This window comes from Shimwellia pseudoproteus (assembly GCF_016415625.1).
GTDB classification, from domain to species: Bacteria; Pseudomonadota; Gammaproteobacteria; order Enterobacterales; family Enterobacteriaceae; genus Shimwellia; species Shimwellia pseudoproteus.
The window spans coordinates 56,436-114,106 of the sequence record NZ_WBXP01000005.1 but is presented as its reverse complement, the minus strand read 5'-3'; the positions used below and the strand labels follow the sequence as shown (position 1 = coordinate 114,106).

At 56.7% G+C, this 57,671-nt stretch carries 52 protein-coding genes (2 of these 52 cut by a window edge); 18 read left to right on the top strand and 34 right to left on the bottom strand.

The genetic code is table 11. The annotated features are described in order from the left end of the window. Positions 1 to 1,449, bottom strand: the 5' portion of a protein-coding gene (speF, locus tag F9C28_RS04130) for an ornithine decarboxylase SpeF (protein ID WP_199013973.1). Its footprint begins 717 nt before the window's first position; the window shows 1,449 of its 2,166 coding nt (coding positions 1-1,449); its start codon is at positions 1,447 to 1,449; its stop codon lies beyond the left edge, outside the window. Between the two features lie 359 nt (positions 1,450 to 1,808). Further along, entirely contained in the window at positions 1,809 to 1,934 is a 126-nt protein-coding gene (gene speFL, locus F9C28_RS04125) for a leader peptide SpeFL (RefSeq protein WP_199013972.1), read from the bottom strand. 422 nt (positions 1,935 to 2,356) lie between these two features. Here speFL and pyrB point away from each other — a divergent pair, with 422 nt between their 5' ends. The 3 genes from pyrB to ridA all read left to right on the top strand — a co-directional run bounded on the left by pyrB (position 2,357) and on the right by ridA (position 4,314). Continuing rightward, the gene (gene pyrB / locus F9C28_RS04120; RefSeq protein WP_199013971.1) at positions 2,357 to 3,292 is read left to right on the top strand and encodes an aspartate carbamoyltransferase; all 936 of its coding nucleotides are present in this window, start codon (positions 2,357 to 2,359) and stop codon (positions 3,290 to 3,292) included. A 15-nt stretch (positions 3,293 to 3,307) separates the two neighbouring features. Next, positions 3,308 to 3,769, top strand: a complete 462-nt coding sequence (gene pyrI / locus F9C28_RS04115) for an aspartate carbamoyltransferase regulatory subunit (RefSeq protein WP_199013970.1) — start codon at positions 3,308 to 3,310, stop codon at positions 3,767 to 3,769. Positions 3,770 to 3,930: 161 nt separating this feature from the next. Further along, a complete protein-coding gene (gene ridA, locus F9C28_RS04110; RefSeq protein WP_199013969.1) occupies positions 3,931 to 4,314 on the top strand; it encodes a 2-iminobutanoate/2-iminopropanoate deaminase in 384 nt (127 codons plus the stop codon). A gap of 102 nt (positions 4,315 to 4,416) precedes the next feature. On the opposite strand, the gene mgtA is transcribed toward ridA, so the two are convergent. Continuing rightward, the gene (gene mgtA / locus F9C28_RS04105) at positions 4,417 to 7,128 is read right to left on the bottom strand and encodes a magnesium-translocating P-type ATPase (protein WP_199013989.1); all 2,712 of its coding nucleotides are present in this window, start codon (positions 7,126 to 7,128) and stop codon (positions 4,417 to 4,419) included. A 383-nt stretch (positions 7,129 to 7,511) separates the two neighbouring features. Between mgtA and treR the strand changes: the two genes are divergently transcribed. The 5 genes from treR (at position 7,512) to nrdG (ending at position 14,767) form a co-directional block, all read left to right on the top strand. Continuing rightward, the gene (gene treR / locus F9C28_RS04100) at positions 7,512 to 8,468 is read left to right on the top strand and encodes a trehalose operon repressor TreR (protein WP_199013968.1); all 957 of its coding nucleotides are present in this window, start codon (positions 7,512 to 7,514) and stop codon (positions 8,466 to 8,468) included. Positions 8,469 to 8,614: 146 nt separating this feature from the next. Beyond that, entirely contained in the window at positions 8,615 to 10,033 is a 1,419-nt protein-coding gene (gene treB, locus F9C28_RS04095; protein WP_199013988.1) for a PTS trehalose transporter subunit IIBC, read from the top strand. Positions 10,034 to 10,084: 51 nt separating this feature from the next. Beyond that, on the top strand, positions 10,085 to 11,734 hold the full coding sequence (gene treC / locus F9C28_RS04090; RefSeq protein ID WP_199013967.1) for an alpha,alpha-phosphotrehalase: 1,650 nt from the start codon (positions 10,085 to 10,087) through the stop codon (positions 11,732 to 11,734). Positions 11,735 to 12,163: 429 nt separating this feature from the next. Continuing rightward, positions 12,164 to 14,299 carry an anaerobic ribonucleoside-triphosphate reductase gene (nrdD, locus tag F9C28_RS04085; RefSeq protein ID WP_199013966.1) on the top strand — a complete coding sequence of 712 codons (2,136 nt, stop codon included), beginning with the start codon at positions 12,164 to 12,166 and terminating at the stop codon, positions 14,297 to 14,299. Positions 14,300 to 14,302: 3 nt separating this feature from the next. Next, entirely contained in the window at positions 14,303 to 14,767 is a 465-nt protein-coding gene (gene nrdG / locus F9C28_RS04080; RefSeq protein ID WP_199013965.1) for an anaerobic ribonucleoside-triphosphate reductase-activating protein, read from the top strand. Between the two features lie 40 nt (positions 14,768 to 14,807). Here the strand turns inward: nrdG and F9C28_RS04075 are convergent, their stop codons facing one another. From F9C28_RS04075 to F9C28_RS04035, 9 genes are all read right to left on the bottom strand, one after another. Further along, complete coding sequence (locus F9C28_RS04075; RefSeq protein ID WP_199013964.1) at positions 14,808 to 16,718, bottom strand: BglG family transcription antiterminator; 1,911 nt, start codon at positions 16,716 to 16,718, stop codon at positions 14,808 to 14,810. 90 nt (positions 16,719 to 16,808) lie between these two features. Then, entirely contained in the window at positions 16,809 to 17,549 is a 741-nt protein-coding gene (gene dagF, locus F9C28_RS04070; protein WP_199013963.1) for a 2-dehydro-3-deoxy-phosphogluconate aldolase, read from the bottom strand. Then, the gene (locus F9C28_RS04065; RefSeq protein ID WP_199013962.1) at positions 17,546 to 18,661 is read right to left on the bottom strand and encodes a DgaE family pyridoxal phosphate-dependent ammonia lyase; all 1,116 of its coding nucleotides are present in this window, start codon (positions 18,659 to 18,661) and stop codon (positions 17,546 to 17,548) included. The genes dagF and F9C28_RS04065 overlap by 4 nt, the downstream gene beginning before the upstream one ends. Further along, the gene (locus tag F9C28_RS04060; protein ID WP_199013961.1) at positions 18,645 to 19,778 is read right to left on the bottom strand and encodes an amidohydrolase/deacetylase family metallohydrolase; all 1,134 of its coding nucleotides are present in this window, start codon (positions 19,776 to 19,778) and stop codon (positions 18,645 to 18,647) included. Before F9C28_RS04060 ends, F9C28_RS04065 begins: the two co-directional genes overlap by 17 nt. 45 nt (positions 19,779 to 19,823) lie before the next feature. Then, the gene (locus F9C28_RS04055) at positions 19,824 to 20,468 is read right to left on the bottom strand and encodes a DUF4310 family protein (protein WP_199013960.1); all 645 of its coding nucleotides are present in this window, start codon (positions 20,466 to 20,468) and stop codon (positions 19,824 to 19,826) included. A 12-nt stretch (positions 20,469 to 20,480) separates the two neighbouring features. Beyond that, entirely contained in the window at positions 20,481 to 21,257 is a 777-nt protein-coding gene (locus F9C28_RS04050) for a DUF4311 domain-containing protein (RefSeq protein ID WP_199013959.1), read from the bottom strand. A 31-nt stretch (positions 21,258 to 21,288) separates the two neighbouring features. Continuing rightward, complete coding sequence (locus F9C28_RS04045; RefSeq protein ID WP_199013958.1) at positions 21,289 to 21,585, bottom strand: DUF4312 family protein; 297 nt, start codon at positions 21,583 to 21,585, stop codon at positions 21,289 to 21,291. 2 nt (positions 21,586 to 21,587) lie between these two features. Then, complete coding sequence (locus F9C28_RS04040) at positions 21,588 to 21,950, bottom strand: SFCGS family glycine-rich protein (protein WP_199013957.1); 363 nt, start codon at positions 21,948 to 21,950, stop codon at positions 21,588 to 21,590. 16 nt (positions 21,951 to 21,966) lie between these two features. Continuing rightward, positions 21,967 to 22,311 carry a glycine dehydrogenase gene (locus tag F9C28_RS04035; RefSeq protein ID WP_199013956.1) on the bottom strand — a complete coding sequence of 115 codons (345 nt, stop codon included), beginning with the start codon at positions 22,309 to 22,311 and terminating at the stop codon, positions 21,967 to 21,969. 314 nt (positions 22,312 to 22,625) lie between these two features. Between F9C28_RS04035 and F9C28_RS04030 the strand changes: the two genes are divergently transcribed. Continuing rightward, positions 22,626 to 23,567, top strand: coding sequence for a LysR family transcriptional regulator (locus F9C28_RS04030; protein WP_199013955.1), 942 nt, complete (start codon positions 22,626 to 22,628; stop codon positions 23,565 to 23,567). Here F9C28_RS04030 and mdcH read toward each other — a convergent pair. The 10 genes from mdcH to pmbA all read right to left on the bottom strand — a co-directional run bounded on the left by mdcH (position 23,560) and on the right by pmbA (position 32,792). Beyond that, positions 23,560 to 24,468: a malonate decarboxylase subunit epsilon gene (gene mdcH / locus F9C28_RS04025; RefSeq protein ID WP_199013954.1), complete on the bottom strand. Its 909-nt coding sequence runs from the start codon at positions 24,466 to 24,468 to the stop codon at positions 23,560 to 23,562. The genes F9C28_RS04030 and mdcH overlap by 8 nt on opposite strands. 1 nt (position 24,469) lies before the next feature. Then, entirely contained in the window at positions 24,470 to 25,087 is a 618-nt protein-coding gene (locus F9C28_RS04020) for a malonate decarboxylase holo-ACP synthase (protein ID WP_199013953.1), read from the bottom strand. 2 nt (positions 25,088 to 25,089) lie between these two features. Then, on the bottom strand, positions 25,090 to 26,049 hold the full coding sequence (locus F9C28_RS04015; protein ID WP_199013952.1) for an AEC family transporter: 960 nt from the start codon (positions 26,047 to 26,049) through the stop codon (positions 25,090 to 25,092). A gap of 137 nt (positions 26,050 to 26,186) precedes the next feature. After that, on the bottom strand, positions 26,187 to 26,999 hold the full coding sequence (mdcE, locus tag F9C28_RS04010) for a biotin-independent malonate decarboxylase subunit gamma (protein WP_199013951.1): 813 nt from the start codon (positions 26,997 to 26,999) through the stop codon (positions 26,187 to 26,189). Further along, complete coding sequence (locus F9C28_RS04005; protein WP_199013950.1) at positions 26,999 to 27,832, bottom strand: biotin-independent malonate decarboxylase subunit beta; 834 nt, start codon at positions 27,830 to 27,832, stop codon at positions 26,999 to 27,001. Before F9C28_RS04005 ends, mdcE begins: the two co-directional genes overlap by 1 nt. Continuing rightward, positions 27,825 to 28,124: a malonate decarboxylase acyl carrier protein gene (gene mdcC, locus F9C28_RS04000; protein WP_199013949.1), complete on the bottom strand. Its 300-nt coding sequence runs from the start codon at positions 28,122 to 28,124 to the stop codon at positions 27,825 to 27,827. The genes F9C28_RS04005 and mdcC overlap by 8 nt, the downstream gene beginning before the upstream one ends. Positions 28,125 to 28,133: 9 nt before the next feature. Further along, a complete protein-coding gene (locus tag F9C28_RS03995) occupies positions 28,134 to 29,000 on the bottom strand; it encodes a triphosphoribosyl-dephospho-CoA synthase (RefSeq protein ID WP_199013948.1) in 867 nt (288 codons plus the stop codon). Beyond that, the gene (gene mdcA, locus F9C28_RS03990; RefSeq protein WP_199013947.1) at positions 29,000 to 30,655 is read right to left on the bottom strand and encodes a malonate decarboxylase subunit alpha; all 1,656 of its coding nucleotides are present in this window, start codon (positions 30,653 to 30,655) and stop codon (positions 29,000 to 29,002) included. Before mdcA ends, F9C28_RS03995 begins: the two co-directional genes overlap by 1 nt. Positions 30,656 to 30,893: 238 nt before the next feature. Beyond that, complete coding sequence (gene cybC / locus F9C28_RS03985) at positions 30,894 to 31,283, bottom strand: cytochrome b562 (RefSeq protein WP_199013946.1); 390 nt, start codon at positions 31,281 to 31,283, stop codon at positions 30,894 to 30,896. A 168-nt stretch (positions 31,284 to 31,451) separates the two neighbouring features. Then, complete coding sequence (gene pmbA, locus F9C28_RS03980; RefSeq protein ID WP_199013945.1) at positions 31,452 to 32,792, bottom strand: metalloprotease PmbA; 1,341 nt, start codon at positions 32,790 to 32,792, stop codon at positions 31,452 to 31,454. Between the two features lie 173 nt (positions 32,793 to 32,965). On the opposite strand from pmbA, the gene yjgA reads away from it, so the two are divergent. From yjgA to F9C28_RS03965, 3 genes are all read left to right on the top strand, one after another. Beyond that, positions 32,966 to 33,511 (top strand): ribosome biogenesis factor YjgA, encoded by a 546-nt coding sequence (gene yjgA, locus F9C28_RS03975; protein ID WP_199013944.1) that lies wholly within the window; start codon positions 32,966 to 32,968, stop codon positions 33,509 to 33,511. A 257-nt stretch (positions 33,512 to 33,768) separates the two neighbouring features. Then, positions 33,769 to 35,913: a TonB-dependent receptor gene (locus F9C28_RS03970; protein WP_199013943.1), complete on the top strand. Its 2,145-nt coding sequence runs from the start codon at positions 33,769 to 33,771 to the stop codon at positions 35,911 to 35,913. A 9-nt stretch (positions 35,914 to 35,922) separates the two neighbouring features. After that, the gene (locus F9C28_RS03965) at positions 35,923 to 36,936 is read left to right on the top strand and encodes an ABC transporter substrate-binding protein (protein WP_199013942.1); all 1,014 of its coding nucleotides are present in this window, start codon (positions 35,923 to 35,925) and stop codon (positions 36,934 to 36,936) included. Between the two features lie 29 nt (positions 36,937 to 36,965). Here the strand turns inward: F9C28_RS03965 and F9C28_RS03960 are convergent, their stop codons facing one another. Continuing rightward, positions 36,966 to 37,886, bottom strand: a complete 921-nt coding sequence (locus tag F9C28_RS03960) for an Rpn family recombination-promoting nuclease/putative transposase (RefSeq protein WP_199013987.1) — start codon at positions 37,884 to 37,886, stop codon at positions 36,966 to 36,968. Between the two features lie 182 nt (positions 37,887 to 38,068). Further along, a complete protein-coding gene (mpl, locus tag F9C28_RS03955) occupies positions 38,069 to 39,454 on the bottom strand; it encodes a UDP-N-acetylmuramate:L-alanyl-gamma-D-glutamyl-meso-diaminopimelate ligase (RefSeq protein WP_199013941.1) in 1,386 nt (461 codons plus the stop codon). A gap of 207 nt (positions 39,455 to 39,661) precedes the next feature. Between mpl and fbp the strand changes: the two genes are divergently transcribed. Further along, entirely contained in the window at positions 39,662 to 40,660 is a 999-nt protein-coding gene (gene fbp, locus F9C28_RS03950) for a class 1 fructose-bisphosphatase (RefSeq protein WP_199013940.1), read from the top strand. 43 nt (positions 40,661 to 40,703) lie between these two features. Here the strand turns inward: fbp and yjfF are convergent, their stop codons facing one another. The 4 genes from yjfF to ytfQ are packed head-to-tail and all read right to left on the bottom strand — an operon-like array spanning position 40,704 to position 45,230. Further along, a complete protein-coding gene (gene yjfF / locus F9C28_RS03945) occupies positions 40,704 to 41,699 on the bottom strand; it encodes a galactofuranose ABC transporter, permease protein YjfF (protein WP_199013939.1) in 996 nt (331 codons plus the stop codon). Then, positions 41,686 to 42,711, bottom strand: coding sequence for a galactofuranose ABC transporter, ATP-binding protein YtfT (gene ytfT / locus F9C28_RS03940; RefSeq protein WP_199013938.1), 1,026 nt, complete (start codon positions 42,709 to 42,711; stop codon positions 41,686 to 41,688). The genes yjfF and ytfT overlap by 14 nt, the downstream gene beginning before the upstream one ends. Positions 42,712 to 42,721: 10 nt before the next feature. After that, entirely contained in the window at positions 42,722 to 44,224 is a 1,503-nt protein-coding gene (locus F9C28_RS03935) for a sugar ABC transporter ATP-binding protein (RefSeq protein ID WP_199013937.1), read from the bottom strand. 49 nt (positions 44,225 to 44,273) lie between these two features. Next, on the bottom strand, positions 44,274 to 45,230 hold the full coding sequence (ytfQ, locus tag F9C28_RS03930; RefSeq protein ID WP_199013936.1) for a galactofuranose ABC transporter, galactofuranose-binding protein YtfQ: 957 nt from the start codon (positions 45,228 to 45,230) through the stop codon (positions 44,274 to 44,276). A gap of 396 nt (positions 45,231 to 45,626) precedes the next feature. On the opposite strand from ytfQ, the gene ppa reads away from it, so the two are divergent. Next, positions 45,627 to 46,154, top strand: coding sequence for an inorganic diphosphatase (gene ppa / locus F9C28_RS03925; RefSeq protein ID WP_199013935.1), 528 nt, complete (start codon positions 45,627 to 45,629; stop codon positions 46,152 to 46,154). 74 nt (positions 46,155 to 46,228) lie between these two features. Here ppa and F9C28_RS03920 read toward each other — a convergent pair whose 3' ends face one another. Genes F9C28_RS03920 through tamA form a run of 3 tightly spaced genes read right to left on the bottom strand, consistent with a single transcriptional unit; the run spans position 46,229 to position 52,088 of the window. Then, positions 46,229 to 46,576, bottom strand: a complete 348-nt coding sequence (locus F9C28_RS03920; protein ID WP_199013934.1) for a gamma-glutamylcyclotransferase family protein — start codon at positions 46,574 to 46,576, stop codon at positions 46,229 to 46,231. 2 nt (positions 46,577 to 46,578) lie between these two features. After that, a complete protein-coding gene (gene tamB / locus F9C28_RS03915; protein WP_199013933.1) occupies positions 46,579 to 50,358 on the bottom strand; it encodes an autotransporter assembly complex protein TamB in 3,780 nt (1,259 codons plus the stop codon). Next, entirely contained in the window at positions 50,355 to 52,088 is a 1,734-nt protein-coding gene (gene tamA / locus F9C28_RS03910; protein ID WP_199013932.1) for an autotransporter assembly complex protein TamA, read from the bottom strand. Before tamA ends, tamB begins: the two co-directional genes overlap by 4 nt. A gap of 324 nt (positions 52,089 to 52,412) precedes the next feature. Between tamA and msrA the strand changes: the two genes are divergently transcribed. Both msrA and F9C28_RS03900 read left to right on the top strand, forming a co-directional pair. Further along, a complete protein-coding gene (gene msrA, locus F9C28_RS03905; RefSeq protein ID WP_199013931.1) occupies positions 52,413 to 53,048 on the top strand; it encodes a peptide-methionine (S)-S-oxide reductase MsrA in 636 nt (211 codons plus the stop codon). Positions 53,049 to 53,270: 222 nt separating this feature from the next. Continuing rightward, positions 53,271 to 54,620, top strand: coding sequence for a hemolysin family protein (locus tag F9C28_RS03900; protein ID WP_199013930.1), 1,350 nt, complete (start codon positions 53,271 to 53,273; stop codon positions 54,618 to 54,620). 177 nt (positions 54,621 to 54,797) lie between these two features. Here the strand turns inward: F9C28_RS03900 and F9C28_RS03895 are convergent, their stop codons facing one another. Continuing rightward, positions 54,798 to 55,004, bottom strand: coding sequence for a DUF1107 domain-containing protein (locus F9C28_RS03895; RefSeq protein WP_199013929.1), 207 nt, complete (start codon positions 55,002 to 55,004; stop codon positions 54,798 to 54,800). Between the two features lie 434 nt (positions 55,005 to 55,438). Between F9C28_RS03895 and F9C28_RS03890 the strand changes: the two genes are divergently transcribed. Further along, complete coding sequence (locus tag F9C28_RS03890) at positions 55,439 to 55,993, top strand: YtfJ family protein (protein WP_199013928.1); 555 nt, start codon at positions 55,439 to 55,441, stop codon at positions 55,991 to 55,993. Between the two features lie 8 nt (positions 55,994 to 56,001). Here the strand turns inward: F9C28_RS03890 and cysQ are convergent, their stop codons facing one another. Together cysQ and F9C28_RS03880 are read right to left on the bottom strand one after the other, a co-directional pair. Further along, positions 56,002 to 56,742, bottom strand: coding sequence for a 3'(2'),5'-bisphosphate nucleotidase CysQ (cysQ, locus tag F9C28_RS03885; protein ID WP_199013927.1), 741 nt, complete (start codon positions 56,740 to 56,742; stop codon positions 56,002 to 56,004). A gap of 242 nt (positions 56,743 to 56,984) precedes the next feature. Continuing rightward, positions 56,985 to 57,365 (bottom strand): winged helix-turn-helix transcriptional regulator, encoded by a 381-nt coding sequence (locus F9C28_RS03880; RefSeq protein WP_332909401.1) that lies wholly within the window; start codon positions 57,363 to 57,365, stop codon positions 56,985 to 56,987. Between the two features lie 130 nt (positions 57,366 to 57,495). Between F9C28_RS03880 and F9C28_RS03875 the strand changes: the two genes are divergently transcribed. Beyond that, positions 57,496 to 57,671 carry the 5' end (the start) of an AraC family transcriptional regulator gene (locus tag F9C28_RS03875; protein ID WP_199013925.1) on the top strand. The gene runs 649 nt beyond the window's last position, so only the first 176 of its 825 coding nucleotides appear in the window; it begins with the start codon at positions 57,496 to 57,498; the stop codon falls past the right edge of the window.

The following is a 57,671-nucleotide window of genomic DNA, read 5'->3' as shown; positions in this document are numbered from 1 at the left end:
TTCAAAGGCATGCCAGCGTTCTCCGGGAATAAAGTTGAAGAACCGTAAATCGTTGGCCATCTCTTCGGTATCATGATCTTGCCATTTTTTACCGTCCACGGTGACCGGAATAAACGGTTTGATATGGTGGCAGAGTTTTAACAGCAGCTTACGGGCTTCAATCCCATTTTTCACGCAGTCCAGCCACATGCGTTTACCGCTTTCCCCTTCGTGCATTTTGGCGTTCACATCCAGGGCCGCGAACAGCGGGTAGAACGGGCTGGTAGAGGCATGCATCATAAAGGCGTTATTCAGGCGTTTGTGGTTTACATAGCGCGCCTGGCCTTTGATATGGCTGTCTTTCTTGTGAATTTGCGAGGTCTGAGAGAACCCGGCCTGCTGTTTATGAACTGACTGGGTAACCAGGATACCCGGGTCATTTTCATTCAGATCCAGCAGCAGCGGCGAGCAGTCTTTCATCATCGGGATGAACTGTTCGTAACCCACCCAGGCGGAGTCAAACAGGATGTAATCGCACAGGTGACCAATCTTATCCACTACCTGACGGGCGTTATAGATGGTGCCGTCATAGGTACCCAACTGGATCACCGCCAGGCGGAACGGACGCGCGTCTTTGGCGCGGTCCGGGGCAACGTCGTTAATCAGCCCGCGCAGGTACGCTTCCGAGAAGCAATGAGAATCAATACCGCCAATGAAGCCGTACGGGTTGCGGGCTGTTTCCAGATATACCGGGGTTGCTCCGGCTTGCAACAGGGCGCCGTGGTGGATGGATTTGTGGTTGTTTCGGTCAAACAATACCAGGTCGCCCGGTGCGAGTAGCGCATTTAACACCACCTTGTTGGAAGACGATGTACCATTGAGTACGAAGTAGGTTTTATCTGCATTATAGACTTTGGCCGCGTGCTGCTGTGCTTCACAGGGCGCACCTTCATGGATCAATAAGTCACCCATCGCCACGTCGGCATTACACAGATCGGACCGGAACAACGTTTCGCCAAAGTAATCAAAGAACTGGCGGCCAGCCGGGTGGCGGCGGAAGAATTGCCCCCCCTGGTGCCCCGGGCAGTCAAAGGCGGCGTAGCCTTTACTGACATAATCTTTCAGGCGGCCAAAGAACGGCGGCAGCATCTCTTTTTCATATTTTTCTGCGGCAGCTTCAACTTGCTTACCGTAAAAGTCGCTGTTGCCGTCATGCAAATCAATCACGCTGGTTACCTGAGGCAAAATATCCGCCTTCAGGGAGTCGTTACCGCAAGCGGCGACAAATACCGGCAGTTTAAAACCGGTTTCTTCTATATGTTGCAGGGTACCATTAGCGGCGTCTTCTGCGGAAAGCACCACCGCAGACACATCGGTTAAATCGCTGCTGTGAATATCAACAGTTTCACGTGAGGTATCAAAACTGTTCAGTACACCATGACTAACCGCAATCTTATTTAAGGTAGACATTAATTTTACTCCTTTCTTATTTGGATATTACGCCAGGCAATAGCGGGGCATAACACTCCAGGTGTTTAATTCCCTTCAGTCATACAGACCGAATAGTCATTATTTTTTGGCGTACAGCATCCCCTGGAAGAATAAATAACTTCCAGACATAATAAATAAAATTAGCGGCACAGCCGTATCCCGACTGATAAAACCAGCAGTAACGTTATTCAGATGTCAGCAAGGGGAACGCCAGTGCTATGGCGAAAACATAATTCAGGCTATTTTGAAAACATAAGACAATATGCTACGGCACCCGGTTTGCGGGCAGGCGATATTGTTATGCTCTGCAGAAAAAGCGCAAAATTATGCGCACGCCGTTAGCCGGTAAGAGAAGAGGGTATTTTAGAGTTGAATGTGTGGAAACCGAAGCAACTACGATGAGAAACCATCATAATATGCGTTACCCGCCGTATATGCGGCCATGATCTATTGTTGTTTTCCATATAAATCACCATTGAGCCCATAAAAGACAAGGAAGATTATATGACCGACAGGAAATTAAAATGTGATATGCATCAACTTTAGTAATAAATCCGGAATGATTCTCTGGATAATGCCGTTTGCAGCAAACTTTAGCGGTGCTTATCACGCTAAACCTCAGATATTTATCCACTATTCATTGTACTTCTGGTTGTGTGGTGATTTGTGCTTGCCGTCCACCGTTACATGCGTATAATTCCGGACGGTTTGCCGGGAGGACCTATGAAACTGCACGCTGGACAATTTGCCCCGTCCCAGCGCCTGAATACAGGCGCCGCGCTGTCGTTTTTCTTTCCGTTGCATCCCCGCTTTTCGAAAGCCCCTCAATTGAGGGGCTTTTTTTTGACCAGAATTCGTCCGGCGCACTGCGATTGAGGAGATAGCCATGGCCAACCCGCTCTACCATAAACACATCATTTCTATTAATGATCTTAACCGTGATGAACTGGAACTTGTGCTGGAAACCGCCGCGAGCCTGAAGGCCAATCCTCAGCCAGAGCTGCTGCAGCATAATGTGATTGCCAGTTGCTTTTTTGAAGCATCCACCCGCACCCGCCTCTCTTTTGAGTCAGCGATACATCGTCTGGGGGCCTCAGTGGTGGGCTTTTCCGACAGCAGTAACACCTCGCTGGGTAAAAAAGGGGAAACCCTTGCCGACACCATTTCCGTGATTAGCACCTATGTGGATGCCATCGTCATGCGCCATCCCCAGGAAGGGGCGGCGCGCCTCGCCACCGAGTTCTCCGGCGGTATTCCGGTGATTAACGCCGGTGACGGCGCCAACCAGCACCCGACCCAGACCCTGCTGGATCTGTTTACCATCCGTGAAACCCAGGGCCGGCTTGAGAACCTGAACATCGCCATGGTGGGGGACCTGAAATATGGCCGTACTGTGCACTCGCTGACCCAGGCCCTGGCGAAATTTAACGGCAACCGCTTTTTCTTTATCGCCCCGGATGCCCTGGCAATGCCCCAGTACATTCTCGATATGCTGGATGAGAAAGGCATTGCCTGGAGCCGCCATGAAAACATGGACGAAGTCATGGGCGAGCTGGATATTCTCTACATGACCCGGGTACAAAAAGAGCGCCTCGATCCGTCGGAATACGCCAGCGTCAAAGCGCAGTTTATTCTGCGGGCGGCGGATCTGGCCGGGGCGAAAACGAATATGAAAGTGTTACACCCGCTGCCGCGCGTTGATGAGATAGCCACCGATGTGGACAGCACACCTCACGCCTGGTACTTCCAGCAGGTGGGGAACGGTATTTTTGCCCGCCAGGCGCTCCTGGCACTGGTTCTGAATCGCGATCCGGCACTGTAACAGGGGGAACAAGAGATGACACACGATAATAAATTACAGGTAGAAGCCATCAACTGCGGTACCGTTATTGACCATATTCCGGCCCAGGTGGGGTTCAAACTGTTAAGCCTGTTCCGGCTGACCGAAACCGATGCCCGTATCACCATCGGCCTTAATCTGCCCTCCCGGGAGCTGGGCCGCAAAGACCTTATCAAAATCGAAAATACCTTCCTCACCGAAGAGCAGGTCAACCAGCTGGCACTCTATGCGCCACACGCGACGGTGAACCGCATCGACAATTATAACGTGGTGGGGAAATCGAGCCCTATCCTGCCGGACCGGGTTGAGAAAGTCCTCACTTGCCCGAACAGTAACTGCATCAGCCGCAGCGAGCCGGTAAACTCCAGCTTTGCGGTTATCAGACGCGGCCAGGCAATCAGCCTGAAGTGTAAATACTGTGAGAAAGAGTTTGCTCAGCAGGTTGTGCTGGCAGGATAAGCGCTGGAAATGGCGATTTACCCTCCTATAATGGGAGGGTTTTTATTGTCCGCTGTGCCTCACCAGTCGTGACGGACGTCCGCTGATGGGGCTGTACTCTCAAACCGGTTCTGTTATGTCTGGTTATGATGGGATCGGTTCTACCTTTTTCAGGAGAAAATATGTCAGTCATCAGTACGGAACATGCACCTGCAGCAATCGGCCCTTATGTTCAGGGTGTTGATCTGGGCAATATGGTGATCACTTCTGGTCAGATCCCTGTTGATCCGAAAACCGGTGCCGTAGCAGATGACGTTGCCGCTCAGGCACGCCAGTCACTGGACAATGTGAAAGCCATTGTTGAGGCCGCAGGCCTGAAAGTGGGCGATATCATCAAGACCACCGTTTTCGTCAAAGATCTGAATGATTTTGCAGTGGTTAATGCCGCCTATGAAGCGTTCTTCACCGAGCACCACGCGGTGTTCCCGGCGCGTTCCTGCGTAGAAGTCGCCCGCCTGCCGAAAGACGTTAAAATCGAGATTGAAGCCATCGCCGTACGTCGCTAATTGCGGACACCGCAGGCCAGCGATCATGGCCTGATGCCAATTCGGCAGAATACTGGCCACATTGCGTGGCCAGTATTTATTTCCCCACCGTTACCCCATCACTTACTGCCAGCCATAGCGGCGGCTATAGATACCTTTCATCAACTGGGTCAGCGCCATGTAGCCCACCAGAATCGCAATCAGCCACGGGAAATAACCCAGCGGCAGCGCCTGTAGTTGCAGATATTCCGCCAGCGGCGAGAACGGCAGGGAGATGCCCGCCACAATCACCACCAGGGTCATCATCATCAGCGGCCAGGCGGCCCGGCTCTGAATAAACGGCACCTTGCGGGTACGGATCATATGCACAATCAGGGTCTGGGACAGCAGCCCTTCGATAAACCAGCCACTCTGGAACAGAGTCTGGGCTTCCGGCACGGTGGCGTGGAACACAAACCACATCAGGCAGAAGGTGAGAATATCGAACACCGAACTGATCGGCCCGAAGAACACCATAAACCGGCCCAGATCGGCGGGTTCCCAGCGCTGGGGCTTGCGGATCTGCTCGTCGTCCACGTTATCAAACGGGATAGCCACCTGGGATACATCGTACAGCAGGTTCTGGATCAGTAAGTGCAGCGGCAACATCGGCAAAAATGGCAGAAAGGCGCTGGCCACCAGCACGCTGAACACATTGCCGAAGTTAGAGCTGGCGGTCATTTTGATGTACTTGAGCATATTGGCGAAGGTACGGCGCCCTTCAATCACCCCATGCTCCAGCACCATCAGGCTTTTTTCCAGCAGGATAATATCCGCCGCTTCCCGGGCAATATCCACGGCGCTATCCACCGAAATGCCAATATCCGCGGCGCGCAGGGCCGGTGCATCATTAATACCGTCCCCCATAAAGCCCACCACGTGGCCTTCACGGCGCAGCAGCCGGACAATGCGCTCTTTGTGCAGCGGCGCCAGGCGGGCAAACAGCGTGGTACGCTGGGCCAGCGCCGCCAGCTCGGCATCGTCCATATTTTCGACCTGCCCCCCGGTGACCGGGCAGCCGACGCCCAGCCCCACATCACGGCAGACTTTCGCCGCCACCAGTTCGCTATCGCCGGTAAGAATTTTCACGGTGATCCCGCTGGCCTTCAGCGCCTTGAGAGCCGGGGCTGTGGTCTCTTTGGGCGGATCGAGAAACGCGATATAGCCTTCGAGGATCAGGTCAGACTCATCGACCCGGCCATAATCGCTGCTGCGGGCCGGTACCACTTTGCTGGCAACCGCCACCACCCGTAACCCCTGGCGGTTAAGATCGTCCGTAACACCGCGGATCCGCGCCAGCATTCTGTCGCTGATCGGCACAATGTCCTCCCCCAGGCGCACCAGGGTGCAGACATTGAGGATCTCCTGCAGCGCCCCCTTACAGATCAACTGATGTACCTCAGGGAGGGCGCTTTCCATCACCACTACCGACATCCGGCGGCGCTCAAAATCAAACGGGATCTCGTCCACTTTCTGCCAGCGGCCGGAGAGCTGGCGCGCTTGTTCGGCGTCCACCCCTTCCAGCACCGCGCTGTCGAGCAGGTTTTTCAGGCCGGTCTGGTAGTGGCTGTTGAGCCAGGCCGTTTCCAGCACCCGCTGGCTGATGTCGCCAAAAATATCGGTGTGGGTCTCAAGGATGATATGGTCCTGGGTCAGGGTACCGGTCTTGTCGGCACACAGGATATCCATCGCCCCGAAGTTCTGGATGGCATCAAGGTGTTTAACAATCACTTTCTGGCGGGAGAGCTTCACCGCCCCTCTGGCCAGGGTTGAGGTGACAATCATCGGCAGCATTTCCGGGGTCAGCCCCACCGCCACCGACAGCGAGAACAGCGCCGCTTCCCACCAGTCCCCTTTGGTGTAACCGTTGATCAACAGCACCACCGGGGCCATCACCAGCATAAAGCGGATCAACAACATACTCACCCGGCTAATGCCTTTCTGGAAAGCATTGGGCTCACTTTCATGCTGGGTCACCCGCCCGGCCAGTTGCCCAAACCAGGTGCTGCCCCCGGTGGCAATCACCATTGCCCGGGCGGTACCGCTCACCACACTGGTGCCCATAAAACACAGGGTGTCACACTCCAGCGCATTGTTATGGCCGGTATCGCGGCTGTTGGCGACCTTTTCCACCGGTAGGGATTCGCCGGTCAGTGACGCCTGGAAGATAAACAGATCCCGGGCCTGGAGCACCCGCAGATCCGCGGGGATCATATCCCCCGCCGCCAGTTTGACAATATCGCCCGCGACCAGCTCCTGGGCCGGGATCTCCACCCAATTGCTGGCCCCCAGCGCATCAGTAACCCGCAACACAGTCACGGTGTTGCTGACCATCGCTTTCAGGGCATCCGCCGCCCGGGTGGATCGCGCCTCCTGCACAAAGTTCAGCAGTGTCGAGATCCCCACCATCAGGGCTATCACCCCGGCAGCAAACAGATCCTCCGTGGCATAGGAGACCACGCCCAGCACCGTCAGCAACAAGTTAAACGGGTTGCGGTAGCACAGCCACAGGTGGATCCACCAGGGGGTGGGCTGTTGGCCGGGAATGTGATTCGTCCCGTGGGTCTCTCTGGCCTGCTGTACTTCACGGGGTTCCAGCCCTTCAGGATGGCTGTTGAATTGCTGATACAGCTGATCTTCGCTGGCGCGGGCCAGCATCAGGCAATGGCGAGACAGCGATTCCGGGATAGCCCCACTGGCATAGTGAGCCGCGTCCGGCAGCGGATCGCGCTGGATCAAACGGTGAGGTAAATGACGGCTAAGTTTCGCCAGCAGCTGGCGGGCCAGGGTATTCATTTGCATAGATACGTCCTCTGCGCCTCATTCACATGAGTCGCCTGAATCCTGCATGCACGGCAACGCCGTACCTGACAGGCACATTATGTATTCAGCAGGAACGAAAAGGATGCGTTTCTGCTTTCCGGGCCCGGAAAGCAGACACCAGGAGGGCTGTTTACCAGGCAGGGGTTATCCACGTGGGATAAGGGGTGGGATCGGGATCCATAGTAAGCCTCCGGTAATAACAACATAGCGGGTCTGAAATGAAGACCACAGTAAACATCGGTGATTATATCGGATAATTACTAAACCCGAAATCAACCGCAGTTTCTTTTGCCCGCACCCGCCCGGTTGGGTAGCATGGGTCATTCCCGCAACAACGCACCGACCGGATTACCCTGATGCCACATAACAAGCTGACAATAAAAGATATCGCCCGCCTGAGTGGTGTCGGTAAATCCACCGTCTCCCGGGTGCTGAATAATGAAAGCGGTGTAAAACCAGAAACCCGGGAACGTATAGAGGCGGTGATGCGCCAGCAGGGGTTTTCCCCTTCCCGCTCCGCCCGGGCAATGCGCGGGCAAAGCGATAAAGTGGTGGCCATTATCGTCACCCGGCTGGATTCGCTGTCGGAAAATCTCGCGGTCCAGACCATGCTGCCCCGTTTTTACGACCAGGGCTATGATCCGATCATGATGGAAAGCCAGTTCTCTCCTGCCCGGGTGGAAGAGCACCTGCGGGTCTTGCAACTGCGCCATATCGACGGCGTTATCCTGTTCGGCTTTACCGGCATTAATGAGGCGCTCTTACAGCCCTGGCGCCAAAGCCTGGTGCTGCTGGCCCGGGATGCCGACGGCTATGCCTCGGTCTGTTATGACGATGAAGGCGCGATCCACCTGCTGATGAGCCAGTTGTACAACCAGGGCCATCGCCATATCAGTTATATCGGCGCCCCAGAGAGCGACACCACCACCGGCCAGCGGCGCTTCCTCGCCTACCAGGCGTTTTGCCTGCAACACGGCCTGGCACCCCGGGCGACCCTGCCGGGGCTGGCCATGACACAGGGCTACCAGCAGGTGTCCAGCGTTCTCAGCGAACAGACCAGCGCCCTGGTGTGCGCCAGCGATACCCTGGCCCTTGGGGCCAGTAAATACCTCCAGGAAACCGGCCGCAGCCTACAACTGGCCAGCGTTGGTAACACCCCGCTGGTGAAATTTCTCCACCCGGAGATAATCATGGTGGATCCCGGCTACGCCCTCGCGGGCCAACAGGCGGCGGCCCAGTTGATCGCCCAGCTCAATGGCCAGCAGCCCCCGCGCCAGATAGTAATACCTGCGGCCCTGCAACTGCCGGACTGATCCCCGCAGCCGGCTATTTTCGTGATCCGTAACCGCTTTCGGGAACGTTCCCATTTTGTATTTTTCGCCCCCTGGTTATTCTCTGCTCATCGTCATCACAACAACATCAGTACCCCTCTGCTATCTACTCACTACGGGAGCTCATGATGAGCAAAGTAAAACAACAAGATATCGAGCAACTGATTACCCTGGTCGGTGGCCGCGGGAACATCGCCACTGTCAGTCACTGTATTACCCGTCTGCGTTTTGTCCTTAATGATCCGGCCCTGGCCCAGCCGTCGGCAATAGAAAACCTGCCGATGGTCAAAGGCTGCTTTACCAATGCCGGGCAGTTCCAGGTCGTGATTGGCACCAACGTGGGTGACTACTACCAGGCGCTGATCGCGGCCACCGGCCATAGCGAGGCCAATAAAGAGCAAGCCAAACTGGCGGCGCGCCAGAATATGAAATGGCACGAGCGCTGGATCTCTCACTTTGCAGAGATCTTCTTCCCGCTGCTGCCGGCGCTGATCAGCGGGGGCCTGATCCTCGGCTTCCGTAACGTCATTGGCGACGTACCGATGAGCGGCGGGAAAACCCTCGCCCAGATGTACCCCGCCCTGCAAAGCGCCTATGACTTTCTGTGGCTAATTGGCGAGGCCATCTTCTTCTATTTACCGGTGGGGATTTGCTGGTCCGCGGTGCGCAAAATGGGCGGTACGCCGATCCTCGGCATCGTGCTGGGGGTCACCCTGGTGTCGCCACAACTGATGAATGCCTATCTGCTGGGCAGCCAGGCCCCGGAGGTCTGGCACTTCGGCTGGTTCACCATTGAAAAAGTCGGTTACCAGGCCCAGGTGATCCCGGCCCTGCTGGCAGGCCTGATGCTGGGGATGATTGAAACCCGCCTCAAACGCCTGGTGCCGGACTACCTCTACCTGGTAGTAGTCCCGGTGTGTTCATTGATCCTCGCGGTGTTCCTCGCCCATGCGTTTATCGGCCCGTTTGGCCGCATGATCGGCGATGGTGTCGCCTTCGCGGTCCGCCACCTGATGACCGGCAGCTTCGCCCCGGTGGGCGCCGCGCTGTTTGGCTTCCTGTATGCGCCGCTGGTGATTACCGGGGTCCATCAGACCACCCTGGCGGTGGACATGCAGATGATCCAGAGCATGGGAGGCACCCCGGTATGGCCGATGATTGCGCTGTCCAATATTGCCCAGGCCTCTGCGGTGGTGGGCATCATTATTTGCAGCCGCAAAGCGAACGAGCGCGAGATCTCCGTTCCGGCGGCGATTTCCGCCTTCCTCGGGGTTACCGAGCCGGCGATGTACGGCATTAACCTCAAGTACCGCTTCCCGATGCTGTGCGCCATGATTGGCTCCGGCCTCGCGGGCCTGTTGTGCGGCCTGGACGGGGTGATGGCCAACGGTATTGGCGTGGGTGGCTTACCGGGCATCCTGTCTATTCAGCCGCGCTTCTGGACGGTGTACGCCATGGCGATGGTGATTGCCATTGTGGTGCCTATCATGCTGACCACCATGGTCTACAAACGTAAAGCCCGTACCAACAGCTTACAAATTGCCTGATTTCCTTCTGCGGGGCCGCTGCGCCCCGCCCTTTGATGCAGGACTGCAACAATGACAATGACTTTTCCCTGGTGGCAAAACGGTGTCATCTACCAGATTTACCCCAAGAGTTTTCAGGACACCACCGGCAGCGGCACCGGTGATCTGGCGGGTATCACCCGGCGGCTGGACTATCTGGCCACCCTCGGGGTCGACGCACTCTGGATCACCCCGTTTTATTGCTCCCCCCAGGTGGATAACGGCTATGACGTGGCGGATTACCAGGCCATTGACCCGGCTTACGGCACCCTGGCGCAATTTGACCAACTGGTAGCGGCGGCCCACCAGCGCGGGATACGCATCATCCTCGATATGGTATTTAACCATACCTCGACACAGCACCCGTGGTTTGTGGCCTCCCGGGAGCCGGGCAGCCCCTACCGCAACTTTTATATCTGGCGCGACGGTGAACCCCAGCGCCCGCCCAATAACTGGCGTTCCAAATTCGGCGGCGAGGCCTGGCAATACGATCCCCACAGTGGCCAGCACTATTTACACCTCTTTGCCCCGGAACAGGCGGATCTCAACTGGGAGAACCCCGCCGTGCGCGAGGCGCTGAAACAGGTGTGCCACTTCTGGGCGGATCGCGGCGTGGACGGCCTGCGCCTCGACGTGATTAACCTGGTCTCGAAAGATAAATCCTTCGCCAGTGATGCGCTGGGCGATGGCCGCCGCTACTACACCGACGGGCCGCGGATCCACGAATTTCTCCAGGAAATGAGCCGCGACGTGTTTACCCCCCGCGGGCTGATGACCGTTGGCGAGATGTCCTCCACCACCCTGGAACACTGCCAACAGTATGCCGCCAGCAGCGGGCAGGAACTCTCGATGACCTTTAACTTTCACCACCTGAAAGTTGACTACCCCCACGGGGAAAAATGGTCCCTGGCGGCACCCGATGTTGTGGCCCTGAAAGCGCTGTTCCGCCACTGGCAGCAGGGGATGCATAACCGGGCGTGGAATGCGCTGTTCTGGTGTAATCACGACCAGCCGCGCATTGTGTCGCGCTTCGGTGACGAGGGGCAGTACCGGGTTCCGGCGGCGAAAATGCTCGCGATGGTGCTGCACGGTATGCAGGGCACCCCCTATATCTACCAGGGGGAAGAGATAGGCATGACCAACCCCCACTTCCGCCAGATTAGCGACTACCGGGATGTGGAAAGCCTCAACATGTTCAGCGCATTGCGCCAGCAGGGCCGCAGTGACGCAGAGCTACTGGCCATCCTCGCCAGTAAATCCCGGGATAACGGGCGCACGCCAATGCAGTGGGATAACAGCGAACAGGCCGGCTTTACCCGGGGCACCCCGTGGATTGACCTGTGCGATAACTACGACACCCTTAACGTTGCCGCCGCCCTGGCCGATGAAGACTCGGTGTTTTACACCTATCAGCGGCTGATCCAGCTTCGTAAGCAACTGCCGGTAATAACCTGCGGGGATTATCAGGATTTACTGCCGGAACACCCCGCACTGTGGTGCTACCGGCGCCAGTGGCGGGGGCAAACCCTGGTGGTGGCGGCCAATCTGAGTCACCAGCCGCTGGCGCTGCCGGATGTGGGGATCAGTGGACAAGGTGAGTACCTGCTCCACAATTATCCCCAGCCCCCGAAAACCAATACCCTGCGACCCTGGGAAGCCTGGTGGTGGATCAGTCACGCCTGACACCCGGCAATAACCCACAAAATAACGGCGGGAATTGGTTATATTCCCGCCACCTGCTTCTGATTGCAGCACATTGCGCTTAAGCTTTACCCGCCTTTTTATGTGGCTATTTTTTATACGATTTATTTCTCAAAAATAACGTCATCCCCTGAGCCGCGTCACCGCTGTACTGGCAGATTTACTTTGTCCTACATCAATAAAATCGCAAACATGTTTGATGAAACTCACTACATATAGACATTAAAATGCGCCCCGGCCCAATATATTGTATTTTTAGTCTACAATAACACCAATTGCCCACAACCCCGGAAACCGAGCGTTGTGGATAAAAATGGGCCTGTCCCGGGGAAGTGGATGGCAGCAGTGCATTTTCATTATCCGGGTGTTCCTCTGCTTATGTGGATAACCTGTTTTTAAAATGGAGAGATCATGACACCGCATGTGATGAAACGAGATGGGTGTAAGGCACCTTTCAATTCAGAGCGCATTCAGGCCGCAATCTTGCGTGCAGCTAAAGCAGCGGGAGTCGATGACGCAGACTATTGCGCCACCGTCGCAAATGTCGTTAAGGACCAGATGGCCAACCGTAATCAGGTTGATATCCATGAGATCCAGACAGCAGTTGAAAACCAGTTAATGTCCGGCCCATACAAACAGCTGGCCCGGGCTTATATTGAATATCGCCACGACCGCGATATCGCCCGTGAAAAACGCGGCCAGTTGAACCAGGAAATCCGTGGCCTGGTTGAGCAAACCAACTCCGCCTTGCTGAACGAAAACGCCAACAAAGACAGCAAAGTGATCCCCACCCAGCGCGATCTGCTGGCCGGTATTGTGGCCAAACACTACGCCAAGCAGCATCTGCTGCCCCGCGACATTGTGCTGGCCCACGAACGCGGTGACATTCATTACCACGATCTGGACTACTCGCCGTTTTTCCCGATGTTCAACTGCATGCTTATCGACCTCAAAGGCATGCTGACCCTCGGGTTCAAAATGGGCAATGCGGAAATTGAACCGCCGAAGTCTATCTCGACGGCCACCGCGGTAACCGCGCAGATTATTGCCCAGGTGGCCAGCCACATTTATGGCGGCACCACCATTAACCGGATTGACGAAGTGCTGGCGCCGTTTGTCACCGCCAGCTTTAACAAGCACCGTAAGACCGCCGAAGAGTGGCAGATCCCGGATGTCGACGGCTACGCGAAATCCCGTACCGAGAAAGAGTGCTACGACGCGTTCCAGTCCCTCGAATATGAAGTTAACACTCTGCATACCGCCAATGGCCAGACCCCGTTTGTCACCTTTGGCTTCGGGCTGGGCACCAGCTGGGAATGCCGTCTGATCCAGACCTCTATTCTGCGTAACCGTATTGCCGGGCTGGGGAAAAACCGTAAAACCGCGGTGTTCCCGAAACTGGTGTTTGCTATCCGTGACGGCCTGAACCACAAATTTGGCGATGCCAACTACGACATCAAACAGCTGGCCCTGGAATGCGCCAGCAAGCGCATGTACCCGGATATCCTGAACTACGATCAAGTGGTGAAAGTGACCGGTTCCTTTAAAACCCCGATGGGCTGCCGCAGCTTCCTGGGTGTTTACGAAGAGAACGGCGAGCAGATCCACGAAGGCCGCAACAACCTGGGGGTTATCAGCCTTAACCTGCCGCGTATCGCGCTGGAAGCCAAAGGCGATGAAGCCCGGTTCTGGTCGCTGCTGGATGACCGTCTGGCGCTGGCAAAACGCGCGCTGATGACCCGTATCGCGCGTCTGGAAGGGGTGAAAGCCCGGGTGGCGCCTATCCTGTATATGGAAGGGGCCTGTGGGGTACGCCTGAAAGCCGACGACGACGTGTCTGAGATTTTCAAAAACGGCCGGGCGTCGATTTCGCTGGGGTATATCGGTATCCACGAAACCATTAATGCGCTCTCCGGTAATCAGCATGTCTATGACAGCGAGGAATTGCGCCAGAAAGCCATTGCCATCGTCAGCCGCCTGCGTAAAGCCGTGGATGACTGGAAGGATGAGACCGGCTACGGTTTCAGCCTGTACAGCACCCCGAGTGAAAACCTGTGTGACCGCTTCTGCCGCCTCGACACCGCAGAGTTCGGCATCGTCCCGGGTGTGACGGAAAAAGGCTACTACACCAACAGCTTCCACCTCGACGTTGAGAAAAAAGTAAACCCGTACGACAAGCTGGACTTTGAAGCGGCTTATCCGCCAATCAGCAACGGTGGGTTTATCTGCTACGGTGAGTATCCGAACATTCAGCATAACCTGCGGGCGCTGGAAGATGTCTGGGACTATAGCTACCAGCACGTGCCTTACTATGGCACCAACACCCCGATCGATGAATGCTACGAATGCGGCTTTACCGGTGAGTTCGACTGCACCAGTAAAGGCTTCACCTGCCCGAAATGCGGCAACCACGATGCCTCCCGGGTGTCGGTTATCCGCCGGGTATGTGGTTACCTCGGTAGCCCGGATGCCCGCCCGTTCAACGCCGGTAAGCAGGAAGAAGTGAAGCGCCGCGTGAAACACCTCGGTGCCGGACAGATTGGTTAAGCGATGAATATCCATCAGTATTATCCGGTGGATGTGGTCAACGGGCCCGGTACCCGTTGTACCCTGTTCGTGGCGGGCTGCGTCCATGAATGCCCCGGTTGCTATAACAAAAGCACCTGGCGCCTGAACTCCGGGGTGCAGTTCACCCAGGAGATGGAAGACCAGGTTATCCGGGATCTCAATGATACCCGGGTGAAACATCAGGGGTTGTCACTGTCCGGTGGCGATCCGCTGCATCCACAAAATGTGCCGGATGTCCTGCGGCTGGTGCGTCGGGTGCGGGCAGAGTGCCCGGGGAAAGATATCTGGGTGTGGACCGGTTATAAGCTCGACGAGCTGACCCCGGCCCAGATGGAAGTGGTTGATCTGATTAACGCCCTGGTGGACGGTAAGTTTGTTCAGGATCTGCGTGACCCGTCGCTCATCTGGCGCGGCAGCAGCAATCAGGTTATCCACCGGCTGCGCTAATCCGTGCCCTATTGCCGGCAGCGCCCCGCTGCCGGTCTCCCTATAACCGGCTCAGACACTCGATAGCCACCGCTTTAAAGCTGGCAAAGTCTTTACTGGCCTGCAGGCGCGGCACCGCCCGCTCGCGCAGCAGGGTGACGAACAGCTCGTAAATCCCCATCGCCTCTTCATATTCGCTTTTGCTGATAGCCAGCAGGAAAATCACCTGCGCGGTTTCTTCCCCCCAGGGGATACCCTGCGGGGCCAGCACCGTGTAGACCACGGTTTTATGGGCCAGCAGCCCCAGGGAGTGCGGCAGCGCAATACCGTCCCCCAGCATAGTGCTGACAATCTCTTCACGCTCAGTGACCGAACCAAGAAAATCATGATCGACATAGCCTTCGGCTTCCAGCTGGCCGCACAGCTTATCAAACAGCGCCTGGCGGCTGATGGGCTGGTCGATAATCATAAAATGGCGGTCGTCGAAAAACTTCTCCAGCATCCACGGGCGGGTGCGGTCCACCAGCACCAGCTTACCGATCTGCTCAAGCTGGTACTCCGTCGGGAACGGGGACATCAGCACCGTGGGTTTGTTCTTTTCGTTGATCCGCGCCGTGGTTATCACAAAGTCTTCGTCTACCTCGCTGAGCTGCTCATAGTCCCGCAGGGCGATAATTTGCGTCACCTCCAGTTGGGGATATTTGCGCAGCAGCATCGCCTGGATCATCCGCACCGTCGAATTGCCGGTGTCACACACCAGCAGCACCCTAGGGTGGCGCTCATAGCCAATATTGTAGTGGCGCTCCAGCCCGACACCGACATGCAGTACCAGGAAGCCAATTTCGTTTTCGCTGATGCTGTACGGGGTGTACTTCCCCCAGCTACTCACTGCCGCCAGGGTCATATCCCAGGCCAGCGGGTAGTGCTGTTTGATATTGCTCAGCAGCGGATTGGGGATATTTATCTGGTAGCGCACCCGGGTTATCATGGTTTTGATATGGGTGAGCAGATCCGCATGGAGCTGGTTATCGGTCAGCAGATTGTAGTTATAGTGGCTGTTGATGTAGCGCAGGATATAGCTCACCAGCGCTTCGCCGTCGTCGGCATTAATGGCGCTGGGGGCCGATTCAAGGATCTGCCGGGCGGCAATATGCACCCGCAGCCAGTGTTCTTCGGCGTCAGAGAGCGGTTTACCCGCCAGCTGTTGCAGGATCCCGGCAATCCCCCGGGCCGCCTCGCGCACCGGGCCATCGACATCATCGGCACTAAAATCGCTGAGCGGATACCCTTCGCTTATCCGGCGCACCGCCACCGCGCAGTACAGGCAGATAAACTGCTCGCCCTCGTCAGTTAACCGTACCCGGGACTGGCTGAAACACGGCTGTAGCAGGCCAGCCAGCCGCGCCTGGATCCCGGCATTAAGGGCCTCTTCCACCAGCAGCGGGTTGCTGCTGTCCTCCTGCCATAGCTGCCACAGCAGGTCCGTCAGGCAGGCGCGAATCGACATCTCGCTGCCAAACAGCTTCATCCCGTAACGGGGGCGGGTTTCAATGGTCAGGTTATAGCGGGTCAGCCACTCTCTTACCTCTGCCATATCACTTTGTAGCGTGGCGCGGCTGACAAACCATTCTTCGGCCAGCGTTTCCAGCTTCAGTGAGAAAGCGGAGGTGAGAAAGCGAACTAACAGATAGTGGACCCGCTCCGCCGAGGTGCGCGGGATACGAAGCGGGCGCGGTTGCTCTGCCTGTAGCGCCGCATAGCGCCCGGCATCATCCACCCGGAGCTGGTACCCGGCGCCGCGGTTTAACACCAACTGCACGCCGTGGTGCAGTAACAGGGTGTTGAGGGCAGAAATATCCGCACGCACGGTACGGGTCGACACCGCAAGCCGTAACGCCAGCTCATCCTGAGGCAGGGTTTCGTTTTGCAGCATATCGAAGAGTTGGGCCAGACGCTGGTTAGGGAATCGCACGGCGTTTTCCTTGGTATGAGGGGCTAATAGCAGGGTACAGCGCCTGGCGCAGTGCCGGAAGACCCCGGATGCGCCAGGAGGGCAATATCGTTAACCAACCCGTTGTTTTGTGATCGCCAACAGTGTCTGGACATCAGCCGGGCGGGTATCGCCGCTGGCTTTATCAATAATCGAGCTGTAAATATGCGGGATGATGCGGCTGACACCGGCATCCAGGGCGATTTGCAGGATCTCGCCGTAGTTTTCCAGATCGATACCGCCCGTCGGCTCCAGCCAGAAGTCATGGCTGGCGCACGCCTCTGCCACGGCCTGGTACTCATCACGGCATTTCAGGCCGCCCATCGGGAAGTATTTCACCGAGCTACCGCCCATATCTTTCAGCAGGGCGATGGCGGTTTCAATCGGCACAATCGCGTCCGGCGCACGACAGCTCAGCGGGCCGGTGGAAATTTTCACCATCCCGACGGTGCCGGTGGGGGAGATAAGGCCATTGACCACGGTGTCATTCTGGCCCAGCAGCGCCCGGCTGGTCGCCACGCCGGTAAAGACCTGATTAACATGCTGGGGCTGCACCTGGCGGGAAATTTCGCTCACCATCGCTGACTGGTTAGGGTCCCCTGCCCCCAGCCCCACGGACAGGGCGTTATCGATAAGCGCAGCATAGTCACGCATGTCCGCCACGGCGCTGTCGACATCCGGGTAGCTTTTTGACAGCACACCCACCAGCACATGCCCCTCAGCGGCCTGGTAAATGTCCCGGGCGTTGGTTTTCGAGCCGGCCAGCACATTCAGACAGACGCGATCGCGGTAAAAGTTTGGGGTTAATTTCATGCCTGGTTCTCCTGTAAACATTCGCCGATACGGCGGGAAATAATCGCCAGTTGCCCGGCAGTCACACTGCGAACATCGGCCTCAATAATGCCTTCATTGGCTTTGTAACCGCGGAAATAGATCGCGTATTCGCCCTGCTTAAGCTGCTCAACCAGCTTGCCGGTTGCCACCCCGGTGACGGTTTCATCAAACTTGATTTCGCTGCGGGCAATATCGCGCCCGGCAGAATCCCATACCACCCGGGCGGTGACCCCGGGCAAGGTGTTGAGCGCCGTAATAAACGGGGTCATTTTTTCTACCATCTGCGCGCCGCTCTCTTTGCTGGCGGTGAGGTAGTATTCAATGGCGGTGGTCAGGCCGAGGATGCCCTCCTTGCCGACTTTCATGGCGCGGCCAATCCCACTGGACTGGCGTTTTACCCACTCGACATACTGTTTTTTGCCGACCACCAGGCCGCTGGTTGGCCCTTCAATGGCCTTGGCGCCGCTGTAGATAACCAGATCGGCGCCGTCATGGTAATAGCGCTGCAAATCCTCTTCTGCGGCGGCATCCACAATCAGTGGCAGATTGTGCTCCCGGGCCACTGCGGCGGCCTGGGCCACGTTGAGCATGCTTTTCTGCACACAGTGGTGGGATTTGATATACAAAATAGCCGCGGTACGCGGGGTGATGGCCGCCGCCAGCTGGTCTGCTGAGCATTCATTGGCGTAGCCCGCCTCAACCAGCTTGCCGCCCCCCAGTGCCACCATGGTGCCCACCGGCGCGCCGAAGTTGACGTTATGGCCCTTCGGCAGGACGATTTCGTTATTTTCCACCGGGGTCACGTGCAGATTTTCCAACAGCCAGTCGCTGTCTTTAACCAGTACCGCCGCAACGGACTGGGCAATCCCGGCGGAGGCGCAGGCCACCACCGTTGCCCCTTCAACGCCCAGCAGCCCGGCAATATAGTCACCGGTTTTATTGACCAGATCTTTCATCTCAAAATAGTGATTTACCCCGGTTACCATGGCCTCAACCACTTCCGGCCGCGGGGTGGATACCCCAAGGATGGTCATCCGCCCGGAGGCATTAATCACCTGTTTTAACCCATACTTTTCATAAATCGAAGACATGTTCCGCGTTCCCTTGTTGGGTGGTAAACCAGTTCCCGGCGCGTACCGCTGCCAGGGCCACCAGCTGCTGGCTGGCCGCTAAGGTGTTGTGGTCCGCATCCACCAGCATGGTCGGCTGCTGGCGCAGATCGAAGATGGTCAAATCCGCCGTTTTCCCCACTTCCAGGCGGCCTTTATCCGCCAGACGCAGGCCGTCTGCGGCATGGGCGGTGACACAATCGATCACCTGGGGCAGGGTCATGCCCACCGCGAGGAATTTCGACATCACCGCCGCCAGGCTGTGAACCGGCCCGTCTATCCGGTTACGGCAATAAATATCAGAGCTAATGGTGTGGGGCAGGATCCCCAGGGCGATAGCGCGGCGGGCCACCTCAAAGCTGAAGCTGGCGGTGCCGTGGCCAACATCCAGACGCACGCCGCGTTTCAGGGCGGCGGTGATGGAGACACGCAAATCCCCGGCGGGGGTCAGAATACGGTTAGGCTTGCCGTTATAGCAGTGGGTGATGATGTCCCCGGCAGTCAGTAGCCCGGCTATCTCATCCAGATCCGGCGGGTTATTACCGATATGCACCATCAGGGGCAGATCCCCATTGGCCTGCTGAAAGGCTTTGGCGCGTTCCAGGGGCGTAATACCGTTTTCCCCCACCACGCTGCTGCTCATCCGCGCTTTAAGCCCGACGATAAAATCCGGGTGGCGCTGTACCGCGGCGCGCACGGCGTCACCGTCGATGTTGTCCATATTTGCCAGTTCATTCTGGGCAATCAGCCCGACCCGGGAGATGTTCAGCAGCGCATAGACATCGGTGCTGGCCTTACGGGTCAGGTCATAAAAATCGTCAATATCGTCAGCACCGGTACTACCGGCGTCGATCACCGTGGTCACCCCGGTGGCGATCCCTACGCTGTCCGGCTCGTCGTGATAAATCGGGGATTTGGGATAACAGTGGACATGAGAGTCAATCCAGCCGGCGCTGACATAGTGCTCTCCCTGTAAGTCCACCACCGTTGTCGCGTCGGCATCAATATTACCCAGCGCGGCAATCCGCCCGTCCTGCACCGCGATATCCGTCAGAACATCGGCTACCAGGCGGGCATTACGAATCAGTAAATCATACATACAACGGCTCCTGAGATACCGGGCGCCCCAGCGCCCGTCTTACGGTTAACTGATGGCGACCGGGAAAATGGAACCCAGCAGCATGGCGCCGAGGATGGCACCGCCGGTGATAGGTTTCTGCCACAGATAAAACAGCAGCGCGCCCAGCAGAGAACCAAGACCGATAGGAATAGAGGCGGTCATAGCGCTGAGGATAATCAACGGCCCAAGGAAGCGGCCAGAAGCGTTACCCGCCCCCATCATGACGTCTGCACCGTAGGTGGAGTCGCTCTGGTTGATGGTGAACTTACGGGCCAGGATGATGATGTAGCCAATAGCCAGCCCCAGTACCAGGCCAGTGGCCAGAGAGGCGGCGAAGTTGGCGACCGGGAAGATTATCCCCGCTCCCAGCAACAGCGCCGGTACCCCAAGGCCGATACCGGTCTGGATAGCGCCGCCGATGTCCAGGATCCCGACCAGGGAGCCTTCGATAATCCGGGCGAACAGGAAGCTGGCCCCAAAGGCCGCCACCGCACCGTAAACCCCGGTATCCATCCCGGCGCGTAACATCGAGACGAACGCCACTTCGTTAAATGCCCCGATGCCGTAGAGGTAGTACATATGGGTCCCGGCAAATACCCCCGCTGACAGCAGGCCAACGAAGATGGGGAATGACCAGTCCGCGTACCAAAAATTCTTATTCTGTTCCATGAGTTCCCCCGATTACTTGCCGCTCAGGCCGTTGTGGATCATCTCCAGCCAGTTCGGCACGGTGAGATGGAAGGATTCGATCATCTTCATGTCGAAGCCGCGGAAGAACCCGCTCAACACGAACAGCGCCACAATCGCCACCATCATGACTTTGGTCACGCGGTTCCAGCCGCTCTCTTCCACTCCTTTACCGATCAGGATGCCAAGCACCAGACCCGGTACGGCGTTACCCATGATCATTTGCGCCGCGCCGCCAAATACCGTGGCCCAAAAGCCTGAGCGCTTACCGGCATCAATTGCCGCCAGCCAGAAGATGACCGGCATCACGGTGTTCACCAGCAAGTTGGCCGCCGGGACCAGTACCTTCACGGCGGTGATTTGCAGTGCTTCCGGTACGGAGGAGGCAGTAACATTGAGGAATGCCACGACAATCATGCCGATAATGCCGCAAGAAATGGCCATCTTGCGGGGATCGTGCAGGGTTTGTGCAACGTTGCGGTTGCTGATCATCAGCGCAGCGGCGCCCCAGTTAGGGATAATGCGGTGGTCAACGTCCTGGGTAAAAGAACCTGCTGCAACGGAAGAAGCCCAGGCGTTAAAGAAGAAGCCGAGCCCGAAAGAGAAATGCGATGCCGGATCGCCCTCGCAGGAGTTTAACTCCCCCAGGGTACGAAATGCGCCCATCCCCTGGGTGGTGGGCGCATGGAACATACGCGCCGCCTCCGCCCCCACGCCGACGCCCACCAGGGCCCCGATGATGAGTGATTTTATTAATATTATTAAAAACATCCGTTTTAACCTTCTGTAAATGCTTCGGTGGTTATTGCGTGACGAAATCCACCTTATCGAGATTGATGGCTGTCACGTTGACAGTGACTTCCAGCGCTACGCTGAAAGTGCGTCGCTCCCGGCGCAAAAAGAAAAACAGGAATGCCTCTTTTCGGGCCGTGACCCGCGCATCAACAACCTTCACGTCCTGTGGCTCGATACGCAGTAAGATATGGGGTGAGGACTTCATCACGCTGCCCTGAACCTGGTTCAGGGCGTCGGCAAAGGCTTTGGTTTCAGAGTCACCTTTGCCGCTGACACTCACCGTGGTGGTGAATTGTTCTTTCATACTTACTGGCCGTATTTCTTTTGCCAGGCCTGGACCAGCCGCTCACCTAACTCTTCTTTGTCCATAAAGCCAAAGCCCAGCACATTGCTGCCTTCGTTAATGGCGGTAACCCCTTCATCAACAGAGCGCATGCCGTATTTAGCCTTGTAGCCGTATTTGTTCTGCGCGGTAATGGCCCCGGCGCCGCCGCTGCCGCAGAAGGAGATCCCGAACGTGGCGTTTTCCGCTTTCATGACGTCGCCCAGCTTCATATCCGCCGCCACGCCAGGTACTACCACCGCGCGGCCACCGGCTTTTTCTACCCCAGCCGCAACTTTCTGACCTTTGCCCAGACGATCGCCGATCACTACAGTAATTTGACTCATGCTTTGCTCCTGAAAATTAAAGGTTGTCTTTTGCGACTTCAAAATGCACGGACAGCAGCCACGCCTCTTCAACAGGCAAATTGCCAAAATGGGCAACAATTTGTTTTGCGAGGCTGAGAGAATCTTCCGAGATCTCCTCAAACAGGCTGGCATCGACTTCCGGTAACGGCTCGCCAGTCACAGAACGATGGGCCATGGCGCATACGTGAGAATTGAGCATCTGCTCCTGTACGGCGTTCGGCACAATATGCTGGCTTTTCAGCAGATCGTAGACCCAGCTCAGCGCCTCGCTGGCCAGTTGCTTAATGACCGCCGCCTGGTCCTGGCCGGTGTTATTCGCTACTACCGCTTCGTTATTCACTGGTTGTCCCTTAATCATGTGGATAAGATGAAACTACCGGGGGCCGCCGGTGCTGTGTAGCGAGTTGTTTTCCACTTCAAAGTGGAAATTACAGCCAGAGCAGTGATCTGTCCCACAAACAAGCCAGGAATAAACATTTCGTGCTGGATTAATGTGATGAACATCACCGGTTGTGACAAGAACGTGGGGTTTTAAAAAAGATACTATCCCGGTGTATTTTGCGAGCCAGTGCAAATTCTGGCTCACTATCATTAATACTTATCGCTGTGGATGACCAACCCGCCAGACCAGGCACAAAGAGGGTGCTACCGGTAATGAAATCAGAGATTAACGACGAGATTACCTTCCGTAAGCTGGAAATCTTTATGACGTTTATGGAAAGCGGCAATATCGCCCGCGCGGCGGAAGCCCTGGGGATCAGCGGTGTCAGCGTGCACCGGGCACTGCACAGCCGGGAAGAAGGATTCCGCTGCCCGCTGTTTATGCATAAAGGCCGAAATCTGGTGGCGCTGCCGGCGGCCTGGACCTTGCAGGAGCAAGGCAAAGAGGTGATTGCGCTGATGAAGCATACCATCGAAGAAACGCGCAAAATCGCCGGGGTTGGCCAGGGCCGATTGCGGATAGGCACCCTCTATTCGCTCACCCTCGAAACCATCCCCCGGTTACTGATGGGCATGAAACTGCGCCGCCCCCAGGTGGAAATTGACCTGACCATGGGCTCTAACCAGACCCTGCTACGTATGCTGGAAGACAACCAGCTGGATGCAGTGCTGATATCCATTTCCGCCAGCGAAATTGACCGCAGCATGTTCGAAGTGCTGCCGCTGTTTCACGACGATATCTATCTGGCGTTACCGGGCAATATCAAAATCGACAAACGCCACCGGGCGGATTTACGCCACTACAAAGAGAGCAAATTTGTCGCGCTGGCCGAGGGGTTTGCCACCCATAGCTGCTTCCAGGATGCCTTTACTATCGCCGGGTTTGAGCCGCAGATTATTACCCGGGTAAATGATATTTTCTCAATGCTCAGCCTGGTGCAGGCCGGGGTTGGGCTGACGCTGTTACCCGGCAGAATGGGGAAGATCTATACTGATTCGGTGCAGATGGTGAAACTTAACCCTGAATTTCAGATGCGCCAGCACATCGGCGTGGTCTTTGCCCGTAATCGCGAGCGGGACCCTAATCTGCTGGCGCTGGCGGCGGAGAGCCGGATGTACATCCTCGACCAGCCAGAGAAAAAACCCGCTAATTAGCCGCGGCCAGCCGCCGGGCCAGATGCCGGGCAACCGCTATCCCGCTACGCTCCAGGGAGATGGCCTCCCCTTCCCAGTGGGCCTGGCGGGTTAAACAGGTCAGAATACCCCCCGGGGGCATTTCAATCGCCAGCCGCCCTTCCCGCTCTCTTGCCGCGATCATCGCCTCTTCCCAGTGCATGGTACGCGCCATATTAAACGCCAGATCATCCGCGATCCGCTCTGTCTGCCACAGCACCCGTGCACTGCTGCCGCTCAGATAAGCGCAGCGCGGGCGGTTCAGGGTCACCTCCCGGAAGGCCGCCGCCAGTTTACTGGCCGGGGTATCCAGCAGCGCACAGTGGGAAGGCACGCTCACCGCCAGCCGTTTGGCCCGGGTAGCCCCCAGCGCGAGGGCTTTTTCAGCCACCAGGGCCATCTGATCGTCGCGCCCGGCAATCACTATCTGCGTCTCGGCATTGAGATTCGCAATATAGGTGTCGCTACCGGCAACGATATTTTCCACCTGGTTAAGGGTCAGCCCCATGATGGCGGTCATCCCGTAGCCCTGGGGGTACGCTTGTTCCATCAAATCGCCGCGCAGCGCCACCAGGCCAAGGGCATCGCGAAAGTCCAGCACCCCGGCAATCACCGCCGCCGGGTACGCGCCAATCGACAGGCCGCTGACAATATCCGGGGTGACCTGGCAGGCCTGCAAGGCATCCGCCCAGCAGACCCCGGCAATTAACAAGGCCAGCTGCACCGCGCGGGTGTGCTGTAGCGCGGGCGCGCTGTCGAGGTGGTCCAGCTCGTCCCCGAGAATCTCCCGGGCAACCGCCAGGCGCCCATTGACGTCCGGCATTCCCTGAAACATGCCCGCATACTGCGTGCCCTGTCCCGGGAAGGTAAATACGATTTTCATCTCACGCCTCCAGATGCCACGGCGAGGCGGCCAGTAACGGGCCGTGGTTGGTTTTCAATAGCCCCCGCCCGTCGCGCAGCCATTCATTTAGCGCCATTGCCCCGTGGGGGGTTTCCAGCTGGGTATCCACCCGGCAGGATAACCCGGCCACCTGCTGCTGCCAGATATGCAGTAGCGCCGGTTTCAGCGGGTGGGGCGCGCGGATAATCACATCAAGGTCGCTGTCCGCATGCAGCACAGAGGCCCCGGTCGCCAGGGCATAGCCGCTGCTGCCGGTAATGCCCCATTCCCAGGGCCAGGAAATCATCGCCAGTTGCCTGGCCCCCCGCAGCGGGGCGAACCCCGCATAGGGAGAAGCGTCCAGCATCGCAGGCCGGGATAACTGCTCCGGGGTGACCACCCGCACGATATGGCTGGGGTCCACCCAACCGGCGGCACGCTCAGCCCGCGTTGCCCCGCGGACCCCAACCGGGATCCGCCCTTGCTGGTTTACGTCACGGCGCACCACCACAGGTAGCCCACAGTGCCACTGCTCAGTAACCCAATTTGCGGTGATCCCCTCCAGGGAGGTGTCGCGATCCAGCCACAGCAGATCGTGAGCCCGTGACGTAAATTTCATGATTACATTCCTGAGGTTAAGCTAATAAACAGCGGCAGTGACAGAATACTCAGAATCGAACTCAGCAGTAATACGGCCTCCGCATCCGGTGACTGTACGCCAAAGCGGTTGCCAAAAACGACACCGAAGAAACCCGCCGCCAGCGCAATCATCAGCACAGCGGTGATGGCCACCGGCCCCTGAATACCAAAAGCCACCACCAGACCCCAGGCAATCACCGGCTGAATCAGTAGTTTAGCCACCGTGGCCACCACGACCATGGTATTAATTTTCAGCTTACGGGCAGACAGGATAACCCCGGTCAGGTACAGCGCTGCCGCCGTGGCAGAAAGGCCCAGTGGTTTGATAGCGGCGAGGAACAGATCCGGCATTTTAATCCCGATGGCGGACAAAATAACCCCCAGCAGCGGCCCCCAGACAATCGGTTTTTTCACGGAGCGCCACATCAACACCGGCAGCATGGACAGTGTAGATCCCATATTTTCGCCAGCGGCGCGGGCTTTTTCGCGCTCGAGGATCAGCAGGCAGAACGGGGTCATCAGCACAGAGCCACAGGCGATAGACACCGCCACAGACAGGGAGGTTGACGGGCCTTCCCCCAGCACGCTGCCGAGGATAGGCAAGCCGAGTGCCGCATAGTTGGGCAATGCTACTGTCAGGGTCAGCACTGCAGCGTCCTGAGGGGATTTTTTAAATACGCCCACCGCCAGGAAATAGATCGCCGCGTAGGTTATCCACATCGCCAGGGTTAATACCAGCACCAGCGGGGACTGGGCAACAATACCTGCCCAGGGGGTCTGCACGGTGGCGCTGAACAGCGCCGCCGGCAGGGCAAAATCCATCACAAAGATATTGAGTAGGGAGACATTTTGGTTGTCCACCATTTTTGTCTTACCGGCCCAGAAACCCAGTAATATGATGACAAAAATAGGGGCAAGTGCACGAATAATTACATAAGCCATAACTTCACCTGTAGTTAAAAAAATACGGATAGAAAGCGATGATTATTATTTTTCGGCAACAACCTTCCCGGTGGGCACAGTGCGTGCCCACCTATTGGGTTTAATGTCCGGCAGGTATTTGGTCGGGCAATGAATACTTAGTTAGCTGATGACCAACTGGCACGCATACGTTCACGCACCAGCGCAGAGCTGTGGCGGTTTTTGGCACCCAGACGATTTTTGAGGGTCACGTCCTGGCGGGCATCAATAACCGCTTGTTTTAGTGTGTTATTGACCAGCGTAAGGTCATCACTGGTCGGGGCGGTGGCACTGGTGACATTCAGCAGTGAAGAGAGCAAGCCAAGGGTGGCATAGTTGCTGATGTCATAGGCCATTGGCGGGATGGTGGCCGCCAGCGCTTCGAGGGACGCCACACTGCGCAGGGTAATGCGCGCTGCAGACGCTTTCCCCATGGCGTGGATCAGTACGCCGCTGTCGTTCAGGGCTATCAGGCGGTTGGCCTGGTAGCCGTGGGCGAGGAACGCCCCGGACATGGCTTTACCGACAATCAGCCCAATCACCGGGTGGCCCGCCAGACGCGCTTTGGCATAAGCCGCTGCCGCACCGGCCAGGGCCTGATGGATCCCAAAGGCTTCTTCACGGCGGCCATAGGCCTGGCTTGGTACGTCGATCACCGCAATGATCGGCCGTTTCACTGTTTGAGCAGCGTCCGCCGCGATGGTGTCATTAACCACTTTTGCCAGGGTCCAGCCTTCCAGCAAGCCAACTTCACCGCCGGCAGCCCGGGGGAAGTGGTTGTTGGCATCGGGCACCACGGCAATAAAGCGGGCGGGTTCACCGTTCAGGTCACCATCGGCAACCTGTACAGAGGCGCACAGGCCAGACAGGCGCTGGGCATTGGGTGCCAGTTTTTCCAGCCACAGGGCACCACGGCTACTATTCTGGGTCATTATTTCTTCTCCCCTGCAAAAAGCGCGTTGATCTGGGCAGCATCAGCCTGCTGACGGGTGTCGAAGTTGGTCAAACGCTCAAGGAACCATTGGTATTTATCCGTGCGTTCTTCGCGGCGCACGCCTTTGGCCAGCATGTCGTTCATCGCCTGTTTCACCGCGTTGACGCCATCCCCGACCAGAGCATCCACCAGGCCACTCTGGTAACGCACTTCGCCACCGGTCATGCTCCAGATAAACGGACGATCCCGGGAGTCGTACTCGTCGATCCCCGCTTCCTGTTCGATAACCTGCGGGCCGTTCAGGCCGAGGCGGGCCTCACGGGTGACAATCAGGTAGCTGCACAGCGCCGCGGCGATAGACATCCCGCCAAAGCAGCCCACGGTACCGGCCACAATCCCGACCACCGGTGCATACTGGCGCAGGTCAACAATGGCGGCGTGAATATCGGCAATGGCGGCCAGGCCAAGGTTCGCTTCCTGTAAGCGCACACCGCCGGTTTCCAGGCACAGCACGGCCTGGGTGGCAATGCCGTTGCGGTTATCTTCGGCGGCCATTTCCAGCGCGGCGGCCATTTTGGCCCCGGAGACTTCCCCCATACTGCCGCCCTGGAAGGCACCTTCGATGGCAATCACCACCGAGGGTTTGCCGTTAATGGTCCCTTTGGCAACCACCATGCCGTCATCGGCCTGGGGTACGATGCCCTGAGGACCTAACCACGGGGAGATAATGCCGTCAAATGGATCCAGCAGTTCGCGATAGCTGCCGTCATCCAGCAGCGCTTTAGCACGCTGGCGCGCTTTTAATTCAATAAAACTCGGATCGTTACGCATGGCTCACCTCTTCAAATACCTGTTCGATACGAATGCGGGCAACCCCTGGCGTGGCCCCAAAGTCGTGGATCGTCAGGACCCCGGCAGGCAGGCCATTCAGTTTGTCCAGCCGGTCGAACAGTGCGTTCCAGCGGCCCGTGCTGTTATCAACGGACGTGGTAATTTCAATGGTGAGCATTTGCCCCTGGTCCGCGGTGAACAACACTTCCATATCACCGGAACCTACCACCCCTGCCAGTGCTCTGCCGTTCAGCGAACGGCTGGCAGGAAATGACAATGTAATCTGTTCCATAACACCCTCTTAATTTGGTAAATGGGACGCCTGCGGGTCACTGATGCTGTCGAGAAAGACCGTGGCGGCCAGCAAGTCTGCGGCACCGCCCGGTGAGGCATTCAGTGCCAGCATCCGGTCATCCAGCCGGGCGAGCGCCGCGCGGCCTGGCGCGGTTGCGCAGCCGCCGGCGGCCAGCACCGCCCTGGCCCCCTGTTGCATCGCCTCCAGCCCCGGCATTCCGGCGCGGTTCAGCACACAGGTATCACTCAGGGAGGTCATAATCGCCATCAATGCATCCAGCCGGGCCTGGCTCTCGTTACCTCCCCGGGCGCGACTGAGGCGCAACCGGGGCAGTGCCAGGTCCATCACATGTGGGAAGCCACGCTGGGCCTCTTCCCGGGCACCCGGCACCCGATAACGGTGGGTGGCGCGCAGCCCTTTGCTGAAGACCCGGGGGGCAGCGCTGTCCGGCAGTTGCGCCAGCCCGGCGGCCTGGCGGGCCACCTGATGGCTACTGGCCTGGGCACCGAGCATGGCGCTGGCGCTGACCAGTAAACCTAATGCCCAGATAGCCCCACGGTGGGTATTCACCCCGCCGGTGGCCTGCATCATCGCTACTTCCCCTTCCCGGCCCAGGCGCCCCACGGTTTCACGCAGTGCAATATCCGCAGGACGTCGCCAGCTTTGTAATGCCAGCGCATGAAACGTCGGGGTCAGGCTGTGCGCAGAGCGCTCCATCAGCGCCAGGGATAAATCACTGTGCGCCCCGTTCCCCCGGCTATCCACGAGACCCGGCTTCGGGCTAAGCCGCGCTTCGTCTATCAGGGACGCTGTGGCGTTAGCGGCCAGCCAGCAGGCCAGCTCCTCAGCGTGAGTCTGTGGTTGCAGTTTCATTACCAGCTCCGGAATTTCGCAGGCGGGTTGTACAGGCCACCGGACCATTCCACCAGGTCCGCGACACTGCTGGCGGCCAGCAGCGAACGGGTCGCATCGCTGCGGCGGATCCCCATGTCTTCCGGGAACAGTACCTTGCCGCTGTTACGCAGTTCGGCTACCCGTTTCGGATCAACCCCCAGGCCGACATCGGTGATCCCGGCAACCGCGGCCACCATGGCGCGGCGCTCTTCCAGATCTTTCGCACGGTAGAGGTAGGCCAGGCCTTCTTCGGTCAGCACATGGGTCACGTCATCCCCGTAAATCATTACCGGGGCCAGCGGCATTCCGCTGGTTTTGGCAACTTCTACCGCTTCCAGGGTTTCCACAAAGGTGGGTTTAACGCCGGCCTGGAAGGTTTCCACCATCTGTACCACCAGCTTTTTGCCGCGTTTCATCGGGTCAGGCTCGGTTATCATGTTCAGCCAGGCCGGAGAGGCATGGCGGCGGCCATGCGGGTCATGGCCCATATTGGGCGCACCGCCAAATCCGGACAGACGGCCCCGGGTAACAGTGGATGAGTTGGCATCGCCATCCACCTGTAAGGTAGAGCCGATAAACATATCAACGGCATACTGGCCGGCTAACTGGCAGAACGCACGGTTAGAGCGCATAGAACCATCGGCACCGGTAAAGAACACGTCCGGACGGGCGCGGATATACTCTTCCATCCCCAGTTCGCCGCCGAAGCAATGCACGCTTTCAACCCAGCCGCTTTCGATGGCGGGGATCAGGGTCGGATGCGGGTTCAGGGTCCAGTGTTTACAGATCTTGCCCCGCAGCCCCAGTTGTTCACCATAGGTGGGCAGCAGCAGTTCGATAGCCGCGGTGTTAAAGCCGATACCGTGATTGAGTGACTGCACCTGGTGCTCGGCATAAATCCCTTTGATGGCCATCATCGCCATCAGGATATGTTCTTGTTTGATCAGGCGCGGGTCGCGGGTGAACAGCGGTTCAATAAAGAACGGCTTGTCGGCAACCACCACGTAGTCTATCCAGGAACCAGGAATATCAACCCGCGGCAGGTCGCACTCTTCATCCACCAGTTCGTTAACCTGGGCAATGACAATACCGTCGTGGAAGGCGGCCGCTTCAACCAGCGCCGGCGTGTCTTCGGTACTTGGCCCGGTATAGAGATTACCGTTGCGGTCCGCTTTATAGCCGGCGATCAGCGCGATATTGGGGGCCAGGTCGACATACAGGCGGGAATAGAGCTCGATATAGGTGTGAATTGCACCGATTTCCAGTAAACCGTCTTCCAGCAACTGGGAGATCCGCAGGCTCTGGGTGCCGGAGAACGAAAAGTCCAGCTTACGGGCAATCCCTTTTTCAAAGATATCCAGATGCTCAGGGCGACCGACACTTGGCATTATCATGTGCAGGTCGTGAATTTTTTGCGGGTTAACTTCCGCGAGGGAGCGGGAGAGGAAATCGGCTTGTTTCTGGTTGTTACCCTCCAGAACCACACGGTCGCCAGGGGCGATCAGTTTTTCCATCATATCGACAAGGTGAGCCGTTGGGATCACCTTGCCCTGTACCGGCAGCAAGGCTTTGCGACGCTGCTTCTCAGTACGGCGCGAATTCCAGACTCGCGCTGGCGTTTGCCCAGACAACATTATTAACCTCCTGATTCAGCTAATCATTTTGATTGCTTAATGCTGGGGTTTAGTCTGGACCACGATGATAAATGCATCAATTAAGCATCATGCATAACCATTAGCCTGAGAGTAATAATTATTTGGAGGATATCTGCTATGGGGAAAGGAAACCGCAGGTGCAGGAGGCGTGATTGCCGGGAGAGCTTATATCATGGCCACCAGCGGTGACCATGATACGTTGGTGGTAGCCGCCGGATCAGCGGTATTTTTTGTGGTAGGTATTGCGGGTGGTTTTAAAATCTTCGGCGGCGGCTTTGGCCTCTTTCACTTTGCCCTCATTGACGAGCGCCAGCGCCCCGTCAATCTGGCTAAGCAGTATGTCCATACCGTGGCGGTAATCTTTCATTTCCGGGCTGTCATAATCCAGCTTTTCCAGCTTTGGCGGGGTCCCTCGCTGGGCGTCCACTGCCGCGGCGCGCATTTTCTCAAGGGCGTCTTTCATCTTAGCGGCATCATCGGTTTTGAGCACAATGCTGTAGTGCCCGGCAATGGTGTCCATATCCTCACCCACGTCCCGGGCGAGCGCACTGGCGCTGGTAAACAGCAGCGTTGAAACGGTTAACATTGCAAAGAGTGTGTTACGCATCGGCGTCCCTTTTATCGTGTACCCGCGAGCGGGCAGGGTTATTAATCGAGGTGTCGATGCGGCAGGGATTGGGTAGACCGGTAATGCGATGCCCCCACCGCGCATCCCCATGATTCGCCGCGCCGCAACGCAATACTGTGCGGGGCGGCGCGGCGCTGGCAGGGAAAGTTATTGCCCGGCGATTTTCATTTCCGGCAGCAATACCGAACCACACTGAATATTGCTGCGGGTTTCAATGTCATCCCCGGTTGTGACGATATTACGCCACATATCTTTGAGATTTCCTGCGATGGTGATCTCACTGACCGGGTACTGGATTTGTCCATTTTCAACCCAGAAACCGGCGGCGCCGCGGGAATAATCCCCGGTAATACCACTAACCCCCTGGCCCATTAGCTCGGTGACCACCAGGCCGGTGCCCATCTCTTTCAGCAGACCGTCAAAATCCAGGCCGCGCCCGGCAATACGCCAGTTGTGGATGCCCCCGGCGTGGCCGGTGCTTTTCAGCCCCAGCTTACGGGCCGAGTAGTTGGTCAGCAGCCACTGTTGTAACACCCCGTCTTTCACGATATCCCGGCGCTCAGTACGTACCCCTTCACTGTCAAACGGGGTGGATGCCAGGCCCTTGAGGATATGGGGGTGCTCTTCAATGGTCAGCCATTCCGGCAGGATCTGCTGGCCCAACGCGTCAAGCAGGAAGGTGGATTTGCGGTATACCGCACCACCGGCAATGGCGCCCACCAGGTGGCCGAACAGGCCGGTCGCGGCCTCTGCGGCGAAGATAACCGGTGCTTTCATGGTCGACAGTTTACGGGGGGCCAGACGGGCCAGGGTGCGGCGGGCGCACTCTTCACCCACCCATTCCGGGCTGCGTAAATCTTCAATAGCCCGGCCAATGGTGTAGGCATAATCCCGTTCCATACTGCCGTTTTGCTCGCCGATCACACAGCTGGACAGGGAATGGCGGGTAGAACAATAGCTTTGCAGCATGCCGTGGCTGTTGCCGAAAACTTTAATACCGTAGTGGCTGTTAAAACTGCCCCCCTCGGTATTGGTGATGCGTTTATCCACATTGAGGGACGCCTGTTCCGCCCGGGAGGCCAGCTCAATAGCGCGATCCGCGTCCACTTCCGCCGGATGGAACAGATCCAGATCCGGGGCCTCAAACGCCAGCAGTTCTTTATCCGCCACCCCGGCACAAGGGTCCGCAGAGGTGTAGCGGGCGATATCCAGCGCCGCCTGCACCGTGCGTTCGATTGCCTCGGGGCTGAGATCTGTAGAAGAGGCGCTGCCTTTGCGGTTCTGAAGGTAAACCGTCAGCCCCAGGGCGCCGTCGCTGTTAAATTCGACGTTTTCCACTTCACCGTAGCGCGTACTGACACTAATGCCGGTGGTTTTGGTAACGGCAACTTCAGCGCCATCCGCTTTGCCGGAGGCCAGCTCCAGTGCCCGGGCCACAGCCTGCTCAAGAGTTTTGCGTTGCTGAGTAACTTGTGTAATTAGTTTCATTGCGATGCCATAATGTATGTACGGTGGAGTGCGCCAACACCGCCTGGAGGCGGTCACTCAGCCCAACTTATTCCAGATAAAGTAAAGCCATCTGGGTTGAAGTCTATCAGAGAACCATTTCGCTGTGCGCCTCTGAACTGATACTATTAGTCTCTTTTGTTGAGGAGCCTGAAATGACCAAGCAGCCTGAAGACTGGCTCGAGAATGTCCCGGATGATGAAGAAGAAGATGACGAGATCATCTGGGTCAGTAAAAGTGAAATTAAACGCGATGCCGAAGAGCTGAAAGATCTCGGTGTTGAGCTGACCGAACTGGGCAAAAATGGCCTGGATAAAATTCCGCTGGATGACGATCTGCGCGCGGCTGTTGAGCTGGCCCAGAAGATCAAAAAGGAAGGCCGTCGCCGCCAGCTCCAGCTGATTGGTAAAATGTTACGCCAGCGCGATGTCGAGCCGATTCGCCAGGCGCTGGATAAGCTGAAAAACCGCCACAACCAGCAGGTGGCCCTGTTCCATAAACTGGAAGGGCTGCGTGACCGGCTGATTGAGGAAGGCGATGATGCGATCCCGGATGTGCTGGCACTCTTCCCGGCCGCAGACCGCCAGCAGTTGCGTTCTCTGGTGCGTAATGCCCGCAAAGAGAAGACCGATAACAAACCGCCAAAATCTGCCCGCCAGATTTTCCAGTACCTGCGCGATCTTAGCGAAGCCCAGGACTGATCGGCTCCCCGGCCAGGGGCATCGCCCCTGGTTTCGTCTGTTTGCCCTGCTCATAGAATAATCCCGCCGGTTTTATTTTTTCGCCAAATCACTCATTCCTTCACCACTACCCCTTAATAGCTACCGTTATATATTGCTTTATACATCGTTTATGTCATCATTGTTCATCATACAAAACTAATAACTGTTCCCCTGCAGGTTTGTGAAGCGGGCTGCTTCACTGCGTCTTTTTTACTGCCACAAGGCGGATTAACACAATGTCATTAACCACCAAATTGACCCCGCTGGCGGGTCTTATCTCACTCGCCTGGATGATGGGCGCCACCGCAGTACACGCGGAAGACACTATGGTTGTCTCCACTGGCGCTACTGCGCCGGCCGCCTCCGGGGCCTTCGATCCCGATGCCGAACCACCGGCATCTGAGAAACAAGCTTCATTGGGTAGCCTGGGCAAGCGGGAGCTGATTAATACGCCGTTCTCCGTCCAGACCATGTCCTCTTCGCTGATTAACCAACAACAACTCAAAAGCGTGAAGGATGTCTTCCGGTATATGCCATCGGTGCAGGGGGAAGGCGTGCGCCCGCAGAGCCGCGGGATGCAGGGCAGCGTGGTGCAAAACAGCATGATCGACGGGCTGAATGTGGTTTCTACCACCGAATACCCCGCCGAGCAGTTCCAGCAAATTGAAGTGCTTAACGGCATGGCCGGGGCGCTGTATGGCCCGGCTAACCCGGCGGGGATGTTTAACTTTGTCAGCAAGCGGCCTACCGACGTTCCGCTGCACCGGGTCACCGTTGGCGCAGGTACCGGCAACGGTGCGCTGGCCTCCATGGATTTCAGCGGCCCGCTGGATGACCAGGATAGGATCAAGTATCGCCTGAACCTGCTGGATGAAGATGGCCGGGGTTACACCGCGGGCAGTACCAAACGCCGCCGCTATGCGGGGCTGGGGCTGGATTTCCAGGTGACCGATCAAACGGTTATCGAGACTAACTTCAGCTATTACAACTACTATGACCGGGGCCTGCCCGCCAGCTTCGCCTTGGCGAAAGGCACCCAGTTCCCGCATCCCATCAACCCGACTGACGGGAAATATGGCCAGACCTATGCCGGGAATAAAGACAAAACCACCACGGCCAGCGTACATATTAAGCATGACTTCGACGGTAACTGGCTGCTGGATGTCGGCGTACTGCGCCAAATCGCTGACCGCGAATCCACCACGATAACCAATACGCTGACCGACAATAAAGGCAACTACACCAGTACCACGGCGAACTCCGCCGCCAGCCGCTTTACTATCAACAGCTATATGGCCAACCTGACCGGCCACGTTGATACCGGCTGGCTGCAACACGATCTGGCCATGGGCGTACGGGGTTTTGTCTGGAAAAACTACAACCCGGTAGACGGGGCGACCACCACGGTAGGCCATGCCTCGTTAGACAATCCGGTACACTTTACTAAACCGGATTATCCAGACTTTACCGATCGCTATCACTCCGCTTCAACCACCCAGCACGCGTTTCTGTTAAGCGATACGCTGACCTTTAACCCCCAGTGGAGCCTGATGCTCTCCGGCAGTGAAAACCTGTTTACCGTCAGCAACTACGGTAAAGCCGGTAGCCGCACCAGTGACTCGAAAGATAATGGCGCCAGCGGGGCCGCCAGCCTGATGTACAAACCGGTGGATAATCTCACCCTGTACACCACCTGGGCAGACAGCCTGCAACAGGGGGATACCGCCCCGGCAGGGGCCAGTAACGTGGGCCAGGTGCTTTCACCGTACCGTAGCCATCAGGTAGAGATTGGCGCCAAATACGCACCGGTTAAGGATCTGCTGCTGTCAGCTGCCGTATTCGAAGCGAAACGTCCGTTTGCCTACACCACAGAGAGCGGTGAGTTTAAAGAAGACGGCACCCAGAAAAACCACGGTGTCGAGTTAATGGCTGACGGCCATGTGACGGAAAACCTGCGCCTGTTTGGCGGGGTTACCTGGCTGGATGCGAAATTGCACGACACCGCCAGTGAAGATGCCGACGGCAAACGCATTGTCGGGCTGCCGCGCTACACGGCCAATATGCTGGCAATCTATACACTGCCTCAGATGCCAAATCTTGATCTGGATACTAATGTGCATTATGTGGGGCGCAGGGCAACGGATAATGCTAACGATAGCTGGGTCGGGAGTTATACTACCGTGGACGTTGGCAGCAGTTACCGGACAAAAATGTTCGGAACAGCCACCACGTTCCGGCTGGATATCACTAACCTGACCAACCGTCACTACTGGACAAATATTGTGCCCGGCGCGCTGACTGGCTATTCCGGTGCTGGCTATGCCAGTGCTCAGGCAGGCGCACCGCGCCAGGCCCAGGTGTCGATGCAAATTGATTTCTGAGGATAGTTAATGACCTTTCGCTTTGCCGCCCTGGCCTTACTGGCCGGGCTGGCTTTTCCGGCCCTGGCAGCACGCCAGGCCGTAGACGATGCAGGACATACCGTTGCCCTGCCAGTGCAGGTGCAGCATATTGCAGAAGGCTGGTACGCTCACCAGTCAATGCTGATGGTATTAGGTGTCGGCGATCAGGTCATCGCTACAGTAAATCGCCCGGAAAACCGGCCGTGGATGTATAAGGTATCGCCGGGCCTCAGTAATGCATTGCTGGCCCACGGTACCAGCTTTGACAGTGAGGCGTTACTGGCCAGGCATACTGATGTGGTGTTTGTCGCCAAAGGTAACCCGGAAGTGGACAGCTACCGCCAGGCTGGATTGCCCACCCTGGAGATGGCGTTCACTGATTACCCATCAATGAAGCGATCTTTGCGTACTACTGCCGAAACCATTGGCACGCAACGCGCCATCGATCGCGCTACCGCCTGGAGCGAATATCTGGATGATACGCTGACATCGGTAACCACGCGCACCAGCAAGTTGACCCAGCAACAGCGCCCTACGGTCCTGCATATTCAGTCCCTGAATCCACTCAGGGTTGATGGCAGCCATACGCTGATTGATACCTGGATTACCGCCGTGGGGGGACGTAATGCCGCAGCCGGCATTGAAGGGAATATGAAAGAGATCTCACCGGAGATGGTGCTGTATTGGCAGCCAGAGGTGATTATTCTGGGTTCCGGATGCGGGGATATTAACCATTCCCAGTATGCTGCGCTTTTTGCCGGCCTTAACGCGGTGAAAAACGGCAAAGTGTGGCATAACCCGGCGGGGGTCTTCCCCTGGGATCGCTACGGTGCGGAAAGTGCCTTACAGCTTGCCTGGGCGGCCCGCATGCTGCACCCGGAGATCTTTAACCGGGTAGATATCGTGCGGCTGACGCAGGATTTCTACCGCCGCTTCTTTGACTATGGGCTCACCCGGAAAGAGGCCCGGCGGATTCTGGCAGGCCAGCCGCCGGCGGCATAACCCCCAGGCTATTACCGCAAGGCGCAGGCTCAGTGCTGAATCTGCGCCAGTTCTTCTTCCGTCAATTGCGCCATCTCCATCACCGTATCGGGATCGACGCCGTTCTCCAGCAGCGCCCGGGCTACGTCGAGACGGCCTTCAAGGCGACCTTCAAGGCGACCTTCGAGCCTGCCCTCAAGTCTGCCTTTCTGCTCCAGCTGTTGTGCAATGGTCATCAGTTGTTCCTTATATCCAGGCGCCCGATTCGCCAGCCCGTAAATAAACGCACCGGCGTCTGACGTTTCTCCTGCCTGCATCATATAGTGTACTAGCGAAACGACCTGCTGGACGGGCAATAACCCCATCAGCAATATCGTGGCCAGTTGATCGGCCAGCTCGGCCAAATCACGCTGGCGAATATGTTTTTGCAACAGTGTCAGCGCCGCCATGCTGCGGTGCTGCATAATTTCCTCATCGGGTATCACGGTAATATCGACCAGAGGAAAGTCCGCAGTATAAAGTTTACCCGCCAGCGGCGGATCGGCAAATCCCTGCAACCAATTAGTGGAATACGGGTAAGGGGTGCGCTTACCGGTATAAAACAACATGGGGATCACCAGCGGTAATACCTTATGGCCTGCCTCCAGATGGCGCTGCATAGCCGCCACTGCATAACGTAACAGGCGAAATGCCATATGCTTATCTGGGGCAGACTGGTGTTCAATCAGAACATGAATATAGCCATCGCTACCGTCCCGGGTTTTCAGGCTGTACAGCACATCGCTGAAATACTGGCGCAGATCATCCTCAACAAACGACCCCGATTCCAGCTTGAGCGTCTCCAGCGCGCAGATGTCCCGCAGCGCCGCCGGCAAATGCAGTGCCATAAAATCACGGGCAATATCCGGCTGGCTCAGAAACTGGCGGAATATTGCATCATGGGGTGTTGGCGTGCCGTTGGTTTTGGTCATCATCCCCGTCCCTGAGAAGAGCCGGAACATAGTACGATAGCCCGGTAACCCCAGGTATTGGAGAAAATCAGAAAGTCGCGGCAAGCGCAGGAGGACAGGGTGAAAACATAGCGTGCGGGCGCACGCTAGCGGAAAGAAAACCGCAAAGGCAGCACGGGTGGCCTTTGCGGTTAGGCTACATTTTACGCATCAGCCTCGCTGGCTTTCTCCGCTTTTACCGCCAGAGCATCAAGCAGCTTCTGATGTATACCGCCAAACCCGCCATTGCTCATCACCAGGATATGGTCCCCCGGTTGGGCGGTTTTCACTATCATATCCACCAGCGTGTCGACGTCGGCACTCCAGTGTGCGGGCTGCACACAGGCGTCGGCGACTTCAGAAACCTGCCACGGAATATGCTGCGGCTGCAACAGGAACACTTCGTCTGCCCGGCCCAGAGACGGCGCCAGATCATTCTTCGCCACCCCCATTTTCATGGTATTGGAGCGGGGTTCCAGCACCGCCAGGATCCGCGCCGTGCCGCCCACTTTACCGCGCAGGGCGGCCAGGGTCGCCAGAATCGCCGTCGGATGATGAGCAAAATCATCATAAACGGTGACGCCGTACGCTTCACCGCGCAGTTCCAGGCGGCGACGGGCATTCACAAATGCGCCCAGCGCTGCGGCCGCATCTGCCGGAGTGACCCCCACATGACGGGCAGCGGCAATCGCCATCAGGCCGTTATGCATGTTGTGTTCGCCCACCAGTTGCCAGTTCACTTCCCCCACCTGCTCGCCGTCAAACAGCACCGCCCAGTGAGAACCGTCGGTATTCAGTTTCTTCGCCTGCCAGTGCCCCTGGTCACCCACCAGTTCCTGCTCACTCCAGCAGCCCATGCCCATCACCTGTTTCAGGTTCGCGTCATGCTCTGGCCAGATGATTTTGCCTTTCCCCGGTACGATGCGCACCAGATGGTGGAACTGCTTCTGAATGGCTTTCAGATCGTCAAAAATATCCGCGTGGTCAAACTCAAGGTTATTGAGGATCAGAGTGCGCGGGCAGTAGTGGACGAATTTAGAACGTTTATCGAAGAACGCACAGTCGTATTCATCGGCTTCGATAACAAAAAAGTCGCTCTCCCCTAAACGGGCAGAGACCTCAAAGTTACCCGGCACACCGCCGATAACAAAGCCGGGTTTATAACCACAGGCTTCGAGGATCCAGGTCACCATCCCGGCGGTGGTGGTTTTACCGTGGGTACCCGCCACGGCCAGCACCCAGCGGTCGCGCAATACGAAATCATGTAACCACTGCGGGCCAGACATATACGGAATGTTGTTTTCCAGTACTGCTTCCACGCAAGGGTTGCCGCGGGTCATGGCATTACCAATAATCACCAGATCCGGACGCGGATCGAGCTGGCTTGCGTCGTAACCCTGGATTAAATCAATGCCTTGTTGTTCTAGTAAGGTACTCATTGGCGGGTAGACGTTAGCATCAGAGCCCGTCACCTCATGGCCCAGGGAGCGTGCCAACATCGCCAAACCACCCATGAAGGTGCCACAAATCCCCAGAATATGAATGCGCATAGTTGCTATCCTTTATCAGTTCGGCGCATATTCTACCCGGATGTCCAGGCCATGTCCTGCTCTTGAATCGTCCACATCCCGGTAACGGACAGCGTTTTCAGTATTTTCTGTAGCATGCTGATGCGATTCACCCGAGCAAAGTGATTTTAAAGTTTGTTAGGATTGCCACGTTGATTTTTCCAATCTACTTAGCAGGGAAAGAAGTTTATGAAAACGCTCGGTGAATTTATTGTTGAGAAGCAGAATGAGTTCCCTCACGCAACGGGTGAATTGACTGCCTTACTGTCAGCAATAAAGCTCGGCGCCAAAATTATCCACCGCGACATCAATAAAGCGGGTCTGGTCGATATTCTGGGGGCCAGTGGTGCGGAGAACGTCCAGGGTGAAGTGCAACAAAAACTGGATTTGTTCGCAAACGAAAAACTAAAAGCGGCCCTTAAAGCCCGCGATATCGTTGCCGGTATTGCCTCGGAAGAAGAAGACGATATCGTTATCTTCGACGGCTGTGAAAACGCCAAATACGTCGTGCTGATGGACCCGCTGGACGGCTCGTCCAACATTGACGTTAACGTCTCTGTCGGCACTATCTTTTCCATCTACCGCCGCATCACGCCGGTAGGTACCCCGGTCACCATGGAGGATTTCCTCCAGCCGGGTAGCAAACAGGTTGCCGCCGGTTACGTGGTTTATGGCTCCTCCACCATGCTGGTGTATACCACCGGTTGCGGGGTTCATGCTTTCACTTACGATCCGTCGCTGGGGGTTTTCTGCCTGTCCCAGGAGCGTATGCGCTTCCCGGAAAAAGGCGCGCTGTACTCCATCAACGAAGGGAACTACATCAAATTCCCCCGCGGTGTGAAAAAGTACATCAAGTTCTGCCAGGAAGAAGATAAAGCCACTTCCCGCCCGTATACCTCACGTTATATTGGCTCCCTGGTGGCTGACTTCCACCGTAACCTGCTGAAAGGCGGGATTTACCTCTACCCAAGCACCGCCAGCCACCCGGAAGGGAAACTGCGTCTGCTGTACGAATGCAACCCGATGGCATTCCTGGCAGAACAGGCCGGTGGTAAAGCCAGTGATGGCCACGGGCGCATCCTGGATATCGTGCCAACGGCACTGCACCAGCGCCGTCCGTTCTTTGTGGGCAACAACCACATGGTGGATGACGTAGAAAGCTTTATCCGCGACAATCCGGACGACTAACGGCTTGACTCTCAACAGGGCGCCGCAGCGCCCTGTTTTTTCGCTACCCCGCCGCCCCTTTCACCCGGCGAACCGGCGCACTTTGTCGATTCTCCCACAGTACCGTCAGCCCGCGTTGCAGGGCAATGAACACAAACAGCAGAATGCCAATGGCTATCTTGGTCCACCAGGAACTGAGGGTGCCATCGAAATTAATATAAGTCTGGATAAGCCCCTGAAGCGCGACCCCAAACAAGGTCCCCAGCACCGTCCCCACCCCGCCGCTCAGAAGCGTACCGCCAATCACCACTGAGGCAATAGCATCCAGCTCAACCCCCAGCCCCGCCAGGGCATAGCCCGCAGAGGTATAAATCGAGAACACAATCCCGGCCAGGGTCGACAGCCCGGTCGACAGCATATAAATCCGCACCGTAGTGCTGCGGGTAGGGATCCCCATCAGTGTGGCAGAAGTCGCATTGCCACCGATGGCATACACCTGGTTACCAAAGCGGGTACGATGGGCAACAATCATCCCGGCCACCACCACCAGCAGCATCAGCAACCCGATAGCACTCAGCCGCCCGCCCCCGGGGATACGCCAGGCCAGCCCCGATAACAGGGTATAGACCGGATGATCAATCGGTAGTGAGGCTTCTGAGACCAGGTAACTGACCCCGCGCAAGAAGAACATGCCGGCCAGGGTCACAATAAATGCCGGGATCTTAAGTGCATCAATAATCAGCCCCATAAACGCCCCGAAGCCGCACCCCATCACCAGCACCAGCGGGAAAGCCAGCAGCGGCGACATGTCCCACTGGCCAATCGCCCTGGCGAGGAAAACCCCGGTAAAAGCAATCACCGAGCCGACCGATAAATCAATCCCGCCAGAGAGGATAACAAAGGTCATGCCCACCGCGACAATGCCCAGAAAGGCGTTATCGGTCAGGATATTGCAGATGACCCGGGTCGACGCAAACCCCGGAAACTGGGTCAGGCAGTACAGGTAACCCAGGATAAACACCGCCAGGGTTATCATCAGCGGCAAATTACGTTTGATCATGACGGCGCACCTTCTTGAGCAATGCAATAAAACGCGGTGACTGGACCACCAGAACCACCAGCACCACCACCGCTTTCACCACCTGGTTCATCTCCGGCGGGAAGCCGGACAGCAAAATCCCGGTGTTCATCCCCTGGATAATCAGCGCCCCCACCACCGAAAGCGCCATATTGAAGCGCCCGCCCATCAGCGAGCCGCCGCCGATCACCACCGCGAGGATGGCGTCCAGCTCCAGCCACAAACCGGCGTTATTAGCGTCTGCCCCGCGAATATCCGCCGCCACGATAACCCCGGCAATCGCCGCGCATACCCCGCTCAGCACATAGGTGAGTATCACAACGATCCGGGTATTCACCCCGGCATTTTTTGCCGCCCGGGTGTTGATCCCGACCGACTCAATAAACAGCCCGAGGGCGGTTTTGCGGATCAGTAACCCGCACAGGATCAACGTCACCAGCGCCACGATAACCGGCGTGGGAAACCACAGTAATGTGCCGCTGCCTATCCACGCCAGCGCCGGGGCATCAAAGGTGACTATCTGCCCGGCGGTGATCAACTGCGCAACACCGCGCCCCGCCACCATCAGGATCAGGGTGGCCACAAAGGGCTGAATTTTTACTATCGCCACCAGCACACCGTTCCACAACCCCGCCAGTACCCCCACCCCCAGCGACGCCAGCAGCACAACCGCCAGGCTGTGGCCCTGTACCGTGAGCGTCGCCGCGCTGGCCCCGGCGATAGCCATCACCGCCCCCACGGAGAGATCAATGCCCCCGGTGGCGATCACCAGAGTCATACCAATCGCCAACAGCGCCACCGGCGCCGCCCGGTTAAGGATGTCGATTGGGCTGCCAAACAGCCTGCCGTCCTGGATAACTATCTGGAAAAAATGGCTGGCCACCAGGCTGTCCGCCAGCAATACCAGCGCCAGAGCGGCGAGTTGCGCCAGCCCCTGGGGCCAGCGCCAGGGGCGCTTTCCCGGGGGTGAGCCGGTGAATGAGTTTGCCATCATCGTCCCCTCCTCAGGCCGCTATTGCATTCATAATGGCGCTGACCGACAGCGCATCGAGCGGGATCTCCGCCACTTGCCGGAGATCCCGCATAATCACTACCCGATCCGCATAGCCCACCAGCTCTTCCAGCTCAGACGAGATAACCAGCAGGGCCAGCCCGTCGGCGCACAGGGTTTCAATCAGCCGGACGATTTCCGCATGGGCCCCCACATCAATGCCCCGGGTGGGTTCGTCGAGGATCAAAAACTGAGGGCGGGTGAGTAACCAGCGGGAGAGCAACACTTTCTGCTGGTTACCGCCGGAGAGAAACGCCAGCGGTTGATCCGGGCCGGTAGTGCGGATCCCTAACTGGCGAATAAACCGTTCAGCGATCGCCCGCTGTTCTTTACGCGGGATCGGCCGCAGCCAGCCGCGCTGGGCCTGGAGCGCCAGAATAATATTCTGCTGTACCGAGGCGGCCGCAATAATACCGTCGGTTTTACGATCCTCCGGGCAAAAGCCGATCCCAAGGCAGGAGGCCCGGTGGGGGGATGTAATGGTCCGCCGCTTGCCCTTGATCCATGCACTGCCGCTGTCTGCCGGTTTAATGCCGAACATCACCTCTGCGGTTTCGGTACGCCCGGAGCCCAGTAACCCGGCCAGGCCGACAATCTCACCGGGACGTACCGCAAGGGAGAACGGCGCGATCACCCCTTTTTTACCGAAATCTTTAAATGCCGCCACCGGCGTATCGCTCAGCAGGGTGCGCCCCGCCCGTTGCAGGGCATGGCTATCCAGCTCCCGGCCCAGCATCATTTTCACCAGCTCTATCTGCGGCAGGGTGCTGGTATCGCGCACCCCAACCAGCGATCCATTACGCAGCACGGTGATCCGATCGCTGACCTGATAGACCTGATCGAGAAAGTGAGTCACAAAGATCATGCTGATGCCGCGATCCCGCAACTGGCGCATCAGGCTAAACAGCATGTCGACTTCTTTGGTATCCAGACTGGCGGTGGGTTCATCAAGGATCAACACGCTGGCAGACAGATCGATAGCCCGGCAGATAGCGACGATTTGCTGCATCGCAACCGAATAGCGGTTAAGGGGTTCCCGGACGTCCAGCTCAAAACCACAGCTGCGCATCAACGCGCTGGCGCGCTGCACCATCTCCCGCCGCCGGACCATACCGAAGCGCCGCGGCTCGCGGCCAATGAACAGGTTGTCCGCCACCGACATCGTGGGCAGCAGGTTGACCTCCTGGTAAACTGTACCGATGCCCAGTTGCTGGGCGTGGGCGGTGCTGTGCGGTGAGATGCTCTCGCCGTTTAACCAGATAGTGCCGCTGTCCCGGGGGTACACCCCGGTCAGCACTTTTATAAGGGTGGATTTCCCGGCCCCGTTCTCCCCCAGCAGCGCCATAATCTCGCCGCGCCGCAGGCTGAAGTCGACCTCATTTAACGCTTTTACCCCGGGAAAATGTTTACTCAGCCCTTCCGTGCGCAGGATGTCCTGATTATTACATGCCGCCATAATTCCCCCTGAAGCCCGCCGCCGGTAATCCTCCCGCGGCGGGCCGCTGTCAGTAGCCCATGCCTTTTTTCTTCTCCAGCTCTTCTTTGGCGGTATCCGGCAGATACAGCGTTGATGTCGTCAGGGTGAGTTTCGGCGGTAGCGTGCCGTCTTGCTTGTATTTTTCGAGGGCGTCAAAGGCCGGGCCTGCCATGTTGGGCGTTAGCTCCACGCTGGCGTTGGCCTCACCGGCAATCATGGCTTTATAAATATCCGGCACCCCGTCAATGGAGCCAGTCAGAATGTCGCTGCCGGGTTTCAGCCCCGCTTCTTTGATGGCCTGAATAGCCCCGATAACCATATCGTCGTTATGGGCATAGACCATGCAGATATTCTTGCCGTTATTCTCTGCCTTAATAAAACTCTCCATCACCTCTTTGCCCTTGCTGCGGGTAAAGTCACCGGACTGGGAGCGGATAATATTGATATTCGGCGCTTTGGCGATGGCCTCGGCAAAGCCTTTCTTACGGTCGATGGCCACACTGGCCCCGACGGTGCCCTGCAACTCAACAACATGACAGGGTTTACCGTTGAGGGTTTTGATAAGCCAATCCCCCACTAATTGCCCTTCCAGCACGTTGTTGGCGGTGACCGTGGTCATGTAGAGGGATTTATCTTTGACATCAATGGAGCGGTCCAGCAGGAATACCGGGATTTTCGCGTCTTTGGCCTCTTCCAGCACCGGTTCCCAGCCTGTTGCCACCACCGGGGCGATAAAGATAGCGTCCACCCCCTGAGCGATAAACGATCGCACCGCCTTGATTTGGTTTTCCTGCTTTTGCTGGCCGTCGGCAATTTTTAGCGTAATCCCGCGTTTCTGAGCCTCACTTTTTGCGACTGAGGTTTCGGCGGCGCGCCAGCCTGATTCAGACCCTACCTGGGAAAACCCCACGGTCAGCGGGGCGGCACTGGCAACTGACGACATGGCTGTACAAACTGCGGTAACAAGAAGTAAGCGCTTCCACATAAGGGCATCCTCATCGGGTTATTATTGGTCAGATTTTCACCGTCCGGGAAACTATAGACAACCGGTGATGTAACGGAATGCGTTACATCACATATTCAAAAAGTAGCAATAGTGTTGCGTAAAAGTACCGCTGATAACCGGTAAAACCATACCGGTCAGTTGGTGAGAAAAACACAGAAAAGACATTGTTTTTTATGGGTATTTTACTGGTAATCAGGAATTTGTAATCGCTTCCAAATTTTTATATAAAATCCGCCTGAGGATATGGATTTTCAAGCTGTCATCTGGCGGTAAATCCCTGTCTACATGCGGGCTGGGGCGAAAACAGGCGAAGACATTCCGACGCAGTTCGCTATAATACCGCCACTTGTTTGCACATAGTTAAAGGAAACAGACATGAGCTTACTCAACGTACCAGCCGGTAAAGATCTGCCGGAAGATATCTACGTCGTCATCGAGATCCCGGCAAACGCCGATCCTATCAAATATGAAGTGGATAAAGAGAGCGGCGCGCTGTTTGTAGACCGTTTCATGTCCACAGCGATGTTCTATCCGTGCAACTACGGCTACATCAACCACACCCTGTCTCTGGACGGTGACCCGGTTGACGTACTGGTTCCGACCCCGTATCCGCTGCAGCCGGGTTCCGTGGTTCGCTGCCGTCCGGTTGGGGTACTGAAAATGACTGACGAGTCTGGCGAAGACGCGAAAGTGGTTGCGGTGCCGCACACCAAACTGAGCAAAGAATACGATAATATCAAAGACGTGAGCGACCTGCCTGAGCTGCTGAAAGCGCAGATTGGTCACTTCTTTGAGCACTATAAAGATCTGGAAAAAGGCAAATGGGTGAAAGTAGAAGGCTGGGCTGATGCCGCCGCGGCGAAAGCTGAAATCATTGCCTCTTTCGAACGCGCGAAGAAATAATTCCCCCCGGGGCCGAAAACAAAAACCCTGCCATCTGGCAGGGTTTTTTTATGGTGTACCGGCAGCCAGCACGATCAGAGATACTGCTCCCGATCCAGCCAGTCACCGCTCTCAATACGCCTTAGCCCTTCCACCGGGCGCTGGTAGACATACATCCATGCACTACCGTAAGGCGTCTGAATCAGATGGCGGGAATACTCACCCGCCGTGGTACGCAACGCATCCAGCTCAGACAGGGTAGCCGCATCCACGCGGTATACTTCACCGGTAACATGACCCTCACCCGGTACGGCGCCAGGATAGTGCCCAATGGAATACAGCGCATAGTTTTCAATACTGTGCGTACCCAAAAGCTGAGCATTCGTCATCCAGTGGCTGTTGCCTTGTTTGCGTCGTAAACTGCCATAGACAAATATTCGCATTGCTAAAACTCAAATCGATAGAGCAAATCAAGCGCCTGATCAACACCAGACACCGCTTCCAAATACAGTTTAGGCATCAGACGATAACGCAGTGTCAGTGTTGCCAGCGAGTCGAAGATACCAACACCGTACTTCACCTGTAAACCCGGCAGTACGTAACCACTCACTACCACCTGTGAGGAGTCTCCCACACCTTGGGTATCCAGCGCCAGATTACTGATGCCAAATGTTTCCCCGATTTTACCCACAACCTGACCACTTTGCGCAAGCCCCATGCCGATCAACATTGATGTCATGGCGGAACTGTCACTTTCGGTGCTGTCCAGGCCCTGGCCACGTAACAAGTAAGAGAGTGCAGCCTGCTGGGACATCGCGGGATCAGAGAACACTTCGGCTTTCGGCTGATCCGCAGGCCCGGTCACCCGGATCCCGGCGGTGACATCGTCCTCGGTGGCTTCCGGGTTACGGATTGCCTCGATGTTGAGGATCGGCTGATCCGGCGGCCCGGAGAACAACAGCTCCCCTTTACGGACAATCAGATCCTGACCATAGGCGTGGAAACGGCCGGACGGGATAGTAATCTGGCCATTCAGCCCCAGCCCTTGCTGATCCTGTACCACTTTAAGGTCACCGGTCAGGCGCGCTTTCAGGCCAAAGGCTTCGAGGCGCACATCATTACCGACGTGGATATTCAGATTGCTGTTAATCGGGATCCCGGCGCTCTGGGCTTTTTCCGGCTTCAGGTTTTTATCCAGCATCACTTCATCACCGGACACCCCTACCGCGCTGGCAGGCACATCGTGGACCACGATACGTGCCCAGGGCACATCCACATTGCCCTCCAGGCTGAACAACTTCGGCGTGGCCTCAAACACCACATCCGGTGACACATCCACCCGCACCATCGGCGGGACAGTAACCCGGACTTTGGTCCCCTGGGCTGCGATACGTGCCCGCCAGTTATCAAGCTGGCTCCAGTCCGCATTCCCGGTCAGATTGATATAACCCTGTTTGGTCACCACCTGGCCGTTCAGCACCGAACTCATGCCGTTAAAGCGCATCGCCACCTGGCTGGGCTGCATATCAAACGGCATAAAGTTGCCGTCAATGTCCAGCCCGGTGAGGCGTAAATCCCCGAACAGCTGCGGCCGCTCGGCATTGCCCCCGAGGGTGAGGTTTGCGTTCAACATCCCCTGGGCTTTTTCGCCCCGGGAGAAGATAGGGTTAACCATCGCCAGCGAGAAGTTACGCATATTCACGCTGCCGGACAGGTTACGCCGGTTTTCCGGGTCCGCCACCTGGATATCCCCCTCCAGCTGGCCGTTATTGGTCAGGCGAATCAGCCAGCCCAACTGGGCACGGTTATTATGCAGGTCGGCCGTCAGATTCAGGGTATCGAAGGCCACCGGCAGCGGCGCGCCATTCACGTCCTGGGTCACCTTCACCCCGCGGCCAGACAGGGTAACACTCCCCTGTGGCAGCCCCGGTGCGGTGGTGTCCCACTTCACATCCGCCTTACCGCTAAATACCCCACTTGCCTGCGTGGCCTCCGGCATAAAGGGTTTGATCATCGCCAAATCAAAGCGGTTAAGATTAATCGCCGCGTGGCCTTTGGCCCCGGCATCAATGGTCTGGGGCACGCACAGCTCGGCATCCGGGTTCACCCAGCAGTGGGGACCAATGGCTATCGACTGTTGCGCGTTACGGTAATCAAGGCTGATCGCCCCGCGCTGGGACCACGGTCCCACCGGGGTAGCAAAACGCGTATTGGTTAACTCCCCGCGCCAGCGCTGTTCTTTACGATCAAAACTGCCGCTCAGATCCAACTGACCAGAAACCGGATCGCCCTGGATGCGCAGGGCCAGCTGGTGGTGCTGTTCATTGCCTTTGGCATCCAGGCTTACCAGGCCGAGTTTTACCCCCGGCTGAGTAATACGCTCTACCCGCAGGTTCAGGGCCCCGGCAATTTGCTCGCTGGAGGTCACATCCCCTTTCAGTACCACACTGGCCACGGAGAGCTCCTGCCAGCGCAGGTTGCTGGCGGTGACATCTGCCAGCAGTTGCGGCGCCTTAACATCGCCGCGTATTTTGATAAGCCCTTTCGCGGTGCCGCCTAACCCCGGCAGCGCATTATTCAGGCCCGGGGCATCAATGGTCGCATCGAGGTTGAGTGCTTTGACCCCCAGCTCCCCTTTGATGTCAGCAGTATTGCGCCCCAGGGCCACATGCAGCCCGGGGATCAGCCATTGCATATAGCTGTTGCCTTTGGCCTGGCCTTCCACCTTCACGGCATTTTGCTTCACATTCCCGTTCAGCTGGATTTTCGGGATCTCCATCTGCCAGCTACCGCCATACAGGCTGCCGCGGGTCTGGATCACCCCGTCAAGTTTCGACGGCCATTCCGGGTACTGTTTCGCGGTATTGATACCGTTCAGGCTCAGCTCACCGCGCCAGCTAATGGCCTGCTGCCAGTCGAGCAATGCCTTAAGATCCACATGCCCCTGTAAGGTCGCCAGGCTCAACTTATCGAGGCTGACTTGCTGGGCGTTGCCTTTGGCATCCAGGGTAATACCGGTGGCGGGAATTTGTTCCCCCTTCACCGCGCCGCGCAGCGACAGGGTGTAATCCGTCGCTTTACCACTGAGCTTCAGGGCGAGGTTGTCCGCCTGGAATTGGCGGGTGCCGGTAAAGGGCCAGTACAACTGCTTGCTGAGTAACTCAAGGTTCAGCGGCAGGCCGGCGGTGGCCAGCTCAGTGGTTGCCCGCAGTTGCATATCGACCGGCCCGGAAAGGTTAACCCCGACATTCAGCTTTTCACGCAGGGCACCGGAAACCTGCATTTTGACTTTTTCGCCCTTGATAGGGTCGACATTCAGGGTACTGTTAAGGGTGATATCCACCGGCCAGTTATCACGCAGTTCGGCTTTACCGGTGGCGTTAACCGTCCCTTCGTTGGCGTCAACATCCAGGGTGTCGAGGTGCATCAGCCCGTCCACACTGCTCACCTTCAGCAGCAGGCTTTTTACCGTCACATCGGTGTCGCCAGTCAGGCGCAGTTGCTTGCCCTGGAACGATTCGATAGTCAGGTTTACCGGGATATGCACATCGGCAATCTCCGGCAGCAGCGGTTTGGCAAACAGCTGCTTCAGGGTCTCGCCCAGCGGCAGCTCGTCCGGTTTAGGGGCGGTGACTTTCGGCTCCACCACGTTTTCTTGCGCCACTTTTGCCACCTTCGGCAAGGCAATCAACAACCCGGCAAGAGAGGTGGGCTTAAGGACCATATTGCGGTCCTCCCAGGTCATCCCGGTAGTAAAGTCCAGCACCGAGACGGTGGTATCGTCGATTTTCACATTGACGTTATTCAGGGCCACCCGGCTCAGGCTAATCGGATACGGGGTGCTGAGATCCAGCGGGCCGGCGTCCTCGTCTGGCGCTTCTGGCGCGGACGGGGGCATTTTGCTGGTGTCGATGGCGACATTGATATCTTTCAGCGCCAGATCATTCACACAGAAACTGCTGCGCTTCAGGCAGCTCAGCCCCACCGACAGGTGCAGCTCACCGGCATTCACCGCCACGCCGGGCTGCTGATAGCTAACCCCTTTCAGGGTCAAATCTTTCCAGCCCCCGGTTACGCTGCGGATATCCAGGCCAGGCACCCAGCGGTTGGCCGCGTTAAACAGTATATGTAGCCCGGTGGTGGTCCCCACCAGGAAGCCCACGGCGCCGATGATAACCACCAGCACCAGCAGTAAAATGAGGCTGATCTTCTTCCATAAACTCATAATTCCGGCCCCAACCCGATATAGAACTGCACCCCATGCTGGTCTTTGTCCCCTATTGGGGCTGCGAAATCGAGCTTAACGGGCCCCACCGGAGATGCCCAACGCACCCCGACACCGGCGCCGGTTTTAATATCACTTTGCTTGATATCGTTGACCGCCTCGCCAGAGTCGACAAATACCGCCCCCCACCATTTACCGGTCACGTTGTACTGGTATTCAATGGAGCCGGTTGCCAGCTTGGACGCACCGGTCAGCTTGCCGCTGCTGTCCTCCGGGGAGATTTTTTTATAGTCATAACCACGAATACTGCGGTCACCACCGGCGAAGAAACGCAGATCCGGCGGTACCCGCTCGAAGTCGTTGGTTTCTATCCAGCCAAGGTTGCCGCGGAACACAAAGCGGTGTTTTTCAAACAGGGTGCGGATCCAGACGTTCTGTGCCTGGATCACCGCGAAGTCCACATCGGAACCCCATGAGGTATCGGACACATCCAGCGAGTAGCGCTGTGAATCCCCCCAGGTCGGCATCAGCCCGCCCCGGGAACGGGTGCGGCTTAAGCTGACCCCCGGATAAAACAGCATGGTGGTGTTGGTCACTTCCCCCTGGGTAAAGTGGCTGAGGCTCCAGCGCATATTGATAGCCCGTTGCCAGCCGCTGGTCATCTCCCAGTAACGGGAGGCCGCCAGGGCGGTGGAGTCAGATTTGGTATCGTTCAGGTCGGTATTTTTGTAGCCACCCTGGAACAGATAATATTGCTCAAGGGGGCTTTTCAGCAGCGGAACCTTATAACTGAAATCGAGGGTCTGCTCCGGTGCGGAAACGCTGATGCTGGAGGTCAGACTATGCCCATAGGTGTTGACCCAGGGCTTGGTCCAGGAAGTGGTCAGCCGCGGCCCGACATCGGTGGAGTAGCCAATACCGGTTTCGATGGAGTTTTCAGTTCGCGGGCTCACCACACCGTGCAGCGGCAGCACTTTGGTTTTTCTGGATTTATCAAACTCCGGCGCCACCACCACAGAGTTAAACCAGCCGGTGGCGGAAAGGCGGCGGTTCAGCTCACCGAGATCGGCGGAGGTGTAATAATCGCCGGGTTTAAAAGGGACCAGCGCCTGAAGATATTCGTCACGGATTTGTGAGCCCTCAAACGTGACGGTCCCAAACCGGTAGCGTTTACCGCTGTCGTAATCAATATCCCAGAAGGCCTGGTGGCGATCGAGCGAGACGCCCAACTGATGCTTTTTGAACTCACCGTCAAAATACCCTTTGCGCAGGGTGACGCTGGTGATGTCTTTCTTAAAACCATCATAATCGCTGTGGTTCAGCACCGTGCCAATTTTCGGCCGCTTGGTCAGGAGGTCCAGGTAGTCTTTATCGGTTTGCGCACCGCCGCGAAACACCACATCCGTGCCGCCAATTAAGATAGGCTGGCCCGGGTCTACCTTGGCTATCAGCACCTGCCGCCCTTTGGCCGGGGGCGGGCGCAAATCAAAATCAATCTGTGGCTCGTAGTAACCCAGCGCCTTCAGCCCCTCACGAATGGCATCATCAACGCGTGCGCGAAAACGGCGATCAGGGGTGACCTCATCGCTTTCAATAGTGGATAACTGTGCCCTGACGTTCTTTTTCAGTTGTCCGGATAGCCCTTCCACCTGCAATCGAATACTGGCTGCATTTACCGCCCCGCTTGCCAGGCACAGGCCAGCAATACATATCGTTCGTAGTTGTGGCACGTCTTCTCCTGAGTCCCTCACCCTAAAAAAACCAATACCGCTCCGCGGTTTAACAATCAACCAACAATAGGTTGAAAAACACAAAACAATCTCAATAATTCTGATACACAATAGCGACGCTTTCACCGTCTTGCCCGCCGCTGTCGTATAGATAACGGTAGGCGATAACATTCAGTTTAGCGTTTTCGTAACAACGCTTCGTTTTTCTATAGTGTATTTGCCAGATTACAGGCAATAATTCGGTTATTGTCTGCAAATAACGCCAGGGTTACAACCTGCGTCCTGATATCTGGCCTTTTTCTTTCCACCGGGAGAATTGCCGTAATGAAAATGTTTGATAAATCACAACTGATTAGCGCCTCTGATGCGTTACCTGGCCGTAACACGCCGATGCCGGTCACCACCCTGAACAGTGTTACTCATCACTCTATGACCCATGTTCCCGACGGCATGGAGGTGGCGCTGTTTGCCATGGGCTGTTTTTGGGGGGTAGAGCGACTGTTCTGGCAGCAGCCCGGCGTCTACAGCACCGCTGCCGGTTACACCGGGGGCTACACCCCCAATCCGACATATCGCGAAGTCTGCACCGGCCAGACCGGCCATGCTGAGGCAGTACGGGTGGTCTTTGATCCCGCGGTAGTAAGTTATCGCCAGTTGCTGCAGGTGTTCTGGGAAAATCACGACCCTGCACAGGGCATGCGCCAGGGCAATGATCAGGGCTCTCAGTACCGTTCCGGGATTTATCCGTTATCCCCGGCCCAGGACGCCGCAGCCCGGGATAGCCTGGCGCGCTTCCAGCAAGCGATGGCCAACGCCGGTGATAACCGCGTGGTGACCACTGAGATTACCGGGGCGGCGCCATTCTATTACGCCGAAGATGAACACCAGCAATATCTGCACAAAAATCCGCATGGTTATTGCGGCCTTGGTGGTATCGGTGTCTGCCTGCCACCACAATAATCATCACCGGCCCCCTATCCGAAAAGGCTAAATCCCTGTACGGTAGCCGGTTTCAGCACTCAGACAGTGCGGACGCACTGTGCTTTGCTGGCAGCGTGACCGGTGGTTACGCTATACTACTCCCGAAAATTGCCGGTCCATTTCCTGCGGATCGGCTGTTAATTTTGTTATACAAATTATCAACTTCCCTCCGAGGCTCTGGCTATAGCAGCCGGATAAAATATGTTAAACAGTATATTAGTTATACTTAGTCTGATCGCCATCAGTGCCTTCTTCTCGATCTCTGAGATCTCGCTGGCAGCATCCCGCAAAATTAAACTGAAATTGCTGGCGGATGAAGGCGATATCAATGCCCAGCGGGTATTGAAGATGCAGGAAAACCCCGGCACCTTCTTTACCGTGGTTCAAATCGGCCTTAACGCGGTGGCAATTTTGGGTGGTATTGTTGGGGATGCGGCTTTTTCACCGATCTTCCGCGATGTTCTGCTCAAGTTTTTCTCCCCGGAATTGTCGGAGCAACTGAGCTTCATTCTCTCTTTCTCGCTGGTCACCGGGATGTTTATCCTGTTTGCTGACCTCACCCCGAAACGCATCGGTATGGTAGCGCCTGAAGCGGTCGCTTTACGTATCATCAACCCGATGCGCTTCTGCCTGTTGGTATTCCGCCCGCTGGTATGGTTCTTCAACGGCCTGGCCAACATGATTTTCCGTCTGTTTAAGCTGCCGATGGTCCGTAAAGATGACATCACCTCTGATGATATCTATGCGGTGGTTGAAGCAGGTGCCCTGGCCGGGGTGCTGCGTAAACAGGAACATGAGCTGATTGAAAACGTCTTTGAGCTGGAGTCCAGAACCGTTCCCTCTTCGATGACGTCCCGGGAAAATATTGTCTGGTTCGATCTGCTGGAAGATGAACAGAGCCTGAAAAACAAAATTGCCGACCACCCACACTCTAAGTTTTTGGTCTGCAAAGACGATATCGACCATATCATTGGCTATGTGGACTCCAAAGAGCTGTTAAACCGGGTTCTGGGCAACCAGAGCCTGGCCCTGAACAGCGGCGTACATATTCGCAGTGCGCTGATGGTGCCGGATACCCTTACCCTGTCTGAGGCGCTGGAAAGCTTCAAATCTGCCGGGGAAGACTTTGCGGTCATCATGAATGAATACGCGCTGGTGGTGGGGATTATTACCCTCAATGACGTGATGACCACGCTGATGGGTGATCTGGTGGGCATGGGCACAGAAGAGCAGATCGTCGCCCGTGACGAAAACTCCTGGCTGGTTGAAGGCGGCACCCCCATTGATGACGTGATGCGCGTGCTGGATATTGATGAGTTTCCGCAGTCCGATAACTATGAAACCATCGGCGGCTTTATGATGTTTATGCTGCGTAAGATCCCGAAACGCACGGACTTTGTGAAGTTCTCCGGCTACAAGTTTGAAGTGGTGGATATTGATAACTTCCGTATTGACCAGCTGCTGGTCACCCGACTGGAGAGCCGGCCAGTCGCTCTGGCGCCTAAGTTGCCGGATGCCGAAGGGGCGGAGATACAGCCGGAGGCCAAATAACCGGCGCAGTACTACCCCATAGCTTGCAGGGCGGTGATTCACCGCCCTTTTTTATTGCCGCGATAACCAGATACCAAAATCCGGACACAAAAAAGCCTGAGCCGGACATTGCCGATCTCAGGCTATCTATCGACAACGTCTACCGGAGTAGCGTTGCCCTCGCAGCAGGCCTGCCGGTCACCCCATATCGGTCTGCAAACGCAGTACCTGGCGGTTAACTTCGGACATGACGGAAAAGTGCTGCTTATCCTTCACTTTGGGGATAAGGATTTTACCCTTATCAAATTCAAACGCGCCAACGTCCTTGATGTACAACCGTCCACGAAACAGGATTTTTACGTACTTTGCCACCTGAAGGGGATTGTAACGCTGGAAAATTTTCATTCTTTTCAACTCCTGCTAGTCATACGTCTCTGCTGATCCACAATCGGCCAACCCATATAAGACGTAAAAAATACCCATCACCTTTCAGACCGCACCGGTAATTTCCGGAACATTGTCAGAAGAGGTCCTCTCTTCCTCCGGTAGCAGACACGCTGCGATCCAAAACTGCTTTAGGGATTTCCAAAGCGATTGAACTATAGCTCAGATACCAGATATCGCTAGTCTATATAACTTTTTTTACCTTTTTATTACACTTATTCAGAATTATCTTTTCAGTTCTTTAGGCACCGAAGTATAACGAGTCGAATTAATTCGAATGTGTGCGTTTGTCCGCAAACTGGCACTGTAGTTGCGTGAAAAGTCACAAAACCACACTTATGCTTAGCCAGTAACTATCTGGTCCGATCACTAAGACAATAATAATGGAGTGCCCTATGACCCTGCGAACTTTGATAACCCTGGCGGCGCTGGTATTTCCGCTGCTGGCATCTGCCCATAACCTTGCCGAAAACCAGCGCGTTCCCCCGGTGGGCATCAGCGATAAAGGCGAGTTGATACTGGATAACGGTAACTTCAGCTACCGTAACTGGAACAGCGCGCAACTGCCGGGAAAAGTGCGCGTTATCCAGCATATTGCCGGGCGTTCTTCCGCCAAACAGCAAAACGCCGCCCTGATTGAGGCGATTAAAAGCGCGCAGTTCCCCCACGACCGTTACCAGACCACCACCATCGTCAATACTGATGACGCCATCGTCGGTACCGGCATGTTTGTCCGTAGCAGTATTGAGAGCAGCAAGAAGCAGTATCCGTGGTCGCAGTTTATTGTCGACAGTAACGGGGTCGCGAAGCAGAAATGGCAGCTGGAAGCGGGCGGCTCGGCCATTGTGGTGCTGGATAACACCGGGCGGGTGCAGTTTGTCAAAGACGGCGGCCTGAGCCAGCAAGACGTGCAGCAGGTTATCGCTCTGCTGCACAAACTACTGAAATAACATGTTACTCAGAAAATAGACACCCGAAACCCCGGGTTCAGGAAGGACTCCCGGGGGGTATAGTCCAGCGTACGGCCTTGCCAATCATGGACTTGCGCCCCGGCAGCCACCGCCACCGCGTGGCCTGCGGCCGTATCCCAAATATTGGTTGGCCCAAAGCGCGGATAAAGCTGGGCTTCCCCTTCCGCCACCAGGCAGAATTTCAGGGATGATCCCACCGACACGGTCTGGTGTTCCCCCAGTTCCGCCAGGTAATCGTTAAGCTCGTTATCCGCATGCGAACGGCTCACTACCACCAGCGGCGGCCGGCCGTCCCGAACCTTAATTGATTTACGGATCCCGCACTCATCCTTCCAGGCCTTCCCACTGGCGGCGCTGTACATCACCTTTTTCACCGGCGCGTAGACCACGCCCAGCACCGGTTTCCCTTGTTCAATCAGGGCAATATTGACCGTGAATTCACCGTTACGCTTCAGAAACTCTTTGGTGCCATCTAGCGGATCCACCAGCCAGTAGCGCTGCCAGTGCTGGCGCTCATCCCAGGCCTGCGGCGCTTCTTCAGACAGGACCGGGATCTCCGGGGTCAGGGTGTTCAGGCCACGGATGATAACCTGATGGGCGGCAATATCCGCAGCCGTGACCGGTGAATGGTCCGCTTTGCTGGTTGCTTCAAGGGGTTTCTCCCCCTGGTATACCTGCATAATGGCATCACCCGCCTCCCGGGCTAACTGGCAAATTTGTTCTAACATCGCGTACCTCACCTTTTGGAGCAGAAACCCTGGATAAAAAAGGGATAACCCTTTGTTTTCTCATGATGGTTTATAACGTACTTCGCCGGATTCTGCTATCTGTGAACCTACCCGGTCTGGGTATAACGCTGCCGGGAAGTGGCGCGTCATCATATCCACTGCCGTGAATGGCGGCATCCGCGCTGAATACGCCACTGGGTGGTCGTGGTCTGATTAAGTTTAGTTCACTGCCGTTTAGATGGTTATCCCGCCTCATGCTGCCGGCGGCGCACCGCCAGCACCCGGGGAAGGTCTGCTTCGATCCACAGCGCCAGTGCGGCTACCCGCTCGCTTACCTCAATACCGGCGTCTGTCAGGCTGTACTCGACCCGGGGCGGTACTTCGGGGTACGACACCCGCAGCACAAAGCCATCCCCCTCCAGCCACTGTAACGTTTGGGCGAGCATTTTCTCACTGACACCATCAATACGGCGGCGTAATTCACTGAAGCGATGCGTGCCCATCCGCAGCGCCACCAGGATCAGTAACCCCCAGCGGCTGGTAACGTGCTTCAGAACCTCTCTGGACGGGCAACCGCTGGCAAAAAGATCCCCGCAACGGGCGGGAGGAGTGATATCCGACACTGGTTTTACCCTCGTTATAACGCCAAAACTTACCAAAAGTTAGCATTAAACCCCACCCAGAACAATCAATAGACAAGCAACAGGTGGCGGCTGTTCTATAATGGACAGGTCATTTTCTCAGGGGGTAAGCGTGCAAGGGGTACCAGGACAATTCACGGATACGCGCGACCGCGCCCAGTTCCGGCACTTTCCGGCGCTGCCTGGCGTGGAGCTATACCATGCCCATATCACCCACCATAGCTTCGAGCCCCATACTCATGAAGCCTTTGGTATTGGCGCCATTACCGCCGGGGCAGAGCGCTTTCG

Coding starts and splice junctions, on each gene's coding strand:
- speFL (WP_199013972.1), bottom strand. CDS start 1,934: ATGGAAAACAACAATAGATCATGGCCGCATATACGGCGGGTAACGCAT.
- pyrB (WP_199013971.1), top strand. CDS start 2,357: ATGGCCAACCCGCTCTACCATAAACACATCATTTCTATTAATGATCTT.
- pyrI (WP_199013970.1), top strand. CDS start 3,308: ATGACACACGATAATAAATTACAGGTAGAAGCCATCAACTGCGGTACC.
- ridA (WP_199013969.1), top strand. CDS start 3,931: ATGTCAGTCATCAGTACGGAACATGCACCTGCAGCAATCGGCCCTTAT.
- mgtA (WP_199013989.1), bottom strand. CDS start 7,128: ATGAATACCCTGGCCCGCCAGCTGCTGGCGAAACTTAGCCGTCATTTA.
- treR (WP_199013968.1), top strand. CDS start 7,512: ATGCCACATAACAAGCTGACAATAAAAGATATCGCCCGCCTGAGTGGT.
- treB (WP_199013988.1), top strand. CDS start 8,615: ATGAGCAAAGTAAAACAACAAGATATCGAGCAACTGATTACCCTGGTC.
- treC (WP_199013967.1), top strand. CDS start 10,085: ATGACAATGACTTTTCCCTGGTGGCAAAACGGTGTCATCTACCAGATT.
- nrdD (WP_199013966.1), top strand. CDS start 12,164: ATGACACCGCATGTGATGAAACGAGATGGGTGTAAGGCACCTTTCAAT.
- nrdG (WP_199013965.1), top strand. CDS start 14,303: ATGAATATCCATCAGTATTATCCGGTGGATGTGGTCAACGGGCCCGGT.
- dagF (WP_199013963.1), bottom strand. CDS start 17,549: ATGAAATTAACCCCAAACTTTTACCGCGATCGCGTCTGTCTGAATGTG.
- F9C28_RS04065 (WP_199013962.1), bottom strand. CDS start 18,661: ATGTCTTCGATTTATGAAAAGTATGGGTTAAAACAGGTGATTAATGCC.
- F9C28_RS04060 (WP_199013961.1), bottom strand. CDS start 19,778: ATGTATGATTTACTGATTCGTAATGCCCGCCTGGTAGCCGATGTTCTG.
- F9C28_RS04055 (WP_199013960.1), bottom strand. CDS start 20,468: ATGGAACAGAATAAGAATTTTTGGTACGCGGACTGGTCATTCCCCATC.
- F9C28_RS04050 (WP_199013959.1), bottom strand. CDS start 21,257: ATGTTTTTAATAATATTAATAAAATCACTCATCATCGGGGCCCTGGTG.
- F9C28_RS04045 (WP_199013958.1), bottom strand. CDS start 21,585: ATGAAAGAACAATTCACCACCACGGTGAGTGTCAGCGGCAAAGGTGAC.
- F9C28_RS04040 (WP_199013957.1), bottom strand. CDS start 21,950: ATGAGTCAAATTACTGTAGTGATCGGCGATCGTCTGGGCAAAGGTCAG.
- F9C28_RS04030 (WP_199013955.1), top strand. CDS start 22,626: ATGAAATCAGAGATTAACGACGAGATTACCTTCCGTAAGCTGGAAATC.
- mdcH (WP_199013954.1), bottom strand. CDS start 24,468: ATGAAAATCGTATTTACCTTCCCGGGACAGGGCACGCAGTATGCGGGC.
- F9C28_RS04020 (WP_199013953.1), bottom strand. CDS start 25,087: ATGAAATTTACGTCACGGGCTCACGATCTGCTGTGGCTGGATCGCGAC.
- F9C28_RS04015 (WP_199013952.1), bottom strand. CDS start 26,049: ATGGCTTATGTAATTATTCGTGCACTTGCCCCTATTTTTGTCATCATA.
- mdcE (WP_199013951.1), bottom strand. CDS start 26,999: ATGACCCAGAATAGTAGCCGTGGTGCCCTGTGGCTGGAAAAACTGGCA.
- F9C28_RS04005 (WP_199013950.1), bottom strand. CDS start 27,832: ATGCGTAACGATCCGAGTTTTATTGAATTAAAAGCGCGCCAGCGTGCT.
- mdcC (WP_199013949.1), bottom strand. CDS start 28,124: ATGGAACAGATTACATTGTCATTTCCTGCCAGCCGTTCGCTGAACGGC.
- F9C28_RS03995 (WP_199013948.1), bottom strand. CDS start 29,000: ATGAAACTGCAACCACAGACTCACGCTGAGGAGCTGGCCTGCTGGCTG.
- mdcA (WP_199013947.1), bottom strand. CDS start 30,655: ATGTTGTCTGGGCAAACGCCAGCGCGAGTCTGGAATTCGCGCCGTACT.
- cybC (WP_199013946.1), bottom strand. CDS start 31,283: ATGCGTAACACACTCTTTGCAATGTTAACCGTTTCAACGCTGCTGTTT.
- pmbA (WP_199013945.1), bottom strand. CDS start 32,792: ATGAAACTAATTACACAAGTTACTCAGCAACGCAAAACTCTTGAGCAG.
- yjgA (WP_199013944.1), top strand. CDS start 32,966: ATGACCAAGCAGCCTGAAGACTGGCTCGAGAATGTCCCGGATGATGAA.
- F9C28_RS03970 (WP_199013943.1), top strand. CDS start 33,769: ATGTCATTAACCACCAAATTGACCCCGCTGGCGGGTCTTATCTCACTC.
- F9C28_RS03965 (WP_199013942.1), top strand. CDS start 35,923: ATGACCTTTCGCTTTGCCGCCCTGGCCTTACTGGCCGGGCTGGCTTTT.
- F9C28_RS03960 (WP_199013987.1), bottom strand. CDS start 37,886: ATGACCAAAACCAACGGCACGCCAACACCCCATGATGCAATATTCCGC.
- mpl (WP_199013941.1), bottom strand. CDS start 39,454: ATGCGCATTCATATTCTGGGGATTTGTGGCACCTTCATGGGTGGTTTG.
- fbp (WP_199013940.1), top strand. CDS start 39,662: ATGAAAACGCTCGGTGAATTTATTGTTGAGAAGCAGAATGAGTTCCCT.
- yjfF (WP_199013939.1), bottom strand. CDS start 41,699: ATGATCAAACGTAATTTGCCGCTGATGATAACCCTGGCGGTGTTTATC.
- ytfT (WP_199013938.1), bottom strand. CDS start 42,711: ATGATGGCAAACTCATTCACCGGCTCACCCCCGGGAAAGCGCCCCTGG.
- F9C28_RS03935 (WP_199013937.1), bottom strand. CDS start 44,224: ATGGCGGCATGTAATAATCAGGACATCCTGCGCACGGAAGGGCTGAGT.
- ytfQ (WP_199013936.1), bottom strand. CDS start 45,230: ATGTGGAAGCGCTTACTTCTTGTTACCGCAGTTTGTACAGCCATGTCG.
- ppa (WP_199013935.1), top strand. CDS start 45,627: ATGAGCTTACTCAACGTACCAGCCGGTAAAGATCTGCCGGAAGATATC.
- F9C28_RS03920 (WP_199013934.1), bottom strand. CDS start 46,576: ATGCGAATATTTGTCTATGGCAGTTTACGACGCAAACAAGGCAACAGC.
- tamB (WP_199013933.1), bottom strand. CDS start 50,358: ATGAGTTTATGGAAGAAGATCAGCCTCATTTTACTGCTGGTGCTGGTG.
- msrA (WP_199013931.1), top strand. CDS start 52,413: ATGAAAATGTTTGATAAATCACAACTGATTAGCGCCTCTGATGCGTTA.
- F9C28_RS03900 (WP_199013930.1), top strand. CDS start 53,271: ATGTTAAACAGTATATTAGTTATACTTAGTCTGATCGCCATCAGTGCC.
- F9C28_RS03895 (WP_199013929.1), bottom strand. CDS start 55,004: ATGAAAATTTTCCAGCGTTACAATCCCCTTCAGGTGGCAAAGTACGTA.
- F9C28_RS03890 (WP_199013928.1), top strand. CDS start 55,439: ATGACCCTGCGAACTTTGATAACCCTGGCGGCGCTGGTATTTCCGCTG.
- cysQ (WP_199013927.1), bottom strand. CDS start 56,742: ATGTTAGAACAAATTTGCCAGTTAGCCCGGGAGGCGGGTGATGCCATT.